The organism is Stenotrophomonas sp. RS-48 (assembly GCF_030053245.1).
Lineage (GTDB): Bacteria > Pseudomonadota > Gammaproteobacteria > Xanthomonadales > Xanthomonadaceae > Stenotrophomonas > Stenotrophomonas maltophilia_P.
Genome location: NZ_JASGBV010000048.1, coordinates 57,672 through 113,804, shown reverse-complemented (window position 1 = coordinate 113,804; position 56,133 = coordinate 57,672). Strand labels below are relative to the sequence as shown.

The following is a 56,133-nucleotide window of genomic DNA, read 5'->3' as shown; positions in this document are numbered from 1 at the left end:
AAACCCAGGCCTGCCTGCGCAGTGGCCGGGCGCAGCGTGCCGATGCAGAGCTGGACATGCTGATCGACATGCTGGAGCAATGGTACGCGTTGATCGAGTCGCGGCTGGCCGATGCCGGCGAAGCGCTGTAGCAGCGGGGCGGGCGATCAATCGGCGTCTTCGACGCGCTCGCCCATCAGTTCGCGCTGGCGCTTGTCCAGCTCCTCGGCGTAGCGCCTGCGCACGAAGGCCTCGGAAACAATGCCCAGCAGCTGGCCATCGGCGGCAACCACGGCCAGTTCGTCGGCCTGCGTCCGGTCGAAGCACTGCATCACGCTGACCACATCCGCGCCCGGCAACAGTGACACCTCGCGGTTCTCGGCCAGATCGCCAACGGGTGTCTCCGGCTTCACGCCGTCGGCGTAGACGCGCGGAATCTGCACGATGCCGGCGTAGTGGCCTTCGCTGTCGATCAGGACCACGCGACTGCCGGAGCCCAGCGGGAAACGCTGGCGGAACGCAGCGGCATCCAGCCCGGCCGGAGTGGTGGCAACGCCCTTGCGCATCATCCGCCCGGCGTTGAGGGTGTGGATCCAGCCGACGTCGCGTGCGCTGCGGATGGTTTCGCCGCGCAGATGCATGCGCCATGTCGAGAACGAGTAACCGAACCACTGGCGGACCAGTGTGCTGGAGACCAGTACCGCGCTCATCACGACGCTGGTCAGCAGGAAGTCGTGGGTGCCTTCCAGCACCAGCATGGCCATGGTCATCGGCGCGCCGACCACTGCGGCGGCCAACGCGGCCATGCCCGCAAGCGCCGCGGACGTGGCATCAACCACGGGCACGCCGGTGGCCGTCGCCAGCAGGCCGGCAAACAGGGTGCCGACCAGGGTGCCCATGAACAGCGACGCAAAGAAAAGACCACCTCGGAAGCCGAAGCCCAGCGAAATGCCCGAGGCCAGAAGCTTCAGGGCGAGCAGGCCGCCGATCCAGATCAGTGGCAGCTGCGTGGTCAGGTCCAGGTGCAGCGCACCGTGACCGGAGGAAAGCACCTGCGGGCTGGCCATGGCCAGTGGAATCAGCAGGAGGCCGCCGACCACCGGGCGCCCCCACAGGGGCAGTGGACTGCGCTTGACCACGCCTTCGATGGAGGCGATCAGTCGCATCACGCCGATCCCCACCATGGCGCAGCAGCAACCGAGCAGGCCGTAGATCGCGTAGTCAGCGGCGCGCACATCGATGGTCGAGGCTGCGGGCAGCAGGTACGCCTCGATGCCGGCCTGGTCGGCGACGAATGCACCCGCCAGTGCGGCCAGGGCCACAGGCGCGAGAGCGGCGGGCGTGTAGGCGCCGATGACGATCTCGAACGCGTAGAAGGCGCCGGCCAGCGGAGCCCCGAAGGCCGCGGCGATGGCGCCGGCGGCACCGGCACCGACCAGGATGCGCACATCATTGCGGCGCAGGCGCATGACACGGCCCAGCTGCGAGCCGCTGCCCGCACCCATCTGGGTATACGAAGCCTCAAGGCCGACGGACGCACCGCAGCCGTTCGACAGCAGGGTCTGGGTGAGCACGATCAGATTGTCGCGCATCGACATGCGACCGCCATGCAGGGCATTGGCCTCGACCGCGTCGAGCAGCGGGCGCTTGCGCCGCGCTGCCGCCAAGCTGACCAGCCCGACCAGCAGGCCGCCCAGCGGCAGCACCAGCAGGGCGGTCCAGCTGAGCGCGGGCAGGGAGCTGAGGCGCATGCCGGGTTCCAGCCCGTACAGCGCACTCTGCAGCCCGCGCGCGATGTCCGACTGCAGCAGCGTCAGGCCACCGGCGATCAGGCCGACCAGCAACGCCAGTGCGATGAACCACAGGTCGCTGCCACGCAGGCGCAGTCGCAGGCCCTGGAAGGCCAGATGCAGGCGCGATGGTTGAACCGTGGAGGCCATGGTGGCGGCATGATACGCCGCCATCGTGATCGCCACCGTCACCGTCACCGCATCGGGCATTTACCGCATCAGAAGCGGTAGCGTCCCTGAAGGTAGAAGGTGCGTGGCGCGGCCACCATGCGCCCGGCATTGCCGTCGACATTGCGGGTGTACCAGCGCTTGTCGGCCAGGTTGTTCACGCCGGCCGTGATCTCGCTGTCGCCCAGCCCCGGAACCTGCCAGGCCACCTGCGCATTCCACAGCCGCACCCCCGGCACGCGGCCCACACGTGCATCGGCGCTTTCCTGCCAGGTGTTGGCAGCGTCGGAGAACTGGCCGCTCTGGTGCGTGCTGGAGACATTGAAGGTCCAGGCCGACAGCGCATAGCGGGCGCCGATGCTGTCGGTGTCGCGCGAGTAGAAGGGCACGTCCCGGCCGCGGTTGTCACCGGACTGCTGGATCGCCTTGGTCCAGGTGTAGTTGGCGTACAGTTCCAGTCCGGCCAGCACGCTGTCTTCGGCGAAGCGGTATTCGAGCGCGCTTTCCACACCCTTGTGGTCGGTCGCACCGATGTTCTGGAAGGTGGGAGGAGTGATTCCCGGCACCTGCAGGATCTGGTTGTCGAAGCGCATCCTGAACACCGTGACGTCCGCGCGCAGCGCGCCGTCCTGCCAGCGGGCGCCCAGCTCGGTGGTCCTGGCCACCTCTGGATTCAGCGGATTGCTGGCGGTCTGCGAGTTCAGCTGGATGTTCTGCACCGGCCCGAACGAGGTGGTGTAGTTGCCGAACACGGTCAGCTGCGGGGTCAACAGGTAGGCGACGTTGAGCGAGGGCAGGGCTTTGTCGTTGCGGCTGCTGAAGGTGGTGCCGCCATCGGCCTGGCGGCGGTCCATGTCGATCCATTCCATGCGCACCCCCGGCGTGATCCGCCACTGGCCGATGGCGATGCGGTCGTCGAGATAGAAGGCGTGGGCGTCGGTCGCATTGTCGAAGCGGTTGATGGGGCTTGCGGCGCCGGTGCGGCGGGTCACCGTGTAGCTGCGGTCGTTGCCGCGCTCGCGCAGGAAGCGGTAGCCCGCGGTGACGTCGTGCACGCTTGCCCCCCAGTGCAGGCGCTGGGTGTAGCGCGGTTCGATGCCGAGCACGCGGTAGTCGCGCGGCTGCACGCTCACCTGGGTGTTGGCAGCGTTGATCAGCGAGCTGGCACGGGTGCTCTCGTTGTAATAGGCCAGTACCTCGAACTCGCTGGTGTCGGACAACGTGTGGGTGTAGCCCAGATCGATGCCCGTGCGGTGGCCCTTCCAGAAGTCATCGGGACGCGTGTTCTGGAACGGATCCGCCTCGTACTGCGCGCGGGTCAGGCCGCCTGGCGTCAGCGAGCGGACGTCGTAGTAGGACAGCTTGGCACGCAGCGTCTGCTGGTCGTCGATGGCGTAGGCGAACTTCAGTGCCAGATCGTTGAAACGGTCGTCGCTGCCTTCGCGCCAGCCGCGACCGTCCTGGCCGGAATAGAGCAGGGCGACGCCCAGGCCGTTGTCGCTGGTGCCGCCGAGGAAGGTGTTGTACTGGGTGCTGTCGCCGCCGCCATGGTCATGGGCGTTGTAGCGGATCCCGACCTCGCCGTGCAGGCCGCTCTGCTGCGGAATGGCGCGGGTGCTGAAGTTGATGATGCCGCCCACGTTCTGCGGCCCGTAACGCACGGCTCCGCCGCCGCGCACGACGTCGATCGATTCGATGTTGGACAGGCTGGCCGGCGCGAACGACAGCTGGGGCTGGCCGTAGGGTGCGACGGCCAGCGGCACGCCATCCAGCAGCACCGTCGAGCGGGGTGAGTAGCGGCCGGTGAGGCCGCGCACGCCGATGTTCAGCGACACCGAACTGCCGGCGGTGCCGGAGTTGTCGGTGACCTGCACGCCGGGGATGCGGCGCATGGCGTCGCCGATGCTGGTCGCGCCACTGGCCTCGATGCGCTGGCGATCGACCACCGTACGTGCCCCGGCGAAGCTCTTGACGCTGTCATGCAGGCCGGTGCCCAGCCAACTGCCGGAGACCTGGATGCTGTCGAGCGTGGTCGGCGCGTCCTGGGCGAGGGCGGAAGCAAGGGGCATCAGGCACAGGGCGAGGGCTGCCACCAAGGGCAGCTGGGCCGGTTTCGGGGTGTGGAGGGGCATCTGGACGGCGCAGGGAAGGTGGTAAATGAGAATTATTGCTGATTCCATTCGTGAATGGAATCGAAGGCCGATGGCCTCCGGGGTCGGGTGGTAAAGTGAATGATTGCCTCCTGACTCACCGAGATCCGTCATGCCTGCAGCTGTCTTCTATCCCGTCGGAACCCCTGGCCAGCCGTGGGGAGCGGCGGAACGGGAGCAGTGGCGTGCGCGCCAGCAGCGCCTGCGCCGCTACGACGAGGAAGTACTGCCGCGCATCGAGGCACTGGCAGCGCGCTTCGACAAGGTGGCCTACGGCCAGCTCGACTACGCGGGAGAGACCTATACCCTGTTCGCCCTGCGCAGCCGCGACTGGAACCCGGCGCTGCCGGCGGCGCTGGTCACCGGCGGCGTGCACGGCTACGAAACCAGTGGCGTGATGGGTGCCCTGGAGTTCCTTGAAAAGCACGCGGCCGATTACGCGGGCAAGGCCAACCTGCTGGTGGCACCGTGCGTCAACCCGTGGGGCTTCGAGCGCATCAACCGCTGGAACTTCGACGCGATCGATCCGAACCGCAACTTCCGTGCCGGTGGTCCGGCTCGCGAATCAACCGCGCTGATCGAGCTGATCGAACCCCTCAAGGGCCAGTTCGTGCTGCACATCGATCTGCATGAGACCACCGACAGCGATGAAAGCGAGTTCCGCCCTGCGCTGGCGGCGCGCGACGGCAAGCCGTTCGAACCGGGCCTGATTCCTGATGGCTTCTACCTGGTGGACGACAGCGCCAATCCGCAGCCGGCGTTCCAGCAGGCCGTGATCGCGGCGGTGGAAAAGGTGACCCACATTGCACCGGCCGACGACAAGGGCGAGATCATCGGCTCTCCGGTGGTGGCCCATGGCGTGATCGAGTACCCGCTGGTGGAACTGGCCCTCTGTGCCGGCATCACCGGTGCGCCGTACACCACCACCACCGAAGTCTACCCGGACAGCCCGCGCGCCACGCCGCAGCAGTGCAACGACGCGCAGGTGGCCGCGGTCTGCTCCGCGCTGGACTACGCACTGGCGCATCGCTGAGGGGGAGTGCCGAGCCCATGCGCGGCTGCGGTTGCAACAACCTTGATACATCCCGGGCCGATACGGCCCGGCGCTACCGCAGTGCGTCGGCCCACCACAGTGCGGCCGGCCCGGGTGGCGTGTCGCGTCGCCACACCAGGTCGCTGTGGATGCGCCGCGGCCAACCGGGCAGGGCCAGTTCCACCAGGTGTCCGCGGTCGTAGCGCTGCACCAGCGCTCTCGGGAGTTCGGCCCAGCCGATGCCTTCCTCGGCCATTTCCATCACCATCAGGTAGTCCGATGCGGTCCAGGCCGGGCCGGCGACGGCACGCGCGTGATCGACCTGTGCGCTCAAGCGAATCTGTCGATGGCGGGCAAGCTGCGGTGCGGCGCGCGCACCGGCCGCGGCCAGTGCGTGTCCGTGCGCGACATACACCGCCAGCTCGCTGTGATGGGCCAGGGGCTGTGCGATCACTGCATCCGGATAGCGCTCCTGGCGAGGCAGCAGGCCCAGTCCGGCGCGGCCGCTGCCGACCAGTTCCAGCACATCGTGCCCTTCAGCGTCGAGCCACTCCAGTTCGATTTCGGGAAAGGCTTCAGCGAAACGCTGCAGCACCTGTTGCGCCGGGTCCAGCTGGTAAACATCGGAGAACACCACCGTCAGCCGGGGTTCGACAGGTGCAGCCAGGCGCACGCTCAGCTGCTGCAGGCGCGCATCGGCAGCCAGGATTTCCTGGGCATGGCCCAGCACCTGCCGCCCCGGGTCGGTAAGCTGCGGATAGCGCCCGCTGCGGTCGAACAGGGATACGCCCAGATCGGCTTCCAGATGGGCGATGGCGGTGCTGACCGTCGATTGCGTCTTGCGCAGGCGCCGCGCGGCAGCCGAGAAGGAGCCCAGTGCGGCAGCCTCGACGAACGCCTGCAGGGATTCAGGAGAGTAGGGCATCGATCCATCGCTCATATCGATGGATTCCATTTTTGATCCATCGTAAATGGCGATGATACTGGACGCCATCGCCCCTGTCAGCGGGCGCTGTGAATCCTACTGGAGTTTTCCCATGACCCGTCGTGTTCCCGCCCCAGGCCCCCTGATTGCCTGGGCCTGCCTGACCGTGGCGATCGTCGCCGAAGTGGTCGGCACGTCCTTCATGGCCCATGCCGCCCGCGCCGGTGGCTGGACCGGCTACCTGGTGATGGCCGGGGCGCTGGCGTTGTCCTATTACTTCCTGGCGCTGTCGGTACGGCGCATCGCGGTCGGCGTTGCGTATGCGGTGTGGGAGGGGCTGGGGCTGACCCTGCTGACCCTGGTCGGCATTGCGGTGTTCGGCGAGAGCCTGTCGATGCAGCAGCTGGCCGGCCTGCTGCTGGCGGTGGCCGGCATTGTCTGCGTCACCCTTGGGGAGGCGCACTGATGAACACAACGGCACTGTTCTTCGTGATCTGTTCTGCACTGATCGACGTCGCGGCAAACATGATGGTGGCCAAGTCTGAAGGCTTCCGCCGCTGGCAATGGGGTGTCGCTGCCGTCGTCATGGTCTGGATCGCCTTCGCGCTGCTGGGCCAGGCAGTACGCCACCTGGACCTGGCCACGGCCTATGCGCTGTGGGGTGCCATCGGCGTGATCGGCACCGCTGCCTGCGGGCGCCTGCTGTTCGGCAATCGCCTGCGGCCCATCGGCTGGATCGGCATTGCACTGGTGACGGGGGCGGTGCTTCTGCTCAGTACCGCATGAGCGGCGACGATTGCAGACCGGAGCGCGCTGTCCGACACTGCGGTTTTTCCGCAACGGAGTGCCGCCATGTTCAGCCACATCACCGTCGGTTCCAATGATCTTGCGGTCTCGCGCCGCTTCTACGACGCACTGTTCGCAGCCATCGGCGGCCGACCGGGCATGACCGATGAAGATGGAAAACTGGTCTACGTCAAGGACGGGCGGATGTTCATCGTGACCCCGCCCATCGATGGCCAGCCGGCGTGCCACGCCAATGGCGGCACGATTGGTTTCGCGCTGGAGACTCCGCAGGCAGTTCACGCCTGGCAGGACGCAGGCATCGCCCACGGCGGCAGCGCCATCGAAGATCCGCCGGGCGTACGCCACAAGGCCGGGCGGCAGCTGTACCTGGCCTACCTGCGCGATCCCGACGGCAACAAGTTGTGCGCCGTGCACGTGATGCGCTGAACTTCGCGGCGCGCGCGTGATACCACGCGCGTGCTGTCCCTGTGCTGTCATCGCGCGACAGCACTTCATCCTGCGTCCACCGCCGTTCAGCCAGAATCCGCCGGCTCACTCTTTGATCGACCGGAGAACGCCGCCCCGTGGAAGCCCTGGAGCCGCAACAATCCCCGGTGCGCACCCTGCGGCCTGTATTCGCCTTCGCGGCGATCATCGTCGTGGCGTTCGCGCTGTTCGTCAGCCTCTATCCAATCGGTGCCGGTCGCCTGCTGCTCAGCGCCCAGGACTGGGCGGCACTCAACGTTGGCTGGTACTACCTGCTGGCGATGACCCTCTATCTGGTGTTCGTGGTCGGCGTGGCGCTGTCCAAGTATGGTGGCATCAAGCTCGGTGCCGACCATGACGAGCCCGAGTTCAGCTATCTCTCCTGGGCGGGCATGCTGTTCGCCGCGGGCATCAGCATCACCCTGTTCTTCTTCTGTGTCTCCGAGCCGCTGACCCATTACCTGCAGCCGCCGCAGGGCGATCCCGCCGCTGGTGAGGCCGGCGCGCGCCAGGCCATGCAGCTGCTGTTCCTGCACTGGGGCCTGCATGGCTGGGGCGTGTTCGCGCTGGCGGCAATGGCCATGGCCTACTTCGCCTATCGCCACAACCTGCCGTTGGCGCTGCGCTCGGCGCTGTATCCGCTGATCGGCAAGCGCATCAACGGCCCGATCGGCTACACCGTGGATGCGCTGGGCATCGTCGCCACCGTGTTCGGCATCGGCGCCGACATGGGCTTCGGTGTCCTGCACCTCAATGCCGGGCTGTCGCACCTGTTCGACATCCCGCACTCGAACTTCGTGCAGATCGCCCTGGTCGCCAGCATGATGGGGGCGGCGGTGGCCGTGGCAGTGTCCGGCGTGGAGAAGGGGGTCCGCTGGATGGCCAACATCAACATGCTGCTGGCGATCGCGCTGGTGCTGTTCATGCTGTTCGCCGGGCCCACCCAATACCTGTTCGGCACGTTGATGCAGAACCTGGGCGACTATCTGGGCAGCGTGGTCGGCAAGAGCTTTGACGTGTACGCCTATGGCGGACGGCCGGCATGGTTGGGCGGCTGGACGGTGTTCTACTGGGCCTGGTGGATCGGCTGGGCGCCGTTCGTCGGCCTGTTCATCGCCCGCATCTCGCGCGGACGTACCATCCGCGAATTCGTGTTCGGCGTGCTGCTGATTCCGCTCGGCTTCACCCTGGCCTGGCTGTCGATCTTCGGCAACAGCGCGCTGGACCAGGTGCTGCACCATGGCCAGCAGCAGCTGGCACAGCTGGCCGTGGATGACCCACCGACCGTGCTGTACGCATTGCTTGATGGTTATCCGTGGAGCCGCACGGTGATCGCGGTGACCGTGCTGGTCAGCTTCATCTTTTTCGTGACATCGGCCGATTCGGGCGCGGTGGTGCTGTCCACGCTGTCGTCGCACGGCGGCGCTCCGGAAGACGATGGCCCGCGCTGGCTGCGCGTGTTCTGGGGCACGGTGATCGCCGTGCTCACCGCAGGCCTGCTGCTGGCGGGCAGCATCGATGCGTTGAAGTCGGCGGTGGTGCTGGCGTCACTGCCATTCTCGGCGGTGCTGCTGCTGATGATGTGGGGCCTCACCCGAGCCTTCAGTGACGAATCGCACCGCAAGCGCGCGCTGCAGTACCGGCCATCGCCGCTGATCGGCGACGATCGCCACCACCAGGGCTGGCGCCAGCGCCTGAGCCAGGCGATGCACTTCCCGGTGCGCGACCAGGTCTACCGCTTCATGGATGACACGGTGAAACCGGCGATGGAAGCCGTGGCCGAGCAGCTGCGCGGGCAGGGCTGGGATGTGCATACCCGCATCGAAGCCGGCGACATGGAACTTTCGGTCAACCATGGCGAGCAGCAGGACTTCCTGTATCGGGTGATCCTCCGCGGCTACCTGACGCCGTCGTTCGCCGCCCAGCAGCTGCGCAACCAGCGCTACTACCGCGCCGAAGTGCATCTGTTCGAAGGCAGCCAGGATTACGACCTGGTCGGATACAGCCGCAAGCAGATCATCAACGACATCATCAGCCAGTACGAGCGGCACCTGCAGTTCCTGCACCTGAGCCGGTGACGTGCAACCGCCGGGGCATGACCCGGCGGTCGGTGGTGGCGCGCAGCCACGCCATCACGGGCGCAAGAGCACCTTGCCGTTGCGGCCGGAACCTGCGCCGGCCTTGACCGCCGCGGCGACATCATCGAGTGCGAACACCTGTTCCACCGGCAGCGTCAGTTCGCCGCCGGCTGCACGCTGCAGCAGTTCGCCCACCAGCCGTCGCTTGTCGTCCACCGCCATCGCCTGGCTGACCTTGCTGCCCCAGAAGCCCTTCACGGTGGCCTCCTTGTAGATCAGGCCTCCGGCGGGGATGCGCATGGGCTCGCCGCTCATCACGCCGAAGGACACCAGCGTGCCGTGGTGGCCGAGCAGGTCGACCAGGTCACCGCTGGCGTCGCCGCCGATGGAATCCACGGCGGCCGCCGCCTGCGCTTCACCGGTCACTGCACGCACGCGGTCCTTCCAGCCGTCCACCGAGGTATCGAATACATGATCGATGCCGAGCGCCTGCAGCTGCGCGACTGCATCGGCGTTGCGCACCAGGTTGGCCACATGGACACCACGTGCCCGCGCCAGCATCGCCAGCGACTTGCCGACCGCGCCATTGGCGGTGTTCTGCACGATCCATTGGCCTGGCTCGACATGCAGGAATTCCAGCAGCATCAGCGCACTGAGCGGCATGGCAATCAGCTGCGCAGCGGTCTCATCGGGGATCGATTCCGGCATCGGAATCACCATCCGTGCCGGCGCGATGAATGCTTCGGCCCAGGTGCCGTGCACCGAGGCGGCAGCGACACGCTGACCGACCCGAAGGCCGTCGACGCCGTCGCCAACCGCGTCGACCACGCCCAGTGCCTCGCTGCCACCGATCGCCGGCAGCGTCGGCTTGTAGCCATACAGGCCGCGTACGGTCAGCAGATCGTGGTTGTGGATGGAGGCGAGCACGGTACGGATGCGCACCTCGCCAGGACCAGGTTCAGGCAGGGCGGCCTCGGCGACGGCAAGGACGTCGGACGGGTCACCGAAGGAGGAGTACTGGGCAGCGCGCATGGGGGATGTTCCGCGGAAAGTGGAGGTTGTATCGAAGTGGGGATGCGTGCGGCGTCGACAAGGCGGCGCAGACGCAACACGGCATCCTGCGACGGTTCGTCGCGGAGGGCGCTATTTACTGCATCTTGTGTTGACGATATCGATTATCCCCACTATGTTGGGGCTGTCACTCCCGGTCAGCCGCCGCCGCCGGACGATGCAAGACACGTCCCGCGGCCCGCCCCTGAAGGCTTGCCGTGTCGACGCGGCCGCCCTCGTGCGGACTCAGGTCGCCCCCACGGCCCGGATACCGGCCGCAGGCGCAGGCACTTGCCGACGATCTGGTGTTCCCGCGCTTTGGCATCCCACCCGATCGCCCCGTGCGCCGGTATCGCGTGCAGGGCCGCCATGGCATCGGCGCAATCGTGCGTGCGAGCCTGGAGACGCAGGACCATGACCGAATACACCTACCGCGCGGCCGATCCGGCCGGCGCCGGCGACGCCTTGCGCGCCGGTGGCGAGCGCGTGCCGACCTGGATCACCAAGGAGGCCGGCAACCGACGCCTGCCGTTCGACGCCGGGCGCCTGCAGCGCAGCATCGACGCCATCCATGCCGAGTTCCCGCAGCTGGACGTAGCCGACTACCGCCGCGTGGTACAGGCGATGGTTGAGCGCAAGCCCAGCATCAGTGCCGACGACCTGGTGGACCTGCTGATCCGCGAGGCGGAATCCCGTGTGGACCTGGTCGCGCCGGACTGGGAGCGGTTCGCCGCCCGCATCTACCTGCGCCGCCTGTACAAGCGCGCCAGCCGCAACCGCTTCTACGATGTCAGCCTGAAGTACGGCTCGTACGTAGGCCTGCAGGAGAGCCTGGCCGACCGTGGCGTCTACAGCAATGACATCCTGCGCTGCTACTCGAAGGAGGAGCTGCAGCAGGCCGGAGAGATGATCGATCCCGACCGCGACCGTCTGTTCGCGTACAACGGCCTGTACCTGCTGGCGACGCGCTACCTGGCCAGCGACCGCAGCCGCGAGGTGTACGAGTTGCCGCAGGAGCGCTGGCTGACCATCGCCCTGTACCTCATGCAGGAGGAGAAGCCGCGTGAGCGGCGGATGCAGCTGGTCGGCGAGGCCTACTGGGCGCTGTCGAACCTGTACATGACGGTGGCCACGCCGACGCTGGCCAACGCCGGCAAGGTCGGTGGACAGCTGTCCAGCTGCTTCATCGATACAGTGGACGACAGCCTGCAGGGCATCTATGACTCCAATACGGACATTGCCCGGGTTTCCAAGCACGGCGGGGGTGTCGGCGCCTACCTGGGCTACGTGCGCAGCAGCGGTGCACCGATCCGGGGTGTGCCCAACTCGTCCGGCGGCGTAGTGCCCTGGATCAAGCAGCTCAACAACACCGCGGTATCGGTCGATCAGCTCGGCCAGCGCAAAGGCGCGGTGGCGGTATACCTGGACATCTGGCACCGCGACATCGAGGCCTTCCTCGATCTGCGCCTGAACAACGGCGACCAGCGCCTGCGCGCGCATGATGTGTTCACGTCGGTCTGCGTCCCCGATCTGTTCATGGAGGCGGTCGAGCGTCGGGCCGACTGGTACCTGTTCGACCCGCATGAGGTAAAGCAGGCCAAGGGCTGGTACCTGCAGGACTTCTACGATGAGACGCGCGGTGCGGGCAGCTTCCGCGACCGCTACGCGGAGCTGGTGGCCGACGAGCGCATCAGCCGGCGCACCGTGCGCGCGATCGATCTGTTCAAGCGCATCATGCTCAGCCAGCTGGAGACCGGCAATCCATTCCTGTTCTACCGCGATGAAGTCAATCGCAGGAACCCGAACAAGCATGCGGGCATGGTCTATTCCAGCAACCTGTGCACGGAGATCCTGCAGAACATGAGCCCGACGCGGATGATCCAGGAGATCGTCAGCGGCGACCAGATCGTCACCACCCGCCGCGCCGGCGATTTCGTGGTGTGCAACCTGTCCTCGATCAATCTCGGACGGGCGGTCACCGCGCCGGACGATCTGCTGGCGAAGGACGTGCTGGAACGGCTGATCCCGATCCAGGTGCGCATGCTGGACAACGTGATCGATCTCAATGCCTTGCCGGTGCCGCAGGCCACGATCACCAACCGCAAGTACCGGGCCATCGGCCTGGGCACGTTCGGCTGGCATCACCTGCTGGCGCAGCAGGCGATCCCGTGGGAATCGCCGGAGGCCGAGGCGCTGGCCGACCGCCTGTACGAACGCATCAACTTCCTGACCATCCAGGCCAGTGCCGAACTGGCGAAAGAGAAGGGCCACTATCCGATGTTCGCCGGCAGCGACTGGCACACCGGCCGCTACTTCAGCGACCGCGATTACCGTGATGCGGCCTGGGAGCGCCTGGCGCGTGAGGTGGCCCGCCATGGCCTGCGCAATGGCTGGCTGCTGGCGGTCGCGCCGAACATGAGCACCGCCCAGATCGCCGGTTCCACTGCCTCGATCGATCCCATCTACAGCGCGTTCTACTACGAGGAGAAGAAGGACTTCCGACGGCCGGTCGCGGCCCCCGGGCTTTCGCTGGAGACCTGGCCGTACTACGAGAAGGGCGCCTACAAGGTGGACCAGTTCGCCAGCGTCCGGCAGAACGCCCGGCGCCAGCGCCATGTGGACCAGTCGATCAGCTTCAACCTGTATGTGCCCAGCACCATCCGTGCCAGCACGTTGCTGGAGCTGCACCTGAGCGCATGGCGCGCGGGACTGAAGACCACCTACTACGTGCGCTCCAACGACATCGACATCAGCGAATGCGAGTGGTGCTCGAGCTGATCGCTGCGCCCCAGCCGCGGTAGCGCCGGGCCATGCCCGGCGAGCGCACCGCGCGGCCACCGTACATTCCGCCGGGCACGGCCCGGCGCCATCCTCAGCAGGTAACACCATGGCAACGCCGCTTGACCGCATCAAGATCCTTGAACCACGCCATCCCAATCGCAGCACCGGCATCATCAACGGCCGCACCAGCGGCATACTGAACTGGAACGACATTCCGTACCCCTCGTTCTATCGGGCGTACAAGGAACTGTCGACCAACTTCTGGATCCCCGACGAAGTGGACATGAAGCTGGACGCACGCCAGTACGGTGAACTGTCCGGACGCGAGAAGAACGCCTACGACTCGATCATCGGCCTGCTGGCCACGCTCGATTCGCCGCAGACCCGGTTCATCTACAACGTCGCCGAGTACATCACCGATCCGGCCGCGCATGCCAATGCGGCGATCATCGGCCAGCAGGAAGTGATACATAACGAAAGCTACAGCTATGTGCTGGCGTCGATCACCGATCTGCCCAACCAGAACCGGGTGTTCGAACTGGCCCGCACGCATCCGACCATCATCAGTCGCAACGCGCCGATCATGCAGGCGTACGACGACTTCATGCGCGACAAGACCGCGGAGACGCTGCTGAAGTCGCTGATCCAGTCGTCGATCCTGGAGGGCATCAACTTCTATTCCGGCTTCGCCTACTTCTACAACCTGGTGCGGCAGAACCGCATGACCGGCACCGGCAAGATCATCAGTTTCATCAACCGCGACGAGCTGGCCCATACCAAGTTCATCAGCGAGGTGATCCGGGCCATCGTCGGCGAGAATCCGGAACTGCAGACCAACGAGCTGACGGCTTACGTACACAGCGCCTTCGAGCATGCCATCACGCTGGAGACGCAATGGTCGTCGGAAGTGCTGGATGGCATCGACGGCATCGATGTGGACGAGATGGTGCGCTACGTGAAGTACCGCGCCAACAAGATGGCCGGCATGCTGGGCATCGAGCGGCTGTACAGCGATACGACCGACAATGTGATGCCGTGGATCAAGGCCTACGCCGACAACTTCACCGAAACCAAGACCGACTTCTTCGAGATGCGCAATGCAAGTTACAAGAAGACCAACGTCGACAACGGCTTCGACGATCTCTGAGCGGGGGCCGGCGCTGGGCATCCTGATCGTGGTCGCCTCGCTCAGTGGCAATACCCGGGAGCTGGGGCGGCAGATCGCCGAGCGGTGTCGCGCGGCGGGTCACGCGGTGCATTGGCAGGAGGCCGACGACCTGCGCCAGCCGGCTCCGCTGGCGGCCGATGAAGCCGACCTCGTGCTGCTGGGCAGCTGGACCGACAACGCCGGGCGCACACCGGCGGAGATGAAGGCGTGGGTGGCCGGCATTGCTGGGCAGGGTCAGTGGCCGCGACAGGTGGCGGTGTTCGGCACCGGCGAGACACAGTGGGGCCAGGAGTACTACTGCGGCGCCGTGCACCGCCTGATCCGCTACTTCCATAGCAGCTACCCGCCGCTGGAGATTGAACAGATGCCGCACGGCGAACGCCACGCCGCCGCCATCGACGCCTGGACCGACGCAGTCCTGGCCCATTACCGGAGTACCACCGATGCAGATCATCGACGCCACCACGCCTGAGCAGCTCCAGCAGCTGCTGGCCGAACATCCCCGGGTCCTGGTGGATTTCCACAAGGACCAGTGCCCGGGCTGCCGGATGCTGGAGATGTCCCTGCAGCGTGTCGCCAGCAGCGGCGCGGGGCAGGGCATGACCCTGCTGCGGGTGCAGCTGGAAGTGCTGGGTGAAACCTTCTTCAGGGAGCTGGGGCTGCGCCAGACACCAACGCTTGCGCTGTTCCGTGACGGCAACGAACGCATCCGCCTGGCCGGATTCCAGTCGCCACAGCAGATCGAGGCCGCCATCGCCCTGCATCTGTAGAGCGGGGCCAGGCTCGACAGCGCTGCACGCGTGCGTCGAGCATGGCCCGGTGGCGGCCCTCGGCCGTCAGGCGGCGGCGAAGGTATCGACCAGCAGCTTCACATTCAGTGCCACGATCACCAGCGCGATCAACCAGGCGATCGTACCCAGCCACCGCGGCGCCACCAGTGCGCCCATGGTCACCTTGTCGGTCACGATCCGCACCAGCGGAATGATCGCGAACGGAAGCTGCATCGACAGCACCACCTGGCTCAGCACCAGCAGCTTCACCGCGCCCTGGTCGCCGAACAGCACGATCACCACCACCACCGGAATGATCGCCAGCGCCCGGGTCAGCAGCCGCCGCAGCCAGGGCGGCAGGCGAAGGCGCAGGAAGCCCTCCATCACGATCTGCCCGGCCAGCGTCGCGGTCACCGTGGAATTCAGGCCCGATGCCAGCAGTGCCACCGCGAACAGCGTCGCCGCGGCGCCCACGCCCAGCATCGGTGCCAGCAGCTGATGCGCCTGCTCGATGTCTTCCACGTCGAAGCGACCGTTGGCATGGAATACGGCCGCGGCCAGGATCAGGATGCTGGCATTGATGAACAGTGCCAGCGTCAGGGCCAGCGTGCTGTCGGTCACCGCCCAGCGCAGCGCGCTGCGGCGACCCTCGTCGGTACGCGGATACGCTCGGGTCTGCACGATGGACGAGTGGAGGTACAGGTTGTGCGGCATGACCGTGGCGCCGATGATGCCGATCGCGATGTACAGGGCGTGCGGATCGGTGACCACCTGTGCGCGTGGAATGAAGCCGCCAAGGACCGCCATGACAGGCGGCGCGGCCATCGCGATCTGGACCACGAAGCAGGCGAAGATCACCATCAGCAGCGCGATGACGAAGGCCTCCAGCGCGCGGAAGCCGCGGTTCATCAGCAGCAGCACCAGCAGCGTGTCCAGCGCGGTGATCACTGCACCCCACAGCAGCGGCAGGTCGAACAGCAGCTTCAGTGCGATGGCGGTGCCGATCACCTCGGCCAGGTCGCAGGCGATGATGGCTGCCTCGCACAGCGCCCACAGGGCCAGGTTGACCGGCTTCGGGTAGCGCGCGCGACAGGCCTGGGCCAGGTCCAGCCCGGTGGCGATACCCAGCCGCGCCGAGAGCGCCTGCAGGATCACCGCCATCAGATTGGACACGAGGATGACCGACAGCAGCAGGTAGCCGAAGCGTGAGCCGCCGGCCAGGTCGGTGGCCCAGTTGCCAGGGTCCATGTAGCCGACCGAGATCATGTAGCCCGGGCCGAGGAACGCCAGCAGGCGGAACCACCAGTGGCCCTTGTCGGGTACCGCCACCGAGGCATTGAGCGCACCCAGGCTGGCCGGGGCAGGGGCCGAAGGGTCATCGGGCGCCAGGGTGTTCATGCGCTTAATATAGCCACTGCTATATCCAATAGCAATGTGAAACAATCGTCTTTATCGCGTCACTGGTCCAGAATTCAGCTTCATTCCCGGACGACTTCGGCAGGACAGGCGCACGCGTGGGCAAGAGCGACGATTCGACATCGCCAAAGAATCCCCCCTTGATCGAGGCCGAGCGCCAGGTCGAGAGCTTCCGGCAGGTGCGCGAGGCGCACCGGATGGAACTGGTGGAGGACTATGTCGAGCTGATCTCGGACCTGCTGGCCGATGGCGGCGAGGCCCGCCAGGTCGACATCGCCACCCGCCTGGGGGTGGCGCAGCCGACGGTGGCGAAGATGCTGCGGCGGCTGGCCCGCGACGGCTGGGTCGTGCAGCGGCCCTATCGTGGTGTCTTCCTGACCGCCGAGGGCGAGGCGTTGGCCCATGCCAGTCGCCAGCGGCACCAGACGGTGGAGCGCTTCCTGTTGGCGCTGGGCGTGGATGCCGATACCGCCCGGCGCGATGCCGAAGGCATCGAGCATCACGTCAGCGAGCAGACGCTGGCGCTGTTCGAAGCATTCGTGCGCAAGGCCGAGGGCGGGTAGGGCCGGTGCCCGCGATCTGAAGGGTGGCGGTAGCGCCGGGCCATGCCCGGCGGCCGTGGAAGGAGCCGCAGATCACTCAAGCGGCGGGCACCTCGCCTGTTCCTGTGCGCATGCCCCTGCCTGCCACAGCTTCAGCACAGGCTGCAGACCCTCATAGCGCCGTCCGTGCCACCCCTTCGCCAGCACGCGACCTTCCGCGTCGATCAGCACCAGATTGGGCGGCGCGGGGCCGGCCAGGGCCTGCAGCACCGGCATGCGGGCGGCCCTGCGCGGGTCCAGTACCGGCCACGGCATGTCCTGGCGGCGCATGTAGCGGCGCAGCGCGGCCTCGCTCTCATCCTGGCTGACGTACACCACCTCGGTGTCCGCACCGGCCTGGCGCAGTGCGTCACGCACGCTGCGCAGGGTCGGCACGAAGGCATGGCAAGGCGCGCACCAGTCCGCACCGAAGTACAGCGCGATCAATCGCGGCGGCGGCGACCACTGCATCGGTCGCAGCGATCGCGCCTCTGGTCGCATCAACGACGCCGAGACCTGCGCGTGCAGGTTCTCTGCCGCGACCGGCGCGGCCAGCAGCGCGCTGCCGGCGCACAGCAGAACGCGCAGTGCTTCAGAACGCATAGCGCAGGCTGACATACCACGAGCGCGCGAAGCGGGGCCCGTAGACGTAGTCGCTGTCGCGCAGCGCGCCGGCTTCAAGATCCTTCTGCCGCTGATCGAACACGTTCTTGACTCCGGCTGCCACGGACACCTCCTGTTCGGCGCCCACCCCCAGGTGGCGATGCCAGCGGGCACCCAGGTCGGTCACCCAGAAGGCACGGGTGCGGTGCAGCTCACCCAGCCGGTTGTTCAGCACCGGCATTGAACCGGTGTGGCGCAGCGCGATGAAGGTCTCCCACGGTTCTGAAGGCAACCAGCCGAGCTGGGCCAGCCCGGTCCAGCGAGGGGTCTTGAGGTAGTCGCGGCTGTCGATCACGGTGTCGCCGCCCTCGCCGGTGTCATCGAAGATGCGCTGGGGTTCGCGGAAGCGCGAGCGGTACCACGATGCGCCCGCGGTAAGACGCCATTGCGGCGAGGGTTGCCAGCCCAGATTGGTTTCCATGCCCAGTACGTCCGAGCCCGAGGCGTTGTAGCGCAGCTGGCCGAGCTGGCCGTCGGCGCCGCGCAGGATCTCGCCCAGCGCAAAGGTGTCACGGATGCGCGCGTAGGAGGCGGTGGCGTCCCACGTCCACACGGGCTCGGCCGGATCCGAACGCCAGTCGAAGCCGAGCAGGGTGGTCAGCGCACGTTCCTCCTTCAGGCCGTCGGCATTGCGCATGCGCACCTGCTCGCCACCGAGCGTGTCCACATGCACATCCTCGACGAAGATTTCCGGTGCGCGGAATCCGCTGGCAATGCCCGCCCGCCACTTCAGGTTCTCCGTGGCCTGCCAGGCCAACGCGACACGCGGTGAGAGCACCGCGTTGTCCAGTTCGGAACTCTTGTCCACGCGCGCGCCGATCACCAGGTCGATGTCCTCGCGCAGGCTCCATTCGTCCTGCACGAAGGCGCCCAGGTTGTGGAAGCTGGCGTCCTCCAGCACGGCCAGGCGCTGGCCGTCACCGGTCCGGTTGTCGTCGCGCAGGCGCTCGTGCTTGTACTGCACGCCGAACGCCAGGGCATGCGCGCCCAGCCGCCAGTTCAACTGGCTGTCGAGGTAATGCAGCGGATTGTGCGTGCGTCCGTATTGCCGCCAGGAGCGCGAGGCGGCGCTGCCGGCCACGGTGGGGTCCAGCTCGGAGGGATCGTATCCGGCTGCCGACGGGTCGGTGACCACATCGCCGAGACCGCCATAGAAGCTGTCGCGATCGATGTCGGCGAAGGCATAGGCGAGGCGGAAGTCGATGTCCGGGCTTACTTCCTGGTCCCAGGACACGCTGCCACGCCGGTACGTGGTGTCGAGCGATTCTGCGATGTTGGCCAGATACTCCGGCTGGTCAAGGCGGTTGCCGCCGCGCCGGGTTTCATCGGTGACCTGCACGTCCACGCGCAGCCGTGTTCCCGGTGTGGGCGCATACCAGGCCTGCAGTCCACCGACCTTGAGATCCTTGCGCGTGATCTCGGTGTAGTCATCACCGTTGTAGTCGATGCCACTGTTCCAGTTGCGCTGGGCGATCACCGACAGCCCGGCATCGATTTGCGCGGCGACCAGATCCAGCCGGACATCTGCATTCTTCTGCGGCGTGCCACGCAGCACATCCACGCCGGCCTGCACATGGCCACCACTGCGCGAGGGCAGCGGCGGAACCAGGTTGATCACGCCGGCCACCGCGCCGGGTCCATACAGCGCCGAGCCACCGCCCTTGACCACTTCGATGCGATCGACGAAGCCGGCGGGAATCTGCTCCAGGCCGTACACGCTGCCCAGCGTGGACAGCAGCGGGATGCCGTCGAATAGCAGCTGGTTGTAGGCACCCGGCAGGCCCAGCAGCTGCACTTCGCTGGTGTTGCAGTTCTGGCAGTTGCTTTCCACGCGCAGGCCATTGATCAGTTCGACCGCACGGGAGAAATCGGTGGCCGCACGCAGCGCGATGTCCTCCCTGCGCAGCACTTCGGTACGGATCGGCACATCGGCAAGCAGGCGCTCGCTGCGCGTGGCGGTACTGACCTTGACCTGCACCCGGTCCAGCTGCGTGGGCGAGGGCGTGCCGGCTAGTACCGGGGTCGACAGGGCAAAGAAGATGGCGGTGGCCAGCGGAAGGTGGCACGGCGGCACGGCGTGGGGCATGGAGGCGTCGTCCTTGGGGAAGAGAGCGGCGAGGGCGACCTGGCTGGTGCACATGAAAGCAAATGCTCATAGATATAGCAATGGCTATATCAAGCGCGACGCTGCTTTCATGGGCACGGCGCAGGGCGCCTCATCAGGAACGACAGTGTTATAACATTACAATAAACGACGTCACCCCTGCCGGATGTCATATCCGGCAGGGGTGTTCAGGCGCGGGTTCCGGGCGGGACGCCGGGTGTCACCAGGCGACGCGCAGGCCGACCTGTGCACCGTGGTTGCGATAGCCGCTGTCGCCGCGCTGCACGCGCAGGTCGCCCCAGGCACTCCAGCGTTGCCCCAGCTGCAGCTGCGCGCCCGCCTGCATTTCGTAGCGGCTGTCGGGCGTCTTCGCGCTCAACAGCTCTTCATTGAAGCGCATCGAGGGATCTCGCTGGCCGCGCAGCCAGTTGACCGCCAGGAAGGGTTGTACGCGATTGCCGCGCAGGGTGCTCTGTCCAAACAGACGCACACCCAGCCGGCTGTTCAGCCCGATGCTGCGGCCATCCTCGACCCGTGTTCCGTTGTCCTCAACCAGGCTGTCACTGTCGTAGTCGGTCCAGGTCAGCTGTGCCTGCGGCTGCAGGTACAGAGTGCTGGCCTCGCGGGTGCGGATCGCCCAGGCGTAGCCGAGCTCCAGCGACGCGCTGCGGACGTCCGCATCGTAGGTTTCCGCTGCAATGCCCTCGCCCTGCACATCATTGTCGAAGCGGGCAGCCTGCACCCAGCCGTCCACGTACAGGCCGCCGCTGCTCTGTGCATCCTGCACCCAGCCCAGGTACACGCCTGCCGATTTGCCCTTGATCCTGCCGCGGGTGCCATAGCCGGACAGCATGGAGACTGCGCGGGTGGTGGCGTCGCCGGTGCCGAGCATCACGCCCACCTGGCCGCGCCCGTCGCTCCAGCGCCACAGATCGCTGCCCAGCTGCAGGACGTTGAGATGCGTGCGGGCATCGACCTGGCCGGCAATGCTGGCCTGGATCTGATCGCGGCCACCACGCACCCAGGTTCCCGGGCGCGCGCGGTCGAAGCCGGGCTCGCCGCGATCGTGACGACGTACCTGGAACATCTGCTCGGCCGCGATCTGGTTGGCCAGATAGGCACCGGGCTCCGGGCGCAGCACGGGTTCGGGATCGGGGTCAGGATCGGGAGGAGGAATCACCGGATCCTCCGGATCGCACTCCGGCAGGGAAGGATTGATATCGCACGGATTGCCCGTGTAGGCCGAGGTCAGGTACCAGTTGCCGTTGGCCGTCGTGGCCGAGCCTTTGTGCAGGAAATACTCGTACATGCCGCCGATGGCGCGGCCCTGCAGCGCGAAGCTGCCGTTGCTGGCGCCATCGACCTGGACCAGCAGGATGCCGTCGACCGTCTGCGCGCCGGCGCCCGCGACGTTGTTGACAATGACGTTGGTGGCGCCGCTGGTGGCGCCGGTCACATGCAGGCGCGAACTGGCGGCGGCGTCGCCGGCCAGCACGGTGTTGAAATGCAGGGTGCCGCCGTTGCCGGTGTAATCGCCATTGACGGTCAACTGCGGATACGCCGCCTGACCCTCCGCGCCGAGCAGGATGTGGCTGTCCGCGCCGAGGGTGAGGTTGCCGGTGCTGCTGTCGCCGGACAGCGTCCAGCGTCCGCCCTGGTCGACGATCACCTCGGCCGGGCCGGTGATCTGTCCGGTCAGCACCAGCCCATCGAGGAAGCGCAGGGTCGTGCTGGCGGTATCGGCGATGACGAAGTTGCCGTTGAGGGTGGACGTGCGAGCCGTGAAGTCCAGTGCCATGTCGGGATCGACGTCAACCAGATTGCCGTTGCCACCGATGAGCGTTGCGCCGTTCTGGACGGTGAGGCGTGCCAGATCGGGAGCACGGCCAAGCTCCATTCTCACCTTGACGGCGGGACCGGTGGTGCCCTCCACGCGTGATCCATCCACCAGTACATGCCAGTCCGCAGGGTCCGCATAGGGGGGTTGGTTCACTCTGGAATTTCCCAGTAGCAGGCCGATGTCGCTGCCGATGGCGGCGGAGCCATCACGCAGCTCGATCGAGCCGGCCAGGCTGCGCATGCCGATGGCTCCGGAGAAGGTCGAGCGCTCGGCAACGATGGTGCCGCCCCCACTGGCCTGAGCGCCAATGGCGGCACCCGACACCTTGCTGTCGATGAACTGGGCGAGGCTGAGAGGCTGCGGGGTGGCGGTAACCAGCGCGCCGGTTGAAAAGCCGAAGCCGCTGGCATTCGTGTTGACGATCTCCGACCTGAGGAAGCGGCCCTGCGAGTTGGTCATCGATGCTCCCGCTCCCGACGCATTGCTGGTAATGGTCGTGTCCGTCGCATTGACGACGCCCCCCTCGCTGGCACCCACGCGACCCACACTGACGCCATTGAGGTTCAATGTTCCCTGGACGGAAAAATCACGCCCCTCATAGGGGCTTCCGGGATCCACCGTCAGCGTGGTGCCGGCCGGGACAGAAACTGACTGGGCATGACCTGTCTGCGGCACGCCGACGCAGGCCGCCAGGGCCAGCGCAAGCGGAGCGACCTGCGCGGACAGGGCGCGTGAAGTGGACTTCATCGTGTACATGGGATCTCTCCAATGCGTTGGATGGGGCCCGTCCCCACAGGCCAAAGGCAACACTCTGCGGGGCGACAGCCTGCAGAGCCATGCAACTTTTCCAGAACCTGCGGCGGCGTCCATCCAGCTGTGGAGGGCCTATTCAGCTGCGGAACTCGCGCATGCTGGATAGTCCTGCTGAAGTGAAAACGGCATGAAGCCCCTGTCGAAGCGAGGCGAACCCCATTTCACCGATCTAAATCGTGATGAAAATCACAGATGACCGAGGGGGTGACGTCTCGAAATGCTGCATTGCAGCATTCCGGCGCAAAGCGGCAACGGTCTGGAGCCTGGCGATCAGCCGCGGCGGAAGGCGGCGGGGGTGCGGGCACCGACGATGATCATGCGGATCATCGTGGAGATCTGTTCGACCAGTTCCGGATCCTTCTCCGGCGGCAGGTCCATCGCGGTGGCGCCCATCGCGAACACCAGGCGGGTGATCGCCTTGGCCACCAGTTCCGGTGCATGCAGCACCGCGCCGTCGAGGGCCGCCAGGCGCACCAGGTCGTGCTGCAGCTCTTCCTCGAAGTAATGCAGCTCGCGCTCGACGGCGTGCTTGAAGTCATCCGAGCCGACCGCGCCTTCGCGCAGCAGGACGTGCAGCAGCTTGTCGTCCGCGCGCAGCTGCTCCATGAAGGTCTCCACCGAGACCCGCACCACGCTGGTGGCGGAGGAGGTCGCGCGCTGCCGCGCCTCGCCAATGATGGTGCGCAGCGAGCGGCCGGCCACATCAATGAGGGCCACGGCCAGTTCGTCCATGTCGCGGAACTGCCGGTAGAAGCTGTTCGGCGCGATGCCTGCCTCACGCGCGACCTCGCGCAGGCTGAGGGTGGAGAGGCTGCGGTGCGGGCCGATCAGCTTCAGGGCTGCGGCCAGCAGGTCTTCGCGGCTCACCGTACGGCGGGCCGGGCTCTGCGCATCTTCGGGTATCGACAGGACGGTGGCAGCGGCCATGAGGGCTCCGGTGGGGCAAGGCTGAATCATACCCAATCCGGTTCAATATACACGTGTATACACAGGTGTATGTGCGCCCGTATAGTGGCTGCCATGAGCGCTGTCGTCCGTCCGTCCCCGTTTTCCCTGCACCGCTGGCTGTCGCCCACGCTGTTCGATTTCTGGGCCGGCCAGCTCAATCCGTTGTGGACGCTGCGCGAGCCCTTGGCACGCCTGGTCCGACGCGAACCAGCGGGCGAGGGCGCGGCCACCCTGGTCCTGCGCTGCAACCGGCACTGGGCCGGCATGCGCGCCGGCCAGCACGTCACCCTCGGCGTCGAGCTTGAGGGGCGGGTATGGCAGCGCAGCTACAGCCCGACCCCGCTGAGTGGCCGCGAACTGGCCATTACCGTCAAGGCCGTGGAAGGGGGGCGGGTCAGCCAGCACCTGGTGAACCAGGCGCGGCCGGGAGACCTGTTCCGTATCGATGCCGCCTTCGGTGACTTCCATATGCCGGCCGCCGCGCCGGTGCTGCTGCTGGCGGCGGGCAGCGGCATCACGCCGATGCGCAGCCTGCTGCGCGAGGCCTGCCAGCGACCGCTGGGCGCGCCGGTGGACCTGTTCTACTGGGAACGCACAGCGGCCGCCATCCAGTTCCGTGACGAACTGCATACGCTGGCGGCAGCGACGCCGGGCCTGCGCGTGCACCTGCTGACCACCCGCGAGGGCGAGGTGCCGGCCGCGCGCATCGATACCCACGCCCTGCAGATTCCCGGCGATGACACGCCGCTGGCACAGCGCCATGTACTGGCCTGTGGCCCGGACGGCTTCGTTGCCGCCGCGCGCCGCCGCCTTGCGCATCAGGTGGCCGGTTTCCAGGCGGAAGCCTTCACGCCGCCCGCGCCGCTGCTGGATGCCGACGGCGAAGGCGAAGTGTCGCTGACCCTGGCACGCAGTGGGCGCCAGCTGCGCGTGCCGCGCGGCCGCTCCCTGCTGGAGAGCCTGGAAGCGCAGGGCATCAAGCCCCGGCACGGCTGCCGCATGGGCATCTGCAACAGCTGTAGCTGTGAACGCGTCAGTGGCGCTACCCGCCATCTGCGCACCGGCGATACGCATTCCGAAGCGGCGCAGCCCGTACGGATCTGCGTGAGTGCGCCGACCACCGACCTGACCCTGGATCTCTGAGGAACCGTTGCCATGACCCGCGCTACCGACCGTGCCCTGAGTCCTGCCGAAATGAACGCCTTCGGCCAGGAACTCGACGCGATCCGCGACCGTGTGATCGGCAGTCTCGGCGCGTCCGATACGCGCTATATCCGGCGCGTGGCCGCGGCCGTGCGCTGGTTCGGCGTCGGCGGCCGCAGCCTGCTGTTCCTGGCGGCGTTCTCGCCGCTGCTGTGGGCACCGCTGCTGTGGCCGGCCGCCATCGCCGGCACGCTCATGCTGGCGCTGTCGAAGATCCTGGAGAACATGGAGCTGGGCCACAACGTGATGCACGGCCAGTTCGACTGGACCGGCGACCCGAAGTTGAACGGCAACACCTACGAGTGGGACATCGTTGCCACCGCCGACAACTGGCGCAAGACCCACAACTTCCGCCACCACACCTATACCAACGTGCGCGGCATGGACGATGACATCGGCTACGGCCTGCTGCGCATCTTCCCGGAACAGCGCTGGAAGCCGTTCTATCTGCTGCAGCCGATCATCGCACCGATCTTCGCGCTGCTGTTCCAGTGGGGCGTGGCCGCCCAGGACCTGCGCCTGGGGCGCTGGCTGAAGGGCCGCATCAGCGGCCGGGCAATGTGGCTGCAGACCCGCCCGGTGGCGCGCAAGATGCTGCGTCAGGTGCTGAAGGATTACGTGCTGTTCCCGCTGCTGGCCGGCCCGTTCTTCCTGACCGTGATGCTGGGCAACCTGGTCGCCAACGGCCTGCGCAACATCTGGACCTACGTGATCATCTTCTGCGGCCACTTCACCGCTGAATCGGAAACGTTCCCCAAGGAGTGCCTGCGCAACGAATCGCGTGGCCACTGGTACCTGCGCCAGCTGCGTGGCTCGTCGAACATCAGCGGTGGTTTCCTGATCAACGTGCTGTCGGGCAACCTCAGCCACCAGATCGAACACCACTTCTATCCGGATCTGCCGGCCAACCGCTATGCGGCCATCGCCAAGGAAGTGAAGGAGATCTGCCTTCGCTACGGTCAGCACTACAACAACGGTTCGCTGCCACGGCAGTTCGGCCAGGTGGTGTGGCGCATCCTGCGGCATGCCTTCCCCAGCAAGCCGCGCCGCCTGCCGATGCCGGACATCATGACGGCGCCGGCACCGGCCAACGCGGGCTGATCGATGCGGCCGGCCTGTGCGGCCGGCTCAGCCCGCGCTCTCCTGCGGCGCCGGCTGTTCGCGCTGCAGCCGGCGCAGAAACACCTGCATTTCCTTCCGGGCCTGCTGGTCGCCCTGGTGGCTGGCCACGCTCAGGCCCCGTTGCCATGCCTCGCGCGCCGCCTGCGGCTGGCCACCCGCCAGCCAGGCCTTGCCCAGCAGTTTCCACGCCGCCGAGTACTGCGGATCGAGTGCCACGCAGCGGCCCAGATGGGTCGCCGCGCGCGCCGGATTGCCGGCGTCGAGCCAACCCTTGCCCAGCCCGAAGCGCAGCAGCGCGCTGTCGTGGCCGTTGGCGAGCAGGTCCTCCAGTGCTTGGATGTTCATGGCCGTACCTCCCGCAGGGTGTCCAGCGGCCCCGGCAGGAAGCGGCCACGGTGGAACATCAGCGGTGCACCGCCGGTTTCGTTGACCTCGATGATGCGGCCCGCCAGCAGCAGGTGATCACCCACGGGCCATTGCGCATGACGGGTACAGGTCAGGTGCGCGACTGCGCCGGCGATGCGCGGCGGTGCGTCGTCTTCGTCTGGAAGCAGGGGTACGTCGTCGAAACGATTGCGCACCTGGGGATCGGCGAACGTGCGCGCCAGTGCTTCCTGGTCCGCGGCCAGCACGCTGATCGCGAAGCGCGTCGCGCGCTGGAAGGCCTGCAGGCTCTGTGCGTGCAGGGCCAGGTTCCACAGTACCAGCGGCGGCTGCAGCGACACGGGCACGAAGGAATTGATGGTCAGGCCCAGCGGTCTGCCCCGTGCGTCACGGGTGCAGACGATGGCCACGCCGGTAGGGAAGTGGCCGAGCAGCCGCCGCAATGCACGCGGCGGCAGACTGACCGAGGGTGCCGGGGCCGGGGCGGGGAAAACCCCGGCCCACGGCCCGGCGTAATGGGGAATGCCGGTGCTCATGCGCCGCCCGCCTGGCGGTAACGGCGACCGACTTCGGCCCAGTCGATGATGTTGAAGAACGCCCCGATGTAGTCCGGACGGCGGTTCTGGTAATGCAGGTAATACGCGTGCTCCCACACATCCAGGCCGAGGATCGGCGTGTTGCCGGACAGGCCGGCCGCCGCGCCCATCAGCGGGCTGTCCTGGTTGGCGCTGCTTTCAACCCGCAGGCGGCCATCGCGATCACTGGTCAGCCAGGCCCAGCCGCTGCCGAAGCGGGTCAGCGCCGCCTTGCTGAAGGCATCCTTGAAGGCATCGAAGCCGCCGAGGTCACGGTCGATGGCCGCCGCCAGCACCTCATCGGGCGTGCCGCCGCGTGCGCTGAGCACGGTCCAGAACAGGCTGTGGTTGGCGTGGCCGCCACCGTTGTTCCGGACTGCGCTGCGCTGGGCCTCCGGCACGGCATCGAGGCTGGCGATCAGCGCCTCGACCGGCTGTTCGGCGAGGCCGGCCTGCTCGACCGCGGCATTGAGGTTGTTGACGTAGGTCTGGTGGTGCCTGCTGTGGTGGATCTCCATCGTCCGCGCATCGAAATGCGGTTCGAGGGCATCGTAGGCATAGGGGAGCGGGGGAAGCGAGTACGACATTGAAGCAGTCTCCGTAGCGAAGGCCAGCGGGCTGGCCGTGGGGAGACTGTTATCGCACCTCAACATTGGTTGAGGTCAACCCGCCTGCGCCATCATCCACTCAACCCAGCCAATCCCTGCACGCCCCATCCACCTGATTGCCGCACGCCTGCTGCATCCACTGCTGCAGCCGCGCCAGCGTCTGCGCCCCCTGGTGCTTGCCACTCCATGCCTTCAGCTGCCCGGCCAGGCGCTCGAAGCGCTGGCGGGTGCGCTGGTGGTAGCCCGACGGCTGCGCCTCCAGTTCGGCGATCAGCGAGGCGGTCGCCTGTTCGATGCGCGGTGCATCGTCCGGCGCCAGCTTCAGCAGGCCTTCCACATACAGCACACCCCACTGCACGCGGGTCGCCGGGCCCTGCGCACCGTCGTAGGCCCGCTTCAGCCACTCCAGCGCACCGGCGGTGTCACCGCGCTGCTCGGCCAGTTCGGCCAGCTCGGGCATGTAGTAGTACGGCTGCTCGCTGCGCTTCAGTTCGGCCAGCAGCAGCGACTCCGCGCCGGCGTCGTCGCCGACCTGGCGCAGTGCGTAGACCGCGCTGCTGATCGTAGCCTGGCGTGCATGCGCATCGGTGGCGGCGGCATCGGCGGCGGCCACGCGCTGCTTGACCCGATCAACCAGAGTAGCGGGCAGTGCGCCCTTGGGCTGTTGCAGTCGGGCCAGCGATACTTCGGTCAGCGCGCGCGACAACGCGTCGCCGGCGCGGTCGCCACGCTCGGCGTCTGCGCGCTCGAGCGCGACCAGCAGTTGCTGTCCCAGGGTGTTGCTGGTGGCGGGCCCGGTACTGGCCTGCTTGACCAGCTGTACGCCCGCATAGCCCAGCAGCTCGCGGTTGCGTCGTACCTCCGCGGGGTGCGCCAGCACGGCCTGCAGCAGCTCGCGCACTTCGGTGGGCGAGGCATCGGGCTTTTCGGCTGTCGCCAAGGCAAGCAGAGCGAAACGGCGCTGCAGGGCGGCCTCCGGTGCGGCCTTGGACAGCTGGCGCAGCACGTCCTGGCTGTTGCGTTCGCCGGCCAGGCGGTTGGCGTCGACTTCCCAACCGTAGTCGCCCAACACCTGCCAGTCTTCGGCGGCCAGTTGCTCCGGCGTCGTCAATGCGGTGGCCAGGGTGGCGGCAACGGCACTGCGGCGGCCTGCGGCCACGGTCAGTGCCCGGGTCAGTTCGGCGGCATCGTTGCCGCCGGCCACGCGGGTGATTTCGTTGCGCTGTGGGTCCAGCACGATCAGGGTCGGATAGCCGCGCACGCCGAAGCGCTCGCCCCAGGCCTGCGCACCTTCCTCGTCGCCATCCAGGTAGACGGGAACGAATTTGCTGGTCAGCGCGATGAAGGCCGGGTCCTTGAACAGACCCGCCTTGAGCTGGTTGCACGGTGGGCACCAGACCGCACCCCAGTACAGCAGCACCGGCTTGCCGCTGTCGGCGGCTTCGGCGAAGGCGTCGTCGACGTCGCCCTGGCGCCAGGCGATGGCGGACGCCGGTGCGGGGGCCTCGGCGGAGTTGGCGGTGGAAACCGGGGCCGGGGTGCAGGCGCTCAGCGCCGAAGCCAGCAGCAACACGGAAAGCGCAACGCGCATCGGCAGCATCTCGAAGGGCAGGGTGACAGGCCATTGTAGGAATGACGGCAGAGGCTGCTGATTCAGTTTGCTCATGAAGGGTGCGCTGCAGGGCATGACGTCCGCCGCCCGCACCCTCTGCCGATACACCACCCCATTGAACCCACCGGCTTGGCACGCACCTGCGGCAGGGCTCCACGCTAAGCTGACAGCATGAGCGATTTCAATTCTGCCTACGCTGCGCTGTTTGCAGAACAGGGCCTGAGCCTGGGACTGATGACGCCGGTGGCGGCGCACGGGTTGGCCGATCCGCATGAGGCGCGGCGTATCGCCCGGTTGGCCGATGACCTCGGCTTTGCCGCGCTGTGGACGCGCGACGTGCCCTTGATGGTGCCGCAGGGACCGGAGGCGACCGCGAGCGCGCTGGATGATCCCTTCCTGTGGCTGGGCATGCTGGCCGCCGCGACAGAGCGCATCGTGGTTGGCAGTGCGGCCATCGTGCTGCCATTGCGCCAGCCGCTGCAGGTGGCGAAGTCGGCCTTGAGCCTGGACCGCATCAGCGGCGGGCGTTTCGTGCTGGGCCTGGGTTCGGGTGATCGCCCGGAGGAATTCGCCGCGTTCGGCGAGGATCTGGAGGGCAGGGCCGCGACGTTCCGTGAGCGCTGGTCGTTGCTGCGGGCGGCGCTGTCGCCGCAGGCACACGAGCGGGCCGCCGTGCTGCAGGTGACCGGAGGCTTCGACGTGCTGCCTGCGCCGGCCGCGCGCATTCCGATGCTGGTGGTGGGTACCGCCAGGCAGAGCCTGCAGTGGATCGCCCGTGAGTCTGAAGGATGGGCCACCTATCACCGCGAGGAGGCTGCCCAGGAGGGACGCATCGGTCTGTGGCAGCAGGCGTTGGCGCAACAGGGCGCGGCGGGCAGACCGTTCGTGCAGTCGATGCTGCTGGACCTGCAGGCGGACCCGCAGGCACCCGCCGAGCCGTTGCCGCTTGGCCTGAAGGTCGGCCGCGATGGCCTGCGTGACTATCTGCTGCGCGTGCATGCGCAGGGCGTGGCGCATGTGATGTTCAATCTGGTCGACAACGGCCGGCCGGTGGAGGCCGTGCTGCGCGAGATCGGGGAGCGGGTGCTGCCGCATATCCCCCGGTAGCTGTGCTGCGCCCGCCGGGCATGGCCCGGCGCTACCGATGTGTGGGCATCTGCGATGCGGCGAGTGTGACCCGACGGTGTCCTGAACGTTCGCATCTGCGTATCATTCGCATCTTCTGTCCCTGCAGGAGCCCGATGTGACCCCAGGCAATCCCATGCACCCCGTCGGACGGCTGTTCGCCGTGGTTGCCTTCATCGAGGCCATCACCTGGGCCGGCCTGCTGGTGGGCATGTGGCTGAAGTACGGCCCGCAGGCCAACGTCGCCCTGGTCAAGGTGTTCGGGCCGCTGCATGGCGTGGCGTTCCTGGTGTACGTGGCCGTGACCCTGTTCTCCGCAGTGCGCCTGCGCTGGCCATGGTGGGCCAGCGCGCTGGCCCTGCTTGCTGCTGTCCCGCCGCTGGTCACGCTGCCGCTGGAGTGGTGGTTCCGCCGTCGCGGCCTGCTGTCGCCGCGTGTGACGCGCTGACACGGCTGTTGCGGGTCCATTCAATTGAATGGGTATCAAATGCAAATACGAGCCGTTATCATTTAAGGGTGATGCCGCTGCGTGACGTGGCGGCATCGGGCGGAGCGTCGTGCTGGCGTTCTGCCGTCCTTCCCTGTCACGGCTGGTGTTCCATGCACGCACGTCCCGTCGTTCCCGGTTTGCCGGCCCTGGTGTTGGCGGCCCTGATCGGCACCATGGCCATGATGTCTTTCGTCGCCGTGATCGGCCCGGTGGTCCGGCTGCTGGGCCTGTCCGAATGGCACGCGGGCCTGTCGGTGACGGCCGCCGGCGTGCTGTGGATGCTGGCGGCTCGCCGCTGGGGCCAACTCAGCGACCGCATCGGTCGCAAGCGCGTGCTGCTGCTGGCGATGGGCGCGTACATCGGCGTCTACCTCGCGCTCGCCATGTTCATCGATGTGGCCCTGCAGGTCACGCCGCCGGTGGTTGTGTCGGTGCTGGTGCTGGTGGGCGCGCGCGGGCTGATCGGGCTGTTCTATGCCGCCGTGCCACCGACGGCCGCAGCCTTGATCGCCGACCAGGCGCCGGCCGGCCAGCGCACGCAGTTTCTCGCCCGTCTGGGCAGTGCCAATGCACTGGGGATGGTGCTGGGCCCAGCGGCAGCAGGCTGGCTGGCCTACACGCATCTTTCGCTGGCGCTGTATGTGGCCGCGCTGTTGCCGCTGCTGGCGCTGGCACTGCTGGCGTGGCGTCTGCCTTCGACAGCGCCGGCAGCGGCGGCATCGTCAGCACGACGGACGCCCCTGCGCCGTCTGGACCGGCGCCTTCGGCTGCCCCAGCTGGCCGCGTTCCTTGCAATGGTGTCGGTGACCATCGCGCAGGTGACGGTCGGCTTCTTCGCGATCGATCGCCTCGGCCTGGCAGCGGCTGAAGGCGCGCGCATGGCCGGCATCGCACTGACGGCTGTGGGCGTCGGGCTGATCCTGGCGCAGGCACTGGTGATGAAGCTGGAGGTGCCACCGCGGCGCTGGATCGTGCTGGGTGCATTGATCGCCGGTATCGGCTTCGCCTCGGTCGCCGCCGTGCAGCAGTCCTGGCAGCTGCCGGCGGCCTATGCGCTGGCGGCATTCGGCATGGGCTTCGTGTTCCCGTCGTTCCAGGCGCTGGCCGCCGATGCGGTGCAGGCACACGAACAGGGTGCCGCCGCCGGAACGGTCGCTGCGGCACAGGGGCTGGGCATGGTGGTCGGGCCGATGCTCGGCACGCTGTTGTATCGGGGCGGGCCGAGCCTGCCGTATCTGCTGGTCGGTGTGCTGCTGCTGTTGCTGTGCGTGCTGGCGGCAGCGCACCGGATGAAGGAGGCGACATGAACGATTCGCTCAGGGACGATGCATGGCAGGAGACGGCGCCGTTGCCGTTGCCGGCTGCGGATGACCCCACGCTGTTCCTGCTGCAGCATGCAGGGCAGCATGTGCATGCGCGTGGCTGTCGTGCGGCGCTTGCGTCCGGTCCGCTGGTGACGCTGGCCGGGCGCGTGGCTGCGTTCTTCGCGCAGCAGCGGGGCGGGCCGGGCCTGCTGGTCGGAGCGATTCCGTTCGAACCACGTGCTGACGATGCGCTGTACCAGCCCGAACGCGTGCTGCCTGCGTTGCCGGTGCAGCCGCAGGCTGCGCCGGCGCTGGAGGGTGTCGTGCAGGCCGAACCTTCGGCGGACGACTACGCCGCAGCGGTGGATAGGGCAGTACAGGCCCTGCGTGATCCCCGACAGGACCTGCACAAGGTGGTACTGGCGCGCAGCCTGTTGGCACACACACGCCACGCCCTGACGCCCGATGTGCTGCTGGCGAGACTGGGAGCCGATCCGTCGGTAGCGACCTACGCGGTGCCGCTGCCGGTGGAGCTGGGCCAGGCCCCGGCATGGCTGGTCGGGGCGACGCCCGAGCTGCTGCTGCGCAAGCGCGGCGCGCAGGTGCTGTCGCACCCGCTGGCCGGCTCAGCCCGACGCAGTGCGGATCCGGTGCAGGACGAGCGTGCCGCGCAGACCCTGCTGGCGTCGGCCAAGGATCACGACGAGCACCGTCATGTGGTCGAGGCCATCGTTGATGGCCTCTCTCCCTATTGCAGCCATATCGACGCGCAGGCGCGGCCGGTGCTGCATGCCACGGCCACCATGTGGCACCTGGGCACCCGCATCCATGCCACGTTGAAGGATCCACGGGTGCCGGCCGCCGCCCTGCTGGCGCAGCTGCATCCCACGCCCGCCGTATGCGGCACGCCGCAGCAGGCGGCGCTGCAGCGCATCCGCGAACTGGAGCCGGTTCCACGCGGTTTCTACGCCGGTGCCGTGGGGTGGCTGGACGCGCAGGGCGACGGCGACTGGTACGTCGCCATCCGCTGCGCACGACTGCAGGGCACGCAGCTGCGCCTGTATGCGGGCGCCGGCATCGTCGCCGGGTCGCAGCCGCAGGCCGAAGTGGCCGAAACCGCAGCGAAGTTTGCTGCCCTGTTGAACGCGTTGGGCGTCAGTGAGCCCGCGCCCCCGACCGAGCCCCTCGCATGAGCCGATCTCCTTCCCGCCTGCCATTGCAGCAGGTATGGCCCGAAGACCGGGTCGCCCACTATCGCCGGATGGGGCATTGGCGCGGGGAGACTTTCCCGGCCTTCCTGCGCGAGCGCGCCGAACGCTACGCCGATGACATCGCGGTGGTGGCAGGTGATGTCCGACTGAGCTATGCGCAGCTGTGGCACGAGGCCGGGCGCATCGGCAGCGGCCTGCTGGCGCTGGGCCTGCAGCCCGGTGAACGGGTGCTGGTGCAGCTGGGCAACAGCGCGGGCTTCATCGCCACCGTCTGCGGCCTGTTCCGCGCCGGCCTGGTACCGGTGTACGCGTTGCCCGCGCACCGCATCACCGAGCTGGTGCACTTCGCCACGAAGGCCGAGGCCAGTGCCTTTGTCACCGCCGATGTGCACGAGGGTTTCGATCATCGCGGGCTGGCACGGGCACTGCAGGCGGAGGTGCCGGCCCTGCGCCACGTGGTGATCGACGGCGATGCGGAGGAGTTCGTCGCGCTGGCGAACCTGCAGGGCGACCGCAGCCAGCTGCCGGCCGACCCGGATCCGCAGTCGGTGGCGTTCCTGCAGCTGTCAGGTGGCAGCACCGGCCTGTCCAAGCTGATTCCGCGCACGCACGACGACTACATCTATTCGTTCCGTGCCAGCAACGCGATCTGCGGGATCGACCGCGACAGCGTGTATCTGGTCGCATTGCCGGCCGCGCATAATTTTCCGATGAGCTCGCCGGGCTTCTTCGGTGCGCTGTATGCCGGTGCCCGCGTGGTGCTCAGTCCGGGGCCGGGCCCGGATGTCGCGTTCCCGCTGATTGCACGCGAGAAGGTGACCTGCTGTGGGCTGGTGCCGCCGCTGGCCCTGCTGTGGGCGCAGGCAGCGGCATCGACGAAGCACGATCTGTCCAGCCTGCGGGTGCTGCAGGTGGGCGGCGCAAAACTGGTGCCGGAGGCCGCGCGGCGCGTCATCGATGGCCTGGGCTGCACGCTGCAGCAGGTGTTCGGCATGGCCGAAGGCCTGGTGAACTACACCCGCCTCGACGATCCCGAGGAACTGGTGGTGGCCTGCCAGGGACGTCCGATCAGCCCTGACGACGAAGTCCGTGTTGTCGACGACCACGATCAGCCGGTTGCCGAGGGCGAGATCGGACATCTGTTGACCCGCGGCCCGTACACCATCCGTGGGTACCACAACGATGCCGCGGCCAACGCGCGCTCGTTCACCGACGACGGCTTCTACCGCACCGGCGACCGCGTGCAGCAGCTGCCCGGGGGATATCTGGTGGTGCAGGGGCGTGCCGGGGACCACATCAACCGTGCCGGCGAGAAGATCTCCGCCGAGGAGATCGAAGACCATCTGCTGGCCCATCCGGGTGTGTTCGATGCGGCGGTGGTGTCCATTCCCGATGAGTACCTGGGCGAGCGCAGCTGCGCCTTCGTCATCCGCCAGGGCGAGCCGATCACGGCGCCGGCACTGAAGGCCTGGATGCGCGGGCGCGGGCTGGCGGCGTTCAAGGTGCCGGACCAGGTGGTGTTCGTGGACAGCTTCGATACAACGGCGGTCGGCAAGATCAGCCGCCGCGAACTGCGTGCGCAGCTGCGTGCGCGTCATCTGCAGCAGACAGGAGGAACGCGCTGATGGCGCTGCCCCGCATTGCTTCATATTCCCTGCCGACCGCCAGCGAGTTGCCACAGCCGCGCGGCCCCTGGCACCCGCAGCGCGAGCGGATCGCGTTGCTGGTGCACGACATGCAACGCTACTTCCTGGCAGCGTTCGACGCGGACAGCGAGCCGCTGCGCCCCGCCGTGGACAACGTCGCGCGCCTGCTGGCGCACTGCCGGGCGCAGGGAATTCCCGTGTTCTATACCGCCCAGCATGGCGATCAGGACCGGCGCGACCGCGGCCTGCAGGCCGACCTGTGGGGGCCCGGCATGCGCCGGAGTGACGAACATGAGCCGATCATCACCGCGCTGGCCCCGCAGCCGGGCGAGCACGTACTGGTCAAGCATCGCTACAGCGCCTTCCAGCGCAGCAACCTGGAGACGCTGATGCGCGCGCGCGGGCGCGACCAGTTGCTGGTGACCGGTGTGTATGCGCATATCGGCTGCACCGCGACCGTGGTCGAAGCCTTCCAGCGTGATATCGAGGCATTCATCGCCGCGGATGCGGTCGCCGACTTCTCGCGCGCCGATCATGAGCAGGCGCTGCACTGGATCGCACGGACCTGTGGCGTACCGATGACCACCGGCCAGCTGCTGGAGACACTGTGATGGATAGGACGGGCGATGTGCTTGACCTGGAACGGATGCGCGCGGACGTGGCGCGCGTGCTCGAATGCGAGCCGGCCGACATCGGCGATGACGACAACCTGATCGATCTCGATCTGGATTCGATGCGCATGCTCGGCCTCGTTCTTGCGTGGAGCAACACTGGCCTTCCGCTGGAGTTCTCGCAGCTGGCCGAGCACACCACGCTGCGCCAGTGGTGGCAGGTGGTGCAACGGCTGCAGGCCGCGCAAGGCGCATGAACGGTGCAGCGCCAGCCTCACCGGTGGCATTGACCGAGGCCCAGGCGGGGCTGTGGTATGCCCAGCGCCTGGCTCCCGACAACCCTGCATTCAACACGGCCCATGCCGTATGGATCGACGGCGCGCTGGACGTGGCGGCGTTCACGGCCGCCGCCAACCAGGCGGCGGCAGAGGCGCAGGCGCTCGCACTGCGCTTCACGGAAGGCAGCGATGGCCAGCCGCTGCAATGGCATGAGCCGGCGCATGTACCGCTGCTGGCAGTCCATGATCTTTCCAGCGCTGCCGATCCGGTGGCCGACGCCAACGCCGCGATGCGGGCCGACCGGCTGAGCCCGGTCGATCCCACCCGCGACCGGATCAGCCAGCAGGTGCTCTACGCACTGGGAGGCCAGCGCTGGGTCTGGTACCTGCGCGTTCACCATCTCGGCGCTGATGGCTATGGCATGGCACTGTTCAGCGATCGTGTCTGCGCGCTGTACGCCGGGCGCGGCGGCGATGCGCTGCCGCCCCTGGCCGGTGTACTGGCCGACGATGCGGCATACCGCATCGATCCGCGTCGCGAGATGGCCGGTGCCTGGTGGCGCGACCACCTGCGGGACGCGCCGGCCGCCGCTGGTCTGGCCGGCGTCGCCGCCGCCAGTGATGACGCGTTGCGCTGGGTGCAGCCGCTGGATGCCGCCTTCCGTGAAGAGCTGCTGCAGGCATCGGTGCGCTGGCTGCAGCCGTGGCCGGATGTGCTGGCCGCACTTGCGGCCGAGTACCTGCGGCGGATGAGTGCGGCCGAGGAAGTGGTGCTGGGGGTGCCCTACATGGGGCGCCTGGGAAACGCGTCGGCGCGCGTGCCCGCGATGGTGATGAACGTGCTGCCGCTGCGCGTGGCCGCTGCCGAGGGCAGTGTCGAAAGCTACACCCGTGGCATCGGCCGGCAGTTGAGCCAGAGCCGCAGGCATGGCCGGTATCGCGGCGAACAGCTGCGGCGCGATCTGGGCCTGGTCGGTGCGCAGCAGCGCCTGCATGGCCCGCTGGTGAACATACAGCCGTTCTACAGGCCGCTGGCGCTGCCCGGCGTGCAGGCCACGCTGCAGGTGCTGTGCACCGGGCCGGTGGAGGATCTGGTGCTGGGCTTCCGCGGTGATGGCCAGGCGCTGCTGGATCTGGAGATCGAGGCGAACCCCGCCCTGTACAGCGACGCCGACGTGCAGGCGCATGCGCAACGGCTGCTGCATTTCGTGTCGGCGGCGCTGGATGCCGACGACATTGCCAGCGTGCCACTGGCCACCGCGGCAGAGGTCACGCAGGTGGTTCACCGCTTCAACGCGACCACCCATCCATTGCCTGAAACCACACTGGTGGAACTGTTGCAGCAGGGCATGGATCGCGACCCTCAGGCAACGGCGCTGGTCTGCGGCGACGCCACGCTTGAGCATGCCGCGCTGGAGGCACGCAGCTTCGCACTGGCGGCACAGCTGCGCGCGCTGGGGGTGGGGCCGGGCAGTGTGGTGGCGGTCGCGCTGCCGCGTTCGATGGAGCTGGTCATCGCCCTGGTGGCCGCGCTGCGTGCCGGCGCCGCCTATCTTCCGCTGGATCCTGCACATCCCGACGAGCGCCTGGCGCGCATCCTGCGCTCGGCGCGTCCGGCCTGCGTGCTGGCCGACAGCACGATGGCGCACCGGGCCGCAGGCGTGCCGGTGCTGCCGCCCGATCAATGGATGGCACAGGGGGCTGCCGCGCCCTGGCCGGACCCGGCGCCGGATGATGCGGCCTATGTGATCTACACCTCAGGCTCGACCGGCGAACCCAAGGGCGTGGTCATCGAGCATCGCGCCATCGTCAACCGCCTGCTGTGGATGCGCGAGCACTACGGCTTCGGCGCAGACGACCGCGTGCTGCAGAAGACGCCCGCCACGTTCGACGTGTCGGTCTGGGAGTTCTTCCTGCCGCTGCTGTGCGGCGCCACGCTGGTTCTCGCGGGTCCGGATGCCCATCGTGATCCCACCGAGCTGGCCCGGCTGATCCGCGCGCAGGCCATCACCACCGCCCACTTCGTCCCGTCGATGCTGGACGCCTTCCTCGCGGCGCCCGCCTCGCAGGGCCTGCAGCTGCGCCGGGTGTTCACCAGCGGCGAAGCGCTCGACGCCTCGCTCCGCGACCGCTTCCATGCCCGCATCGACGCGCAGCTGCACAACCTGTACGGGCCTACCGAAGCCGCGGTGGACGTCAGTTACTGGCCAGCCCCGGCAGGCGATCGCTCACGCCCGGTCCCGATCGGCTTCCCGGTCTGGAACACCCGCCTGTATGTGCTCGATGCACGCATGCAGCCTTTGCCGGTGGGCGTGCCGGGCGAGCTCTACCTCGGCGGCGTGCAGCTGGCACGAGGCTACCTGGGCCGCGACGATCTCACCGCCGGACGTTTCCTGGCCGATCCCTTCCTCGCGGGCGAGCGCATCTACCGCACCGGGGACGTTGCACGTTGGCGCAGCGACGGAGCGGTCGAGTATCTGGGCCGCAGCGACCATCAGGTGAAGCTGCGCGGTCTGCGCATCGAGCTGGGGGAGATCGAGGCGGCGCTGCGGGAACTGCCCGGCATGGAGCGCGTGGAAGTGCTGCTGCGCCACGACCTTCCCGGTGAGCCGCGGCTGGTCGCCTACGTGCCAGCGGCAATGGCCGACGCCGCTGCCCTGCGCGCGCACCTGGCGGCGCGCGTGCCAGACTACATGGTGCCGTCGGCGTTTGTCGGGGTCGATCACTGGCCGGTGACCACCAACGGAAAGCTGGATCGCAGCGCGCTTCCGAAACCGCCGGAGGTCGGGATGACCGGTGTCGCACCGCGCACGCCACTGGAACATGCGCTGGCCGCCTTGTTCGCACAGGCACTGGGCCGTGAGCAGGCCGTTGCGGTGGATGCGGACTTCTTCAGCCTGGGGGGCGACTCGCTTTCGGCCGTGCACCTGCTGCTGGCCATCGAACAGCGCTGGCGCTGCGAGCTGGGCCTCGGCGTTCTGTTCGCGGAGCCGACGGTGGCGGCGCTGGCCCGGCGTATCGCCGAACCCCCGATGCTGGCCGATCATGCCTTGGGCCCGGTCATCGCGTTGACCACGACCGATGGGACTGAACCCCCGCCGCTGTTCGTGCTGCACCCGGCAGGCGGCATCGCCTGGAATTACCGCGCGCTGGCGCGTGCGCTGCAACCGGCGCGGGCCGTGTACGGGCTGCAGTCGCCGGCGCTGGACGCCGCGCAGCCGCTGCCGGCCAGCATCGAGGCGATGGCCAACGAGTACGTGCAGCGTGTAGTGACCCTGCAGCCGCGCGGGCCGGTGCACCTGCTCGGCTGGTCGGTGGGGGGGATCATCGCCCAGGCGATGGCCGTGCGCCTGCACGAGATCGGTCGCAAGGTCGGCGAGCTGGTCCTGCTCGACGCCTATCCCAGTGAATGCTGGCGGGCCGAGCCGGAGCCGGATCCGATCGCTGCGCTGCGGGCGTTGCTGGCCATCGCCGGCCACGATCCGGACGCACACCCGGAACTGGACAGCCGCGAGCGCATCCTGGCCTTCCTGCGTCGAGGTGGCAGTGCGCTGGGCAGCCTGCCCGACGTAGTGCTGGACGGCGTGGTGCGCGCGGTCACCGGAACCAACCGCCTGATCCGCGAGCACCACCACCGGCCATTCGACGGCACCCTGGTGCATGTGCGCGCAGGGCGGGACCACCATGCACGACCACAGCTGCAGTCGGCGCTGTGGAAGGCGCACGCGCGCACGGTGCAGGCGCTGGAACTGCCGTTCCTGCATGCCGAACTGACCGGCCGTGATGCGGTGGCGCAACTCGCGCCATGGCTGTCGGCGCGACTGCGGCATTGGGATGAACAACAGGAGATCGCAACATGCAGTTGACCGGTTTTGAGGGTCGCGTGGCGCTGGTGACCGGCGCAGCCGGGGGGATCGGCACCGCGCTGGTGAAGCTGCTGGTCGCCGCCGGCTGCCAGGTGGTGGCCACCGACCGCGAGTCGCCCGCGATCGTGGGCGAGCGCGTCCATGCCTGTGCGCTGGATGTCAGCGACAGCGCAGCGGTCGATGCGCTCATCGACCAGGTAGAGGCGAAGATCGGACCGATCGCCCTGGCGGCCAGTGTGGCCGGCGTGCTGCAGGTCGGCGCGGTGACGGATACCTGTGATGCCGATTGGCGCCGTGTTTTCTCGGTCAACGCTGACGGTGTGTTCCATCTCGGCCGCGCACTGGCGCGGGTGATGTCACCGCGCAGACAGGGCGCCATCGTCACCGTCAGCTCGAACGCCGCAGGCGTGCCGCGTCACGGCATGGCGGCCTACGCTGCCTCGAAGGCGGCAGCGACCATGTTCACCCGTTGCCTGGGCCTGGAGCTGGCGCCACTGGGCATCCGCTGCAACATCGTCGCACCCGGTTCGACGCTGACCGCCATGCAGACCGGCATGTGGGAAGACGCGTACGGTGCCGAGCGGGTGATTGCCGGCAACCTCGACACCTACAAGGCGGGCATTCCCCTGCGCAAGCTGGCTACGCCGGAGGACGTTGCCCAGTCGGTGATGTTCCTGCTGTCCGAGCAGGCCGGGCATGTGGCGATGAGTGACCTGTACGTCGACGGCGGCGCCACGCTGCGCGGCTGACCCCCTGATGCAGGGCCGGGCCTCAACCGGGGTTGCGGGGCTTGCGCGCGCGCTTCGGTTTCGCCGCATCACCGCCGCTGGCCGCACCGTCCTGCAGCGCCTGCAACCACGACAGGGTATCGACGTAATCGATGAAGTGGCGCAGATAGCCGGGGCTGGCGGCCTGCATCGAATCGAGCATGCGCTGCACCAGCACCGCAGAGTTCAGCGGGCCGCCGTCTGCGGGGGCCTCGGTGCGCAGCGAACGGCGCACCTGCAGTTCACTGCGCAGCTCCGACCACTCGTGCTGCACCTGCTGCAGCATCGGCACCTGCGGGTAGTCCGCCAGCGAGCGCGACCCCGCATCGAGATCGCGCACCAGTGCACGCAGCCCCTCCAGCGCTGGCAGCTTATCTGCCATCCGGTGCCCTGGGCCTGGGAATCGGCGCGATCTCCACGCGGCGGTTGCGCGCGCGGCCATCTTCGCTGGCATTGGAGCTGACCGGCTGCTCGCTGCCGAAGGCGGCGGCGAACACCGCATCGGCCGGTACGCCATCGGCGATCAGGGTACGGGTCACCGTCAGCGAACGCTGCGCGGACAGTTCCCAGTTGTCGGCGAAACGACGGTTACCTTCGCGCACCGGCGCATCATCGGTGAAGCCGCTGACCATCAGGATCTCTTCGCGGCTGCCCAGGTAGGCAGCCAGCGGTGCGGCCAGGCTGCGCAGCAGCTCCTGGCCCTCCGGCTGCAGCTGGTCTGAATTGAGGGCGAACAGCACACTGCCGCTGATGCCGATGCGGCCATCGACCAGCGTCACCCGGCCCGCCGCCAGCGGGCCGGCCAGTGCCTGCTCCAGCGTCTGCAGGCGCTTGGCTTCGGCCTGGCGCTGCCTGACTTCATCCTCCAGCCGCTGCGAGAGTTCCAGCTGGACCGCTACCACGCCGACCAGGATCAGCACGAACGCGCCGAGCAGTACCGACATCAGGTCGCCGAATGCCGCCCAGATCGGCGCGTGCGAACCGCCGTCGACCTCCAGCTCGTCGCTCATGCGGTGCCGGCCTTGCCGCGGCGCGCGGCCAACTGTTGCAGCTCCTCCATCACCTGTTTCTGCGACAGCAGGCTCAGGTCGACCACCTCGCGCGCCTGCGCCACGTAATAGGCCAGCTGCTCGTCGCTGCGGGCCAGCGAGGCATCCAGCGCGCCACCGATCTGTTCCAGCCGGCCCGACAGCTCGGCCGATGCGGCGCCGAACTGGGCCACGGCGTCGCCGAAGGCGCCGGCAAGGTGGCCGACTTCAGTGGCGCTGCCATCGAGCAGTGCAGCGATGCCGTCGAGCTTGCCGGTTTCGGCCGCGATGTGGTCGGTGAAGCGGTTGCCGACGCGCTCCAGCAGTTCCGCCGAGCCGCCCACCAGTGCATCGACCGCGCTGCGTTGTTCATGCGAGGTATGGTTGATCGCATCCAGCAGGGTCTGCACCGTCGCCAGCAGGCGGCCGCGCTCCTCCAGCATCGCGTTGTCGCGCACCAGACTCTCGGAGAGCGTGCTGCGCAGCTCGTTGATGACGTCGGCAGCGGCCTTCGGTGCGGCGGCAGCCGTCTGCAGCAGGGTCGAGACTTCCGCGAGCGTTGCGCTGGCCTGGGCACGGCCGTTCTCGCCGATCTGCTGCGCGGTCTCCGCCAGCGTGTCGCAGATCTGCTGCTGCTGCGCAGCCAGGCGTTCTCCATTGGCGTGCAGGCGTTCGGCCAGATCGTTCGACAGGGTGTGCAGCGCGTCGCTCCAGCGTTGCAGGCGCTGTTCGTCACCGGCCTGCAGTTGTGCCTGCAGCGCGGCGTGGGCCTGTTGCAGATGGGTGCTGGCGGCCTCCCAGCGCGCCTGGCGCTGCTGCTCGTGGTCCTGCAGCAGCGACTGGCTGGCTGCATGACGTTCTTCAAGCGCGTGAAGCAGCGACTGGGCCCGTTCGTCCAGATGCTGACTGACCGCCTCCAGTGCCTGCTGCTGGCGCTCGACCAGCGTGGTGTTGAGCGCATGCTGCTGGTCGGCCGCAGTGCGCCACGCGTCGGTCTGGCGGTCGGCATCCGCCTGCAGCCGTTCGCCGATGCGTGCCACCACTGCTTCGCCGTGTGCACCCTGGGCATCGCTGAAGGCCTGCAGATGCTGGCGAAGGTCGGTCACCAGCGCCTGCTGTGCCTGGGCCTGTTCGGCCATTACCCGCGTCCAGCTGGCTTCAGTCGATACGCGGCTGCGCTCGAAGCCGTCCGCCAGCCCGGCCAGCTGCTGCTGCACCGCCTGTTCAACGCGCGCATGCAGGGCCTGGCCGTGGCTGGCCAGGCCAGCCAGCGTGGTTTCCGCCATCGGCTGCAGGGCACCGCCGATGGCCGCTGCGCTGGCTTCGGCGCCTTCGCGCAGCGATTGCTGGAGGGAGGCCGCCAGGCGCTCCTGCAGCGCCTGGCTCTGGCTGAGGAACTCGGCCTGGCCGGCCAGCAGCCGTTCGTTGGCCGCCAGGCTGTGCTGCTCGAAGGCACCGGTCATCGCCTGCAGGCGGTCGACCAGGGCCGGCAGCGCTGCGGACTGCGCCTGCAGCAGTCGCAGGGATTCGGCGCGTTGCCACGCCTGCGAATACGGGTGCAGCGGGCCGGAGATGGCACGGTCGAGCTGCTGCACGGCCTGCAGGCGATCCCGGCGCAACAGCGCCGAAAGCAGCCCCAGCATGGCCGAACTGGCGACACCGGCAATCGACGTACCGAAGGCGACGGCCAGGCCCTGTACCGGGGATGCCAGCGAGCCGCGGATGGCGGCCATGTCGGTGGCGCTCTGCAGGGCGAGGCCGGTGCCGCGCAGGGTGTCCATCATGCCCAGCAGGGTGCCGAGCATGCCCAGCAGCACCAGCAGGCCGACCAGGTACGGTGTCAGGACCGGGCCGGGCAGGGCGGTGCGCTCACCTTCCACGCGCAGGCGCACGGCATTGCGCAGGCTTGCCGGCACGCGCTCCAGCCAGGGTGCCAGGCGCTCCTCGGCGGCGGACAGATCGCCCAGGGCATCGCGCAGGCCCGCGCTGGCCTGGCGATAGCGGTACAGCTCCACACCACCGGCGATGTAGCAGGCGGCAATGACCGCCGCGACCGCTGCACCCAACGGGTGCACCGAAACGTAGCCGATGCCGATCCAGCACACGGCCAGCAGGCCGACAAGGAAGACAACGACAGGGAAAGCAGTTCTGGACATGGTGTTCCGGGTCAGTGGGAGCGCAGGGCTGCCAGCAGCCCCTCGATCGGGTGGAAGCGCAGCTGCAGCTCGGCAAGCAGCAGCGAGCGCATGTCATGGCGGAATGCGGTGCGCCAGCCAGGCTGGCCATGCACGCGGTCGAAGCGGGTGCCCAGCACTGCCGGGGCGATGGCCAGCAGGCTGTGCTCGCGCGGGCTGAGGGTCTGCTCCATCACGGCGTCGATCTCGGCCAGCCGCGCCAACTCGGGCGAGGCCCGCAGCAACTGGTCACGGAGGCGTCCGCGCAGGCGCCCGGTCGCGGTCTGGATGGCCTGCTGCAGTACCCGGTAGCGCTGCCGCAACGAGGCAAAGGTGGGTGTGGCGGCCGCCTCGGCCAGATCGAGCAGGCGCTCGGCTTCGGCATCGTCACGAATCGACGCCAGCAGGCTGGCATGGGCCTGCTCGCAGTCGGCCAGCAGGTCGTCCATCGCCTCGCCCGCGTCCGCCGCTGCAGGCACGCGTCCGCCCAGTGCCGTCGACAGCGCGACAGCACGGCTCCAGTCCACCCACTGACCGAGGCGATCGGTCAGGACGGGACTGGTGGCCGGCATCGCGCCGTCGCTGAGACGGGCGAGCAGGCGAAGGAAATCCGGTCCACCCAGGACCGTCTGCGCTGCGTTCGCCATCAAGGGGTGAGGGGCCAAAAACCGTTGATTTTACAGCCAGATGAGCCTGGCTGGATGAAGGGCGGGACGGGTGGGCGGGCCCGCAGGCGCCACAAGGCTTAGAATGACCGGCTGCACTCACCACGTTCGACCTCTGGAGCACCCATGACTGTTGCGCAGTTCTACCCGATCGGCACCCCCGGACAGCCCTGGGGCGATCCGGAACGCGCGCAGTGGCGGGCCCGCCAGCAACGCCAGCGCAGCTACCATGACGATGTGGTGGCGGCGCTGGAACGCCTGGACGAGCGTTTCGACGTGATCCAGTACGGGCAGCTCGATTACGCGCCGGACCACTATCCCCTGTTCGCCGTGGTCAACCACGACTGGAACCCGGCACTGCCGACGGCGCTGGTTACCGGCGGCGTGCATGGTTATGAGACCAGCGGCGTACACGGTGCCCTGCAGTTCCTGGAGCAGCAGGCCGAGCGCTACCTGGGGCGTCTGAACCTGATCGTGGCCCCCTGCGTGAGTCCGTGGGGCTATGAGCGCATCCAGCGCTGGAACCCCGCTGCCCTGGACCCGAACCGCAGCTTCCGCGACAACGGCCTGATCGAGGAAGCCGCCTCGCTGATGCGCTGGGTGGCCGGGCGCAAGGCCGACATCCGGGTGCACCTGGACCTGCACGAAACCACCGACAGCGACCTGCACGAGTTCGACCCGGCCCGTTGCGCCCGTGATGGCAAGCCCTTCGAGCGGGACACCATTCCCGATGGCTTCTACGTGATCGGCAACAGCGAAGACCCGCAACCGGCATTCCAGCGGGCGCTGATCGCCGCCGTGGCGCCGATCACCCATATCGCCCCGGCCGATGCCGAAGGCAACCTGGTCGGCCTGCCGTTGCAGTCACCGGGCGTGGTATGGGGTGAATCGCGCTCGATCGGGGCCTGCGCCGGATTCACCGATGCGCGTTTTGCCACCACCACGGAGGTCTACCCGGACAGTCCGCGTACCCACCCGCAGGAGTGCAACGACGCGCAGGTCGCGGCGGTCTGTGCGGGCCTGGATTTCGCACTGGCGCACTGATCCGGATCGGGACCGCGACCGACCGGGATGACGCTGCTACGCGGCCATTACTCGGCGAAACTGGCGGTGTCCTTGCCTTGCCGCTTGGCGTGGTAGAGGGCTCGGTCGGCCAGTGCCAGCCAGTCCTCGACACTGCCGTGTCGCGGGCTCGCAGCGACTCCCATGCTGACACTGAAATCGCTCGCCGGTCCTGTCCGGCGTGCGTTCTCGTGCAGGCGTTGCCGGATGCGTGCCGCCATCTGCATGGCGTCTGACGCGGCGCAGTCGCGCAGCAGCACGACGAACTCATCCCCCCCGAGCCGTGCAGCTGTATCGGCCGGGCTGGCGAATTCGCGCAGTGTCGTGGCGATATTCCGCAGGACCTGATCGCCGGCGCGATGCCCCTGCGAGTCGTTGATGCGCTTGAAGTCATCCACATCCAGCATCAACAGGCACGCCATGCCACCGTGGCGCTGTGATTTGTCCAGCGCCTGCTGGGCACGGTGGATCAGGAAGCCCCGGTTGGCCAGCTCCACCAGCGGATCCATCCGGCTCAGCCGCCGCAGCTGCCGGTTCTGTGATTTGACCCGGCGCGCGAGTTGCCAGCTCAGGATGCTGAGGCCGATGCCGTACACGAACAGGAACGGCATGCTCAGCATGATGCTGCGTTGCGAGGTGGTCGGCTGGTAGGGGAAGCCCAGCGCGAACCAGACGAGTCCAAAACCCAGCACCAGCGCCAGCGTCGCCCGCAGCGCCAGCCGCACTCCCCCTGCTGCGATCTTGTCGGCCACCAGCAGGGCGGTGAACAGTGCGCTGGGCACGATGCTGAGGGCGATGAACGCGATCCACGCGCCGCCAAGGAAGGAATCGAGCACCATGCAGCGGAACTGGGTGGCGGCCGGCTCGGGGGAACGCCGGGTGAGGACCAGAGCGATCGTCGGCCATGCCAGCGCGTTGAGCAGCAGCAGCGTCCATGGCCACACGCCATCCTGGCGTTCGAGCAGGATGGAGGCCAGGGGGAGGGCCGCCAGGCTGCTGCCGACGAACCGCATCCAACCGATGCGCCGCGCCGCGCCGATACCCTCGACGGCCACCTCGGTCGAATCAGTGAAGTAGGGCATTGCCGATCCCCCCAAGATCGCACGACCAACGGCGCTCCACGGTGGAGCGCGCTCCAGCAGTCTGGCATTGCGACGTCAACGGCCCGTGCATGCTGCGGTCGCCGACGTCAGCGCCGGATGGCAACACGGGGCCGCGGGCGCCGGGCGTCGGTTTGCTTCGGTCCGGAATCATCGAGGGCAGCGCGGCAGGCGTCTAAACCTTCTGCACCCCTGCCGCATCCAAGGCAGGCGGCAATCTGCCGTTGCCCTCCACTGGAAGCCATCAATGCGCCAGTCCATACGTCCGTGGTACGTCGCCCTGGTTGCGGGGCTGCTTGTTCTTCCGCAGCCCCGCGCCGCGGCCGGGACGATCACCCTTCCTTTCGAGCAGGACAAGGATCACCGGATCTATGTGGAAGGGCGGATCAACCAGTCAGGACCGCTGCGCTTTCTTGTCGACACCGGGGCTGACGGACTGGCAGTCACGGTTGCCACCCGCAAGGCGGCGTCGATGCAGGTCGATGACCGCTCCGAGAACACCGGCTCCGATGGCGTGAGTTTCGTGGACTACAGTACCCACAACACGGTCGTCGTGGGAGACATGCGCCGGACGATGGGGGCGGCCGTGATCGACTACGGCACGCGTCCGTTCGACGCCGTGCTTGGCTGGACATTCTTCGCGGGGCGCATCATCGAGATCGACTACGACCGCAAGCTGCTGCACGTGCACGACCGGTTGCCGGATCTGCACGGATACACCCGCGCGAACGTCCGCTGGATCGACAATACGCCCTCCATCGAAGTGCTTCTGCGTGAGGGTGGCTCGACACTTGCGGCCTGGCTGTTCGTGGACACCGGCAGCAACGGCGCCGTCGATCTGGGCCATGCGTACAGCTCGCGCCACCGACTGCAGGAGGTGTTCACCCGCACGATCGGTACCTCACAGTTCAGCGGCTCGGCGGGCAGGAAGATCCGGGCCGTCGATGCACGGATCGCATCGGTCGATGTGGGCGGGCTGCGACTGGAACAGCCCAAGGTGTCGTTCACCATCGATGAGGATGGATCCAATGCCGACGGCACGCTGGGCAGCGAAACACTGCGCAACTTCAACATCCTGCTGGATACCAGAACCGGTCAGCTCCATCTGCGGCCAAACGGAAACGCGCGCGCGCTGCCGAACTAGCCCTTCAGCGCCCACCGCTGGACGCAGCAGCGGCAGGCAGCGCAGGAAGGGCTGACCCATCGCGCGTCTGCGCCCGATGGGTCAGCCAGGGCTGCGTTCACCGACGCAGCGCGTCGACGATCACGCCGGTGGCGATTTCAACAAGCAGATACTCGGTGTCGCTCTGGCGGACCCAGCGCTGGCCGCGGCCGGGATCACGCAGCCTGTAGCGTGCGTAGTCATCCACCCAGTAGCGACGATCCACTTCCGCCCACGGCAGATGATCGCCGCGCCGCCATGCCTTCTTCTGCCATCCTGGCGGCGGTGCGTCGCGATTGTGCGGCCCGCCTGCGTGCGGTGGGGGACCGTTTCCGCGGGCGTGGTGCGGCGGATCCGCCCAGGCCGGTGCGACGGCGAGCAGTGCCACCATCAGAGCAGGTACGACGTGTCGGGTCCTCATGGCATCCTCCTGTCAGTGGCCGGTCCTGCCGGCCTGGTGAGGTGGACCATAGGCCAACGCCCGTGAACGGAATCATGCTGTCTGTTTCCCTGCCGAGGGGGCGGCGCCTGTTGGCGGCAGTGTCGAATCGAGGATGTCCAGCAGGGCACGCAGACGGTCCATGTGGCGCAGATCCTGGTGATAGCCCACCCAGATGCCCCGCGAAGGGGGCGTCCCGTGTGATTCGATGCGCTGCAGTCCGGCCACCGCGTCACCCAATGCACGGGGCAGCACGGCGATACCGGTACCGTGCAGGCACATCTGCGCCTGGACACTGCGACTGGTACTGGTGAATGCGCGCGGCGAACGCGGAAACCGCTGCAGCAACCATTCCACGTCGGGGAAGTGCGACTGCGCGGTGTTCATCAGGATGAGCCCGACCGAATCGGGGTCGTCCTGCAGCCGGGCGATGGTCGAGACCGAACCATACAGGCCGTAGGGCAGGGTCATCACGAGGCGCTGGACGATGTCCGGCTCACTGAACGGCACGATGCGGAACGCGACGTCGGCATCGCGGCGCGACAGGTCAAGCAGTCGATAGCTGGCGATCAGTTCCGGAACCACCGCCGGATGCCGGCGTACCAGTTCGGCGAGCACGGGCGTCAGCACGTGGCAGGCAAACCAGTCCGCGCTCGAAATGCGCAGAATGCCTTCCAGCCGGCCCGGGCTGCCTTCCAGGCGGCGCTCCATGGCCAGGGCGGAGTTCTCCATGGCCTCGGCCAGGGCCAGCACTGCATCACCGGCATCGGTCGTGACCAGCCCGTCCCGCGTCCGCCGCAGCAGGGGCTGCCGGGCATGCTGTTCAAGGGCCTTCAACCGGCGGCCTACCGTGGGATGGCTGACACCAAGGCGCCGGGCCGCCTCACCCAGAGACCCGCCCCGCACGATCGCCAGGAAGACACGGACATCACCCCATTCCATCATCATGCCCGTTCAAAAATGTACGGCAAATGTGCATCAGTGTCAGTCCACATACAAGTTTGAAAGGTCCAGCATGGGCCCCGGTCGCACTGACCGCCTCCCCCTGGAACTGGATCCGCTTGATATGAACACGCTGAAAGACAAGGTCGCGCTGGTCACCGGCGCTTCGAAGGGCATTGGCGCTGCGGTTGCCCGCCGCCTGGCGGCCGACGGCGCCAGCGTCGTCGTCAACTACGCCTCGAGCCGGGAGGGCGCCGAACGGGTCGTTGCCGATATCGAAGCCGCCGGTGGTCGGGCGCTGGCGGTGCGCGCCGACGTGCGTGACGCACGCGAGGTCGATGCACTGGTGGCCACGGCCCTGGATGCGTTCGGCAGGCTGGATGTGGTGGTGAACAACTCGGGCGTGTACCGGTTCGCGAAGATCGAGGACACCACCGAGGCGCTCTATCGCCACCAGTTCGACATCAATGTGCTGGGCCCGCTGCTGGTCACTGCCGCCGCCGTTCCCCATCTGCGGCCCGGTGCAAGCATCATCAACATCAGTTCATTCGTGACCCGCATCCTGCCGGTGGACAGCGCCATCTACACCGGTTCGAAGGGCGCGATGGACGCCATCACCGGCGTGTTGTCCAGGGAGCTTGGTCCGCGCGGTATCCGTGTCAATGCGGTCAATCCCGGCCTGATCGAGACCGAGGGCACACATGCTGCGGGTGTCGTCGATTCCGGGTTCCAGGCTTGGAATCTGGCGCAGACACCACTGGGCCGGACAGGCCAGGTACTGGACGTGGCGCCGATCGTTGCGTTTCTCGCCTCCGATGATGCGCGATGGATGAGCGGCGACACCCTGCTTGCCTCAGGCGGCATGCGCTGAGTGGGGGGACGACATGAATCTACCGGCTGACGCTGCGGCCGCTGTACCGCCCGATCCGCGCCGTTGGATGGCATTGGCTGTACTGCTGACAGGCACGCTGCTGCCGCCGCTCGACTTCTTCATCGTCAATGTCGCGTTGCCGGCCATCCGTGTCGATCTGCACGCGCCCCCGGATGTCTCGCAGCTGGTCATCTCGGTCTACGCCACGGCCTACGCGGTGACCCTGATCCTGGGAGGCCGGCTGGGCGACATCTACGGCAGGAAACGTGTGTTCATCGCAGGCATGCTGGGGTTTGGCCTGGCATCGGCGCTGTGCGGCCTGGCGCCTGCGGCTGAAGTGCTGGTGGCCGGACGGCTGCTGCAGGGGATGTCGGCCGCGCTGATGGCCCCGCAGTCATTGGCATCGATCCATGCCCTGTTCCCGGACAGCGAGAAGCGCCGTGCGCTTGGCCTGTATGGCGCCACCTTCGGCCTCGCATCGGTGGGCGGGCAGCTGCTGGGAGGGGTGCTTGTGACAGCCGATCTGTGGGGGACAGGGTGGAGGAGCGTGTTCCTCATCAATCTTCCCATCGTCGCAGCCGCGGTGCCGGCTGCATTCGTGCTGCTGCGTGAGTCGCACGCCCGCCAGGGAGCACGGCTGGACGCTGTCGGAGCGGTGGCGCTGGCGGCGTCGTTGCTGGCGCTGGTGGTACCGATCATCGAGGGCCGCCAGCGCCAGTGGCCGTGGTGGTGCGTAGGACTGCTGCTGGCAAGCGGCCCCCTGCTGCTGTTGTTCTGGAGGCATGAGCAGCGATGCGTGGGGCGTGGGCAGATGCCGCTGGTATTGCCATCGCTGCTGCAGATACGCGGGTTGAGGCGCAGTCTGTCAGCGACATTCTTCTTCTACGCGCTGGCTGCGTTCTTTCTCGTCTTCGCGGTGTATCAGCAGTCCGCGCTGGGGCGCAGCAGCGCGTCGGCGGGGTTGGCGATCCTGCCGTTGGGGCTGGGTTTCCTTCTCGGGCCGCTGTGTGGTTCGGCGTTCCGGCGGCTGGCCGCACAGGGTGCATCGCATGGGATGGTGATGGAGGTTGTGGGCCTGCTGGCGGTCGCAACGCTCGCGCTGCTGGAGATGCCGTCGTGGCTGCCGCTTCCGCTGTTTCTGATCGGCGCGGGACAGGGCATTGCGCTTCCGGCGCTGGTGAAGCAGAGCGTGGACCATGTGGATGCCCGCCACGCCGGGCTGGCCGCAGGCATCGTGAGTGCGACACTGCAGATCAGTGCGGCGCTGTCGGTGGCGTTGGTGGGCGGTGTGTTCTTCGCCGTCGCGCCTGACACGGCAACGCCCGCGGAGGTGCGCACCGCGTTCGTGGTGGCCTCGCTGGTGATCGCGGCATCCTTGGCGATTGCCGCCGGATTGGCTTGGCGACGCGGTTGAGACGGGGTCTTCACGCGACGTCCACGTCTTCCACCTGCAGCTGAAAGCCAATCGGAGAGTGTGCCGAAACGCCGCTATATTCCAGACACCCCAGACGAAGGAGGGAGTGGAATGATTCTTACCAAGCAGCACCTGATGATGGCACGTACGCTCGGTGTGGCGATTGTCGCCACCGTAGGCCTTGGGGCCTGCGCCACCTACAAGGACGATTTCGCAACGATCAACTCGCGGCTCGACCAGCTTGATGTGAAGGTGCAGGGTGCGGCGCAGAGCGCCGAATCGGCCAATCAGTCGGCGCAGCAGGCCAACCAGCGTCTGGATCAGATCGAAGGGCGCGTCCAGCAGCTTGAACGGGCACCTCGCCGCACTCCGCGCGGCTGACCGCCTGTAGCCTGCACATCCGAGTCAGGGGCCCAGTGGCCGCAGCGGCCACTGGTGTCCTCCCGTCACACAGCTTTCGAGGAATGCTCCCATCCATACCCACTCATCCCTTGCGCGCCATGCCCATCGCGCTGCTCTGGCAGTGGCGTTGGCGTTCCTGGTGGTCGGTGTCGTCAATGCGGAAGATGCCGTCGCGCCGCCGTCGGCCGCCGTTGATGAACTGCCACCCGGCCAGGATGTCTCCGAAACCGTGATCGAACTGGCGGGCTGGGTCGTGGCGTCCAAGGACAGCCAAGGCTATCCGTTCGCGGTCATGGACAAGGCTGCCGCGCAGATCCTGGTGTTCGGTGGCGACGGCCGGCTGCGCGGCGCGGCCCCTGCATTGTTCGGTTCAGCGACCGGCGACCACACCGCGCCCGGCGTTGCGGGTCTCGCCCTGCGTGCCATTCCGGGACGGGACCGCACCACGCCTGCAGGTCGCTTCGTGGGCGGCTACGGCCCTTCGATTGATGCAGGGCGGGTGCTGTGGGTGGACTACGAGTCCGCAGTCTCCATCCATCCGACCGCAACCGGCGTTCCAGCAGAGAGGCGTGTCGAGCGCCTGGCATCGCCGTCGCCGGACGACAACCGCGTCACCCACGGCTGCATCAACGTCTCGCCGGAGTTCTACGAACGCATCATCCGTTCCACCTTCGAGCGGGGCGGGGTGTTCTACATCCTGCCGGACGTGGACCCGATCGAGCAGACCTTCCCCGAGTTCGCACAGAGCCGCGCGGCTGCGCAGCACAACGGCGGCAAGCGCACACGATCTGCCCGCAGGTAGACGCTCCACCGCCGGCCCGGTGGGCGGCGCGGTCAGCCTGGCGCGCATCCATCCGGACACTGGCTGCGGCTCTTCCTGTTGCCCGGCAGCGTGCACCCGCTGCCGGAAATCGTTCATGATGGGCCCAGTCACACTCCCGTGGCAGCGCAGGCCGCATGCTGTGATGCGCCGACATCACGCGGCAACAGGCAGGACGGTGGAGCAAGAAGGTGGACCAGCCATGAGCCAACTCACCGACGGTTTCGGACGCAGCTTTCCGTACCTGCGCCTGTCGTTGACCGAAGCCTGCAACTTTCGTTGTGGCTATTGCCTGCCGGAGGGGTACCAGGCCGATGGCCGCCCGCGTTTCCTGCAGGTCGAGGAGATCAGCCGCCTGGTCCGCGCCTTCGCGGCGCTGGGCATGAGCAAGATCCGGCTGACCGGTGGCGAGCCCAGCCTGCGCAAGGATCTTGATGACATCATCGCGGCCGTGGCGGCGGTGCCGGGTATCGGCAAAGTGGCCATCACCACCAACGGCACGCAGTTGCCGCGTCGCCTGCCGGGTTGGCACCGCGCCGGCCTGACGGCGCTGAACGTCAGCATGGACAGTCTGCGGCGCGAACGTTTTGCCGCGATCACCGGGCATGACCGCCTGCCGGAGATCGAGCAGGGCCTGGCCCTGGCGCAGGCGCTGGGGCTGCCGTCGATCAAGCTCAACGCGGTGCTGCTGCGCGGCCTCAACGACGATGAGCTGCCGCAGTGGATGGCGTACCTGCGCGACCGTCCCTTCAGCGTGCGCTTCATCGAACTGATGCGCACCGGCGACAACGAAGCCTATTTCCAGCAGCATCACCTGCGTGCCGACGGGGTGATCGAGCAGTTGCTGGCTGCCGGCTGGCGCGAGCGTGCACGGGCGGCCGATGCCGGCCCGGCGCGCGAGTTCGGCCATCCGGACCATCGTGGCAGCATCGGCATCATCGCGCCGTACTCGCGCGATTTCTGCAAGGGCTGCAACCGGTTGCGGGTAACAGCCAGGGGAGACCTGCGGCTGTGCCTGTTCGGCGACTTCGGCGTGCCGCTGCGCGCGCTGCTGCAGCACGATGACGACCATGACGCGCTGCTGGCGCGCATCACCACCCAGCTTGGCCTGAAAGCGGCCGGGCATGGCCTGCACCAGGGCCGGACCGGGCTGACCCCGCACCTGGCTTCCATCGGAGGATGAGCAGCACGATGAGTGGGGAACTGAACGCGGCATTCCATATGGCCGATGTCCGCAACAAGCGCATCAGTCGCCGGCGAGCGGTGGCGGTGGGCGAGCTGCATGCCGGTCCGCTGGCGTACCCGTTGATCGTCGAGCGTCGCCTGCCGAAGGGCGATGCGCTGGTCATGGCCGAGATCGCCGGCCTGCAGGGGGCGAAGATGGCGTCGATGCTGATGCCACTGTGCCATCCGCTGCCGCTGGAGCTGGTGCAGGTGTTCTGCGCGCCGGTGCCGGAACGGCACGCCATCCGGGTCTGGTGCGAGTGTGCCAGCGAGGCGCGTACCGGTGTGGAGATGGAGGCGCTGGCCGGCGTCAACGCGGCGTTGCTGACCCTGTACGACCTGAGCAAGCCGGTGGAACCGGCGCTGCGCATCGAAGGTATCCGCCTGCTGTTCAAGGAGGGCGGCAAGCGCGGCCTGTGGCTGCATCCTGATGGCATGGATGATGCCGAGCGCGCGCGCTTCAGACCGCGTGCGCCGAAGGGCCTGGAAGGCGCGGCCTGCGCGGTGATCACCCTGAGCGACCGTGCCAGCGTAGGTACTTATGAGGATGTTTCTGGCCCGACCCTGGTGGCCGGCCTGAACAGGCTGGGCGGCGAGGTGGTGGCTGCCGACGTGCTGCCCGATGGCATCGAGCCGTTGGCGGATCGCCTTCAGGCATTGGCCGCCGACGGCGTGCGCCTGTGCCTGTGCACTGGCGGTACCGGTCTGGGCCCGCGCGACCTCACCCCGGAGGCGCTGCGTTCGTTGAACGCGCGGCCGGTGCATGGCCTGGCGCAGATGGTCCGGGCGCTGAGCGCGCAGCACACGCCGATGGCCTGGCTGAGCCGCGCCGAGGTGGTGCAACTGGGCAGCATGCTGGTGTTCGCGCTGCCCGGCAGCCCGAAGGCGGCAGCGCAGTGCCTGGACATCCTGGCGCCGGTGCTGGGCCACGCCCTGGCGATGGTCGACGGTGGTGACCACGCGTGATTCTCTACAGTGAAGCACTGCAGCACCTGCTGGAGGCGGCCACGCCGCTTCCCGCCGAGCGTCTGCCCCTGCAGGAGGCCGCAGGCCGCACCCTGGCCAGTGACATCCACAGCGCACAGGCATTGCCGCCGTTCGACAATTCGGCAATGGACGGTTTTGCGCTGCGCGCCAACGGGGTGGCGTTCGAGTCGGGTACCGAATTCACGGTGCAGGGCTGGCAGGCGGCGGGTGATGGCGATGCCGAAGGCGGCGAGGGCGCCTGGGAGATCATGACCGGCGCGCGCATGCCGGGCGGCCTGGACACGGTGGTACCGATCGAGAACGTGCAGATCCTCGCCAGCGAAGCGGGCCGTCCGACCCGGATCGCGCTGAAGAGCGTGGTCAGGCCGGGCCAGAACGTACGCCTGCGGGGCGAGGACGTAGCCGAAGGCGAATGCGTGCTGCGGGCGGGACAGAGGGTGGATATCAACGCACGGACCCTGCTGCACGCCCTTGGCGTTGGCGAGGTGGTGGTGATGTCGCGACCGGCGGTGGCGGTGATTGCCACCGGCAAGGAGCTGGTGAGCGAGGCGACGCAGGCGCTGGAGTCCGGGCAGATCCGTGACAGCAACCGCCCCTACCTGGTCGGGCGGCTGCACGCGGCCGGAGCTGAGGTGGTGTGGCAGGGCACCGTCGGTGATGATGTGGCCGCGTTCGATGCAGCGCTGGACCAGGCACTGGCGGCCGGTGCGCGGGTACTGGTCAGTACCGGTGCGGTCTCTGCGGGCCGTTACGACTTCGTGCCCGACGCACTGCGCGCGCGCGGGGCGCGAATCGTGTTCCACAAAGTGGCGATCCGTCCGGGAAAGCCGCTGCTGTTTGCGGTACTGCCCGACGGTGCGCTGTATTTCGGCCTGCCGGGCAACCCGGTGTCGGCGGCAGTGGGGCAGCGGTTCTTTGTCGAGCCTGTACTGCGCCGGCTGCTGGGGTTGGCGCAGGAACCGGTGCTGCGGCTTCCCCTGCAGGCGATGGTGCGCAAGCCGCCCGGCCTGCGCGTCCACGCCCGTGCGCGGGTGGAGCTGGACGAGCAGGGCCAGCTGAGTGCGCGGGTGCTGTCCGGACAGGAATCGTTCCGTCTGATGTCCATGGTGCAGGCCAACGCCTGGGTGGTACTGGAGGACGAGGGCGATCTGGTTCCGGCCGGCAGCGCGGTGCGCGTACAGGGCTGGGGCCACGCCGACCCGGTGCAGCTGACGGGCAGGGAGTGGGAATGAAACAGGTGACGTTGCAGTTGTTCGGTGCGTTCTCCGATCTGGATGAGCGTCGGGAGATCACGCTGGAGGTGTCGGGTGCGACCGTGGCCGACCTGCGCCAGGCGCTGCGCGAGCTGCTGCCGGTGCGTTGGCCCGGTTTCCGTGCTGGCCTGCTGGACTATTCGGCCTTCGCCGACCAGCAGCGCGTGCTGCGCGATCACGATGTGCTGCCGGAGGATGGCCGCGTGGCCATCCTGCCGCCGGTGAGCGGGGGCTGAGCGATGGACGCGAAGCCGATTGC

Annotated in this window: 53 protein-coding genes (2 of these 53 running past the window's edge); 33 read left to right on the top strand and 20 right to left on the bottom strand. The window is 67.8% G+C overall.

What is annotated here, in order from left to right:
* Positions 1-131, top strand: the final stretch of a protein-coding gene (locus QMZ25_RS10415) for a hypothetical protein (RefSeq protein WP_053517836.1). Its footprint begins 160 nt before the window's first position; the window shows 131 of its 291 coding nt (coding positions 161-291); the start codon falls outside the window, past its left edge; the stop codon is at positions 129-131.
* 15 nt (positions 132-146) lie between these two features.
* Here the strand turns inward: QMZ25_RS10415 and QMZ25_RS10410 are convergent, their stop codons facing one another.
* Positions 147-1,919 (bottom strand): chloride channel protein, encoded by a 1,773-nt coding sequence (locus tag QMZ25_RS10410; protein ID WP_283219587.1) that lies wholly within the window; start codon positions 1,917-1,919, stop codon positions 147-149.
* Positions 1,920-1,987: 68 nt separating this feature from the next.
* Positions 1,988-4,069, bottom strand: coding sequence for a TonB-dependent siderophore receptor (locus QMZ25_RS10405; RefSeq protein ID WP_345782730.1), 2,082 nt, complete (start codon positions 4,067-4,069; stop codon positions 1,988-1,990).
* Between the two features lie 130 nt (positions 4,070-4,199).
* Here QMZ25_RS10405 and QMZ25_RS10400 point away from each other — a divergent pair, with 130 nt between their 5' ends.
* Positions 4,200-5,120, top strand: a complete 921-nt coding sequence (locus tag QMZ25_RS10400) for a M14 family metallocarboxypeptidase (RefSeq protein ID WP_111185920.1) — start codon at positions 4,200-4,202, stop codon at positions 5,118-5,120.
* Positions 5,121-5,193: 73 nt separating this feature from the next.
* Here QMZ25_RS10400 and QMZ25_RS10395 read toward each other — a convergent pair whose 3' ends face one another.
* Positions 5,194-6,045 carry a LysR family transcriptional regulator gene (locus QMZ25_RS10395; RefSeq protein ID WP_065175330.1) on the bottom strand — a complete coding sequence of 284 codons (852 nt, stop codon included), beginning with the start codon at positions 6,043-6,045 and terminating at the stop codon, positions 5,194-5,196.
* A gap of 112 nt (positions 6,046-6,157) precedes the next feature.
* On the opposite strand from QMZ25_RS10395, the gene QMZ25_RS10390 reads away from it, so the two are divergent.
* From QMZ25_RS10390 to betT, 4 genes are all read left to right on the top strand, one after another.
* Positions 6,158-6,511, top strand: coding sequence for an SMR family transporter (locus tag QMZ25_RS10390; RefSeq protein ID WP_053517832.1), 354 nt, complete (start codon positions 6,158-6,160; stop codon positions 6,509-6,511).
* Complete coding sequence (locus tag QMZ25_RS10385; RefSeq protein WP_065175236.1) at positions 6,511-6,831, top strand: multidrug efflux SMR transporter; 321 nt, start codon at positions 6,511-6,513, stop codon at positions 6,829-6,831. The genes QMZ25_RS10390 and QMZ25_RS10385 overlap by 1 nt, the downstream gene beginning before the upstream one ends.
* A gap of 66 nt (positions 6,832-6,897) precedes the next feature.
* Positions 6,898-7,278 (top strand): VOC family protein, encoded by a 381-nt coding sequence (locus QMZ25_RS10380; protein ID WP_065175235.1) that lies wholly within the window; start codon positions 6,898-6,900, stop codon positions 7,276-7,278.
* Between the two features lie 137 nt (positions 7,279-7,415).
* Positions 7,416-9,395 (top strand): choline BCCT transporter BetT, encoded by a 1,980-nt coding sequence (gene betT / locus QMZ25_RS10375; protein ID WP_053517828.1) that lies wholly within the window; start codon positions 7,416-7,418, stop codon positions 9,393-9,395.
* Positions 9,396-9,449: 54 nt separating this feature from the next.
* Here the strand turns inward: betT and QMZ25_RS10370 are convergent, their stop codons facing one another.
* Positions 9,450-10,427: a zinc-binding dehydrogenase gene (locus tag QMZ25_RS10370; protein WP_283219579.1), complete on the bottom strand. Its 978-nt coding sequence runs from the start codon at positions 10,425-10,427 to the stop codon at positions 9,450-9,452.
* A 432-nt stretch (positions 10,428-10,859) separates the two neighbouring features.
* Here QMZ25_RS10370 and QMZ25_RS10365 point away from each other — a divergent pair, with 432 nt between their 5' ends.
* The 4 genes from QMZ25_RS10365 to QMZ25_RS10350 all read left to right on the top strand — a co-directional run bounded on the left by QMZ25_RS10365 (position 10,860) and on the right by QMZ25_RS10350 (position 15,164).
* Entirely contained in the window at positions 10,860-13,223 is a 2,364-nt protein-coding gene (locus QMZ25_RS10365) for a ribonucleoside-diphosphate reductase subunit alpha (protein WP_065182934.1), read from the top strand.
* A gap of 109 nt (positions 13,224-13,332) precedes the next feature.
* A complete protein-coding gene (locus QMZ25_RS10360; RefSeq protein ID WP_053517822.1) occupies positions 13,333-14,373 on the top strand; it encodes a ribonucleotide-diphosphate reductase subunit beta in 1,041 nt (346 codons plus the stop codon).
* 13 nt (positions 14,374-14,386) lie between these two features.
* Positions 14,387-14,866, top strand: a complete 480-nt coding sequence (locus tag QMZ25_RS10355) for a flavodoxin (RefSeq protein WP_253118617.1) — start codon at positions 14,387-14,389, stop codon at positions 14,864-14,866.
* Positions 14,838-15,164 carry a thioredoxin family protein gene (locus tag QMZ25_RS10350; protein WP_053517820.1) on the top strand — a complete coding sequence of 109 codons (327 nt, stop codon included), beginning with the start codon at positions 14,838-14,840 and terminating at the stop codon, positions 15,162-15,164. Before QMZ25_RS10355 ends, QMZ25_RS10350 begins: the two co-directional genes overlap by 29 nt.
* 66 nt (positions 15,165-15,230) lie before the next feature.
* On the opposite strand, the gene QMZ25_RS10345 is transcribed toward QMZ25_RS10350, so the two are convergent.
* Positions 15,231-16,562 (bottom strand): Nramp family divalent metal transporter, encoded by a 1,332-nt coding sequence (locus QMZ25_RS10345; protein WP_053517819.1) that lies wholly within the window; start codon positions 16,560-16,562, stop codon positions 15,231-15,233.
* 116 nt (positions 16,563-16,678) lie between these two features.
* Here QMZ25_RS10345 and mntR point away from each other — a divergent pair, with 116 nt between their 5' ends.
* Entirely contained in the window at positions 16,679-17,143 is a 465-nt protein-coding gene (mntR, locus tag QMZ25_RS10340) for a manganese-binding transcriptional regulator MntR (protein ID WP_053517818.1), read from the top strand.
* 72 nt (positions 17,144-17,215) lie between these two features.
* Here the strand turns inward: mntR and QMZ25_RS10335 are convergent, their stop codons facing one another.
* The 4 genes from QMZ25_RS10335 to fabR all read right to left on the bottom strand — a co-directional run bounded on the left by QMZ25_RS10335 (position 17,216) and on the right by fabR (position 23,508).
* Complete coding sequence (locus QMZ25_RS10335; RefSeq protein WP_283219578.1) at positions 17,216-17,764, bottom strand: thioredoxin-like domain-containing protein; 549 nt, start codon at positions 17,762-17,764, stop codon at positions 17,216-17,218.
* Entirely contained in the window at positions 17,754-19,910 is a 2,157-nt protein-coding gene (locus QMZ25_RS10330; protein ID WP_283219577.1) for a TonB-dependent receptor, read from the bottom strand. The genes QMZ25_RS10335 and QMZ25_RS10330 overlap by 11 nt, the downstream gene beginning before the upstream one ends.
* 238 nt (positions 19,911-20,148) lie before the next feature.
* Positions 20,149-22,515, bottom strand: a complete 2,367-nt coding sequence (locus QMZ25_RS10325; protein WP_283219576.1) for an autotransporter outer membrane beta-barrel domain-containing protein — start codon at positions 22,513-22,515, stop codon at positions 20,149-20,151.
* Between the two features lie 336 nt (positions 22,516-22,851).
* Positions 22,852-23,508: an HTH-type transcriptional repressor FabR gene (fabR, locus tag QMZ25_RS10320; protein WP_053517811.1), complete on the bottom strand. Its 657-nt coding sequence runs from the start codon at positions 23,506-23,508 to the stop codon at positions 22,852-22,854.
* A gap of 93 nt (positions 23,509-23,601) precedes the next feature.
* Here fabR and QMZ25_RS10315 point away from each other — a divergent pair, with 93 nt between their 5' ends.
* Both QMZ25_RS10315 and QMZ25_RS10310 read left to right on the top strand, forming a co-directional pair.
* Entirely contained in the window at positions 23,602-24,672 is a 1,071-nt protein-coding gene (locus QMZ25_RS10315) for a ferredoxin reductase (RefSeq protein ID WP_283219575.1), read from the top strand.
* A gap of 12 nt (positions 24,673-24,684) precedes the next feature.
* A complete protein-coding gene (locus tag QMZ25_RS10310; protein WP_128987967.1) occupies positions 24,685-25,833 on the top strand; it encodes an acyl-CoA desaturase in 1,149 nt (382 codons plus the stop codon).
* 27 nt (positions 25,834-25,860) lie between these two features.
* Here the strand turns inward: QMZ25_RS10310 and QMZ25_RS10305 are convergent, their stop codons facing one another.
* From QMZ25_RS10305 to QMZ25_RS10290, 4 genes are all read right to left on the bottom strand, one after another.
* Positions 25,861-26,199, bottom strand: a complete 339-nt coding sequence (locus tag QMZ25_RS10305; protein WP_283219574.1) for a tetratricopeptide repeat protein — start codon at positions 26,197-26,199, stop codon at positions 25,861-25,863.
* Positions 26,196-26,774: a flavin reductase family protein gene (locus tag QMZ25_RS10300; protein ID WP_283219573.1), complete on the bottom strand. Its 579-nt coding sequence runs from the start codon at positions 26,772-26,774 to the stop codon at positions 26,196-26,198. The genes QMZ25_RS10305 and QMZ25_RS10300 overlap by 4 nt, the downstream gene beginning before the upstream one ends.
* On the bottom strand, positions 26,771-27,400 hold the full coding sequence (locus QMZ25_RS10295; RefSeq protein WP_164152564.1) for a superoxide dismutase: 630 nt from the start codon (positions 27,398-27,400) through the stop codon (positions 26,771-26,773). The genes QMZ25_RS10300 and QMZ25_RS10295 overlap by 4 nt, the downstream gene beginning before the upstream one ends.
* 100 nt (positions 27,401-27,500) lie before the next feature.
* A complete protein-coding gene (locus QMZ25_RS10290; protein WP_283219586.1) occupies positions 27,501-29,021 on the bottom strand; it encodes a thioredoxin family protein in 1,521 nt (506 codons plus the stop codon).
* A 183-nt stretch (positions 29,022-29,204) separates the two neighbouring features.
* Between QMZ25_RS10290 and QMZ25_RS10285 the strand changes: the two genes are divergently transcribed.
* From QMZ25_RS10285 to QMZ25_RS10245, 9 genes are all read left to right on the top strand, one after another.
* Entirely contained in the window at positions 29,205-30,140 is a 936-nt protein-coding gene (locus QMZ25_RS10285; protein WP_164152566.1) for a TIGR03571 family LLM class oxidoreductase, read from the top strand.
* Between the two features lie 154 nt (positions 30,141-30,294).
* Complete coding sequence (locus QMZ25_RS10280; RefSeq protein WP_164152567.1) at positions 30,295-30,606, top strand: DUF3817 domain-containing protein; 312 nt, start codon at positions 30,295-30,297, stop codon at positions 30,604-30,606.
* A gap of 152 nt (positions 30,607-30,758) precedes the next feature.
* Positions 30,759-31,955 (top strand): MFS transporter, encoded by a 1,197-nt coding sequence (locus tag QMZ25_RS10275; protein ID WP_283219572.1) that lies wholly within the window; start codon positions 30,759-30,761, stop codon positions 31,953-31,955.
* Entirely contained in the window at positions 31,952-33,145 is a 1,194-nt protein-coding gene (locus QMZ25_RS10270; protein ID WP_128987973.1) for an isochorismate synthase, read from the top strand. Before QMZ25_RS10275 ends, QMZ25_RS10270 begins: the two co-directional genes overlap by 4 nt.
* Entirely contained in the window at positions 33,142-34,788 is a 1,647-nt protein-coding gene (locus QMZ25_RS10265; RefSeq protein WP_053517798.1) for an AMP-binding protein, read from the top strand. Before QMZ25_RS10270 ends, QMZ25_RS10265 begins: the two co-directional genes overlap by 4 nt.
* Entirely contained in the window at positions 34,788-35,420 is a 633-nt protein-coding gene (locus QMZ25_RS10260) for an isochorismatase family protein (RefSeq protein WP_180875289.1), read from the top strand. Before QMZ25_RS10265 ends, QMZ25_RS10260 begins: the two co-directional genes overlap by 1 nt.
* The gene (locus QMZ25_RS10255) at positions 35,420-35,677 is read left to right on the top strand and encodes a phosphopantetheine-binding protein (RefSeq protein ID WP_053517795.1); all 258 of its coding nucleotides are present in this window, start codon (positions 35,420-35,422) and stop codon (positions 35,675-35,677) included. The genes QMZ25_RS10260 and QMZ25_RS10255 overlap by 1 nt, the downstream gene beginning before the upstream one ends.
* Entirely contained in the window at positions 35,674-39,564 is a 3,891-nt protein-coding gene (locus QMZ25_RS10250; protein WP_283219571.1) for an amino acid adenylation domain-containing protein, read from the top strand. The genes QMZ25_RS10255 and QMZ25_RS10250 overlap by 4 nt, the downstream gene beginning before the upstream one ends.
* On the top strand, positions 39,555-40,313 hold the full coding sequence (locus QMZ25_RS10245; RefSeq protein WP_128987976.1) for a 2,3-dihydro-2,3-dihydroxybenzoate dehydrogenase: 759 nt from the start codon (positions 39,555-39,557) through the stop codon (positions 40,311-40,313). Before QMZ25_RS10250 ends, QMZ25_RS10245 begins: the two co-directional genes overlap by 10 nt.
* Before the next feature lie 22 nt (positions 40,314-40,335).
* On the opposite strand, the gene QMZ25_RS10240 is transcribed toward QMZ25_RS10245, so the two are convergent.
* From QMZ25_RS10240 to QMZ25_RS10225, 4 genes are read right to left on the bottom strand one after another with little or no spacing between them, the layout of a single operon-like run.
* The gene (locus tag QMZ25_RS10240) at positions 40,336-40,713 is read right to left on the bottom strand and encodes a DUF2894 domain-containing protein (protein WP_065182919.1); all 378 of its coding nucleotides are present in this window, start codon (positions 40,711-40,713) and stop codon (positions 40,336-40,338) included.
* Positions 40,703-41,341 (bottom strand): OmpA family protein, encoded by a 639-nt coding sequence (locus QMZ25_RS10235; protein ID WP_053517790.1) that lies wholly within the window; start codon positions 41,339-41,341, stop codon positions 40,703-40,705. Before QMZ25_RS10235 ends, QMZ25_RS10240 begins: the two co-directional genes overlap by 11 nt.
* The gene (locus QMZ25_RS10230; RefSeq protein ID WP_283219570.1) at positions 41,338-43,515 is read right to left on the bottom strand and encodes a DUF802 domain-containing protein; all 2,178 of its coding nucleotides are present in this window, start codon (positions 43,513-43,515) and stop codon (positions 41,338-41,340) included. The genes QMZ25_RS10235 and QMZ25_RS10230 overlap by 4 nt, the downstream gene beginning before the upstream one ends.
* A gap of 11 nt (positions 43,516-43,526) precedes the next feature.
* On the bottom strand, positions 43,527-44,180 hold the full coding sequence (locus QMZ25_RS10225; RefSeq protein WP_065182918.1) for a DUF3348 family protein: 654 nt from the start codon (positions 44,178-44,180) through the stop codon (positions 43,527-43,529).
* Positions 44,181-44,324: 144 nt separating this feature from the next.
* Here QMZ25_RS10225 and QMZ25_RS10220 point away from each other — a divergent pair, with 144 nt between their 5' ends.
* On the top strand, positions 44,325-45,242 hold the full coding sequence (locus QMZ25_RS10220; RefSeq protein ID WP_283219569.1) for a M14 family metallocarboxypeptidase: 918 nt from the start codon (positions 44,325-44,327) through the stop codon (positions 45,240-45,242).
* 47 nt (positions 45,243-45,289) lie between these two features.
* Here QMZ25_RS10220 and QMZ25_RS10215 read toward each other — a convergent pair whose 3' ends face one another.
* The gene (locus tag QMZ25_RS10215) at positions 45,290-46,342 is read right to left on the bottom strand and encodes a sensor domain-containing diguanylate cyclase (protein WP_111186834.1); all 1,053 of its coding nucleotides are present in this window, start codon (positions 46,340-46,342) and stop codon (positions 45,290-45,292) included.
* Positions 46,343-46,427: 85 nt separating this feature from the next.
* On the opposite strand from QMZ25_RS10215, the gene QMZ25_RS10210 reads away from it, so the two are divergent.
* The gene (locus QMZ25_RS10210; protein WP_283219568.1) at positions 46,428-47,504 is read left to right on the top strand and encodes a retropepsin-like aspartic protease; all 1,077 of its coding nucleotides are present in this window, start codon (positions 46,428-46,430) and stop codon (positions 47,502-47,504) included.
* 97 nt (positions 47,505-47,601) lie between these two features.
* On the opposite strand, the gene QMZ25_RS10205 is transcribed toward QMZ25_RS10210, so the two are convergent.
* Both QMZ25_RS10205 and QMZ25_RS10200 read right to left on the bottom strand, forming a co-directional pair.
* Positions 47,602-47,943: an RcnB family protein gene (locus QMZ25_RS10205; RefSeq protein ID WP_053519774.1), complete on the bottom strand. Its 342-nt coding sequence runs from the start codon at positions 47,941-47,943 to the stop codon at positions 47,602-47,604.
* A gap of 72 nt (positions 47,944-48,015) precedes the next feature.
* Positions 48,016-48,909 (bottom strand): LysR family transcriptional regulator, encoded by an 894-nt coding sequence (locus QMZ25_RS10200; RefSeq protein ID WP_283219567.1) that lies wholly within the window; start codon positions 48,907-48,909, stop codon positions 48,016-48,018.
* Between the two features lie 118 nt (positions 48,910-49,027).
* Between QMZ25_RS10200 and QMZ25_RS10195 the strand changes: the two genes are divergently transcribed.
* The 9 genes from QMZ25_RS10195 to QMZ25_RS10155 form a co-directional block, all read left to right on the top strand.
* Positions 49,028-49,774 (top strand): glucose 1-dehydrogenase, encoded by a 747-nt coding sequence (locus QMZ25_RS10195; protein WP_283219566.1) that lies wholly within the window; start codon positions 49,028-49,030, stop codon positions 49,772-49,774.
* Between the two features lie 67 nt (positions 49,775-49,841).
* A complete protein-coding gene (locus tag QMZ25_RS10190; protein ID WP_283219565.1) occupies positions 49,842-51,188 on the top strand; it encodes an MFS transporter in 1,347 nt (448 codons plus the stop codon).
* A gap of 111 nt (positions 51,189-51,299) precedes the next feature.
* A complete protein-coding gene (locus tag QMZ25_RS10185) occupies positions 51,300-51,569 on the top strand; it encodes a hypothetical protein (protein ID WP_053519770.1) in 270 nt (89 codons plus the stop codon).
* 142 nt (positions 51,570-51,711) lie between these two features.
* Positions 51,712-52,392, top strand: a complete 681-nt coding sequence (locus tag QMZ25_RS10180; protein ID WP_263174503.1) for a L,D-transpeptidase — start codon at positions 51,712-51,714, stop codon at positions 52,390-52,392.
* Between the two features lie 220 nt (positions 52,393-52,612).
* Complete coding sequence (gene moaA, locus QMZ25_RS10175; protein ID WP_277380740.1) at positions 52,613-53,593, top strand: GTP 3',8-cyclase MoaA; 981 nt, start codon at positions 52,613-52,615, stop codon at positions 53,591-53,593.
* An 8-nt stretch (positions 53,594-53,601) separates the two neighbouring features.
* Positions 53,602-54,600 carry a bifunctional molybdenum cofactor biosynthesis protein MoaC/MoaB gene (gene moaCB, locus QMZ25_RS10170; protein ID WP_283219564.1) on the top strand — a complete coding sequence of 333 codons (999 nt, stop codon included), beginning with the start codon at positions 53,602-53,604 and terminating at the stop codon, positions 54,598-54,600.
* Entirely contained in the window at positions 54,597-55,853 is a 1,257-nt protein-coding gene (glp, locus tag QMZ25_RS10165; protein ID WP_128988281.1) for a gephyrin-like molybdotransferase Glp, read from the top strand. The genes moaCB and glp overlap by 4 nt, the downstream gene beginning before the upstream one ends.
* Entirely contained in the window at positions 55,850-56,110 is a 261-nt protein-coding gene (locus QMZ25_RS10160) for a MoaD/ThiS family protein (protein ID WP_164152877.1), read from the top strand. Before glp ends, QMZ25_RS10160 begins: the two co-directional genes overlap by 4 nt.
* Before the next feature lie 3 nt (positions 56,111-56,113).
* Positions 56,114-56,133, top strand: the start of a protein-coding gene (locus tag QMZ25_RS10155) for a molybdenum cofactor biosynthesis protein MoaE (protein ID WP_065183010.1). The gene runs 475 nt beyond the window's last position; the window shows 20 of its 495 coding nt (coding positions 1-20); it begins with the start codon at positions 56,114-56,116; the stop codon falls past the right edge of the window.

Bases quoted from the DNA above. Each gene is read 5' to 3' on its own strand.
- QMZ25_RS10410 (WP_283219587.1), bottom strand. From the start codon at position 1,919: ATGGCCTCCACGGTTCAACCATCGCGCCTGCATCTGGCCTTCCAGGGC.
- QMZ25_RS10405 (WP_345782730.1), bottom strand. From the start codon at position 4,069: ATGCCCCTCCACACCCCGAAACCGGCCCAGCTGCCCTTGGTGGCAGCC.
- QMZ25_RS10400 (WP_111185920.1), top strand. From the start codon at position 4,200: ATGCCTGCAGCTGTCTTCTATCCCGTCGGAACCCCTGGCCAGCCGTGG.
- QMZ25_RS10395 (WP_065175330.1), bottom strand. From the start codon at position 6,045: ATGCCCTACTCTCCTGAATCCCTGCAGGCGTTCGTCGAGGCTGCCGCA.
- QMZ25_RS10390 (WP_053517832.1), top strand. From the start codon at position 6,158: ATGACCCGTCGTGTTCCCGCCCCAGGCCCCCTGATTGCCTGGGCCTGC.
- QMZ25_RS10385 (WP_065175236.1), top strand. From the start codon at position 6,511: ATGAACACAACGGCACTGTTCTTCGTGATCTGTTCTGCACTGATCGAC.
- QMZ25_RS10380 (WP_065175235.1), top strand. From the start codon at position 6,898: ATGTTCAGCCACATCACCGTCGGTTCCAATGATCTTGCGGTCTCGCGC.
- QMZ25_RS10370 (WP_283219579.1), bottom strand. From the start codon at position 10,427: ATGCGCGCTGCCCAGTACTCCTCCTTCGGTGACCCGTCCGACGTCCTT.
- QMZ25_RS10365 (WP_065182934.1), top strand. From the start codon at position 10,860: ATGACCGAATACACCTACCGCGCGGCCGATCCGGCCGGCGCCGGCGAC.
- QMZ25_RS10360 (WP_053517822.1), top strand. From the start codon at position 13,333: ATGGCAACGCCGCTTGACCGCATCAAGATCCTTGAACCACGCCATCCC.
- QMZ25_RS10350 (WP_053517820.1), top strand. From the start codon at position 14,838: ATGCAGATCATCGACGCCACCACGCCTGAGCAGCTCCAGCAGCTGCTG.
- QMZ25_RS10345 (WP_053517819.1), bottom strand. From the start codon at position 16,562: ATGAACACCCTGGCGCCCGATGACCCTTCGGCCCCTGCCCCGGCCAGC.
- QMZ25_RS10335 (WP_283219578.1), bottom strand. From the start codon at position 17,764: ATGCGTTCTGAAGCACTGCGCGTTCTGCTGTGCGCCGGCAGCGCGCTG.
- QMZ25_RS10330 (WP_283219577.1), bottom strand. From the start codon at position 19,910: ATGCCCCACGCCGTGCCGCCGTGCCACCTTCCGCTGGCCACCGCCATC.
- QMZ25_RS10325 (WP_283219576.1), bottom strand. From the start codon at position 22,515: ATGAAGTCCACTTCACGCGCCCTGTCCGCGCAGGTCGCTCCGCTTGCG.
- fabR (WP_053517811.1), bottom strand. From the start codon at position 23,508: ATGGCCGCTGCCACCGTCCTGTCGATACCCGAAGATGCGCAGAGCCCG.
- QMZ25_RS10315 (WP_283219575.1), top strand. From the start codon at position 23,602: ATGAGCGCTGTCGTCCGTCCGTCCCCGTTTTCCCTGCACCGCTGGCTG.
- QMZ25_RS10310 (WP_128987967.1), top strand. From the start codon at position 24,685: ATGACCCGCGCTACCGACCGTGCCCTGAGTCCTGCCGAAATGAACGCC.
- QMZ25_RS10305 (WP_283219574.1), bottom strand. From the start codon at position 26,199: ATGAACATCCAAGCACTGGAGGACCTGCTCGCCAACGGCCACGACAGC.
- QMZ25_RS10300 (WP_283219573.1), bottom strand. From the start codon at position 26,774: ATGAGCACCGGCATTCCCCATTACGCCGGGCCGTGGGCCGGGGTTTTC.
- QMZ25_RS10295 (WP_164152564.1), bottom strand. From the start codon at position 27,400: ATGTCGTACTCGCTTCCCCCGCTCCCCTATGCCTACGATGCCCTCGAA.
- QMZ25_RS10290 (WP_283219586.1), bottom strand. From the start codon at position 29,021: ATGCTGCCGATGCGCGTTGCGCTTTCCGTGTTGCTGCTGGCTTCGGCG.
- QMZ25_RS10285 (WP_164152566.1), top strand. From the start codon at position 29,205: ATGAGCGATTTCAATTCTGCCTACGCTGCGCTGTTTGCAGAACAGGGC.
- QMZ25_RS10280 (WP_164152567.1), top strand. From the start codon at position 30,295: ATGCACCCCGTCGGACGGCTGTTCGCCGTGGTTGCCTTCATCGAGGCC.
- QMZ25_RS10275 (WP_283219572.1), top strand. From the start codon at position 30,759: ATGCACGCACGTCCCGTCGTTCCCGGTTTGCCGGCCCTGGTGTTGGCG.
- QMZ25_RS10270 (WP_128987973.1), top strand. From the start codon at position 31,952: ATGAACGATTCGCTCAGGGACGATGCATGGCAGGAGACGGCGCCGTTG.
- QMZ25_RS10265 (WP_053517798.1), top strand. From the start codon at position 33,142: ATGAGCCGATCTCCTTCCCGCCTGCCATTGCAGCAGGTATGGCCCGAA.
- QMZ25_RS10260 (WP_180875289.1), top strand. From the start codon at position 34,788: ATGGCGCTGCCCCGCATTGCTTCATATTCCCTGCCGACCGCCAGCGAG.
- QMZ25_RS10255 (WP_053517795.1), top strand. From the start codon at position 35,420: ATGGATAGGACGGGCGATGTGCTTGACCTGGAACGGATGCGCGCGGAC.
- QMZ25_RS10250 (WP_283219571.1), top strand. From the start codon at position 35,674: ATGAACGGTGCAGCGCCAGCCTCACCGGTGGCATTGACCGAGGCCCAG.
- QMZ25_RS10245 (WP_128987976.1), top strand. From the start codon at position 39,555: ATGCAGTTGACCGGTTTTGAGGGTCGCGTGGCGCTGGTGACCGGCGCA.
- QMZ25_RS10240 (WP_065182919.1), bottom strand. From the start codon at position 40,713: ATGGCAGATAAGCTGCCAGCGCTGGAGGGGCTGCGTGCACTGGTGCGC.
- QMZ25_RS10235 (WP_053517790.1), bottom strand. From the start codon at position 41,341: ATGAGCGACGAGCTGGAGGTCGACGGCGGTTCGCACGCGCCGATCTGG.
- QMZ25_RS10230 (WP_283219570.1), bottom strand. From the start codon at position 43,515: ATGTCCAGAACTGCTTTCCCTGTCGTTGTCTTCCTTGTCGGCCTGCTG.
- QMZ25_RS10225 (WP_065182918.1), bottom strand. From the start codon at position 44,180: ATGGCGAACGCAGCGCAGACGGTCCTGGGTGGACCGGATTTCCTTCGC.
- QMZ25_RS10220 (WP_283219569.1), top strand. From the start codon at position 44,325: ATGACTGTTGCGCAGTTCTACCCGATCGGCACCCCCGGACAGCCCTGG.
- QMZ25_RS10215 (WP_111186834.1), bottom strand. From the start codon at position 46,342: ATGCCCTACTTCACTGATTCGACCGAGGTGGCCGTCGAGGGTATCGGC.
- QMZ25_RS10205 (WP_053519774.1), bottom strand. From the start codon at position 47,943: ATGAGGACCCGACACGTCGTACCTGCTCTGATGGTGGCACTGCTCGCC.
- QMZ25_RS10200 (WP_283219567.1), bottom strand. From the start codon at position 48,909: ATGATGATGGAATGGGGTGATGTCCGTGTCTTCCTGGCGATCGTGCGG.
- QMZ25_RS10195 (WP_283219566.1), top strand. From the start codon at position 49,028: ATGAACACGCTGAAAGACAAGGTCGCGCTGGTCACCGGCGCTTCGAAG.
- QMZ25_RS10190 (WP_283219565.1), top strand. From the start codon at position 49,842: ATGGCATTGGCTGTACTGCTGACAGGCACGCTGCTGCCGCCGCTCGAC.
- QMZ25_RS10185 (WP_053519770.1), top strand. From the start codon at position 51,300: ATGATTCTTACCAAGCAGCACCTGATGATGGCACGTACGCTCGGTGTG.
- moaA (WP_277380740.1), top strand. From the start codon at position 52,613: ATGAGCCAACTCACCGACGGTTTCGGACGCAGCTTTCCGTACCTGCGC.
- moaCB (WP_283219564.1), top strand. From the start codon at position 53,602: ATGAGTGGGGAACTGAACGCGGCATTCCATATGGCCGATGTCCGCAAC.
- QMZ25_RS10160 (WP_164152877.1), top strand. From the start codon at position 55,850: ATGAAACAGGTGACGTTGCAGTTGTTCGGTGCGTTCTCCGATCTGGAT.